Source organism: Blautia sp. MSK18_10 (genome assembly GCF_020553185.1).
Lineage (GTDB): Bacteria > Bacillota > Clostridia > Lachnospirales > Lachnospiraceae > Blautia_A > Blautia_A wexlerae.
The window spans coordinates 1-57671 of the sequence record NZ_JAJCGT010000014.1; the positions used below are offsets into that span (position 1 = coordinate 1).

At 41.7% G+C, this 57671-nt stretch carries 49 protein-coding genes, 6 tRNA genes and 2 pseudogenes (1 of these 57 running past the window's edge); 52 read left to right on the top strand and 5 right to left on the bottom strand.

Annotated features, from left to right (window positions below; genetic code table 11):
• Positions 1 to 58: 58 nt before the first annotated feature.
• The 13 genes from LI074_RS07695 to LI074_RS07755 all read left to right on the top strand — a co-directional run bounded on the left by LI074_RS07695 (position 59) and on the right by LI074_RS07755 (position 9503).
• Positions 59 to 140 (top strand) — tRNA-Tyr (locus LI074_RS07695).
• Between the two features lie 17 nt (positions 141 to 157).
• Positions 158 to 230: transfer RNA gene (locus LI074_RS07700), tRNA-Thr, on the top strand.
• A gap of 21 nt (positions 231 to 251) precedes the next feature.
• Positions 252 to 325, top strand: a tRNA-Met gene (locus LI074_RS07705).
• 4 nt (positions 326 to 329) lie between these two features.
• Positions 330 to 402, top strand: a tRNA-Phe gene (locus LI074_RS07710).
• Positions 403 to 432: 30 nt separating this feature from the next.
• Positions 433 to 505: transfer RNA gene (locus tag LI074_RS07715), tRNA-Lys, on the top strand.
• A 221-nt stretch (positions 506 to 726) separates the two neighbouring features.
• Complete coding sequence (locus LI074_RS07720) at positions 727 to 972, top strand: hypothetical protein (protein WP_020993336.1); 246 nt, start codon at positions 727 to 729, stop codon at positions 970 to 972.
• Between the two features lie 203 nt (positions 973 to 1175).
• Complete coding sequence (locus LI074_RS07725) at positions 1176 to 2009, top strand: SpoIID/LytB domain-containing protein (protein WP_022379866.1); 834 nt, start codon at positions 1176 to 1178, stop codon at positions 2007 to 2009.
• Positions 2010 to 2070: 61 nt separating this feature from the next.
• Positions 2071 to 2964, top strand: coding sequence for a M23 family metallopeptidase (locus LI074_RS07730; RefSeq protein WP_243257203.1), 894 nt, complete (start codon positions 2071 to 2073; stop codon positions 2962 to 2964).
• A 256-nt stretch (positions 2965 to 3220) separates the two neighbouring features.
• The gene (locus LI074_RS07735) at positions 3221 to 4213 is read left to right on the top strand and encodes a LacI family DNA-binding transcriptional regulator (protein ID WP_022379868.1); all 993 of its coding nucleotides are present in this window, start codon (positions 3221 to 3223) and stop codon (positions 4211 to 4213) included.
• A gap of 421 nt (positions 4214 to 4634) precedes the next feature.
• Positions 4635 to 6539 (top strand): PTS beta-glucoside transporter subunit IIBCA, encoded by a 1905-nt coding sequence (locus tag LI074_RS07740; protein WP_265107661.1) that lies wholly within the window; start codon positions 4635 to 4637, stop codon positions 6537 to 6539.
• Positions 6536 to 7975: a glycoside hydrolase family 32 protein gene (locus tag LI074_RS07745; RefSeq protein WP_173698067.1), complete on the top strand. Its 1440-nt coding sequence runs from the start codon at positions 6536 to 6538 to the stop codon at positions 7973 to 7975. The genes LI074_RS07740 and LI074_RS07745 overlap by 4 nt, the downstream gene beginning before the upstream one ends.
• A gap of 285 nt (positions 7976 to 8260) precedes the next feature.
• The gene (locus LI074_RS07750) at positions 8261 to 8503 is read left to right on the top strand and encodes a GIY-YIG nuclease family protein (RefSeq protein ID WP_025580986.1); all 243 of its coding nucleotides are present in this window, start codon (positions 8261 to 8263) and stop codon (positions 8501 to 8503) included.
• Positions 8504 to 8531: 28 nt separating this feature from the next.
• Complete coding sequence (locus tag LI074_RS07755; protein ID WP_243100089.1) at positions 8532 to 9503, top strand: N-acetylmuramoyl-L-alanine amidase family protein; 972 nt, start codon at positions 8532 to 8534, stop codon at positions 9501 to 9503.
• Between the two features lie 120 nt (positions 9504 to 9623).
• Here the strand turns inward: LI074_RS07755 and trhA are convergent, their stop codons facing one another.
• Complete coding sequence (trhA, locus tag LI074_RS07760; RefSeq protein WP_020993331.1) at positions 9624 to 10286, bottom strand: PAQR family membrane homeostasis protein TrhA; 663 nt, start codon at positions 10284 to 10286, stop codon at positions 9624 to 9626.
• Between the two features lie 249 nt (positions 10287 to 10535).
• Here trhA and LI074_RS07765 point away from each other — a divergent pair, with 249 nt between their 5' ends.
• The 10 genes from LI074_RS07765 to LI074_RS07810 all read left to right on the top strand — a co-directional run bounded on the left by LI074_RS07765 (position 10536) and on the right by LI074_RS07810 (position 21946).
• Entirely contained in the window at positions 10536 to 11324 is a 789-nt protein-coding gene (locus LI074_RS07765; RefSeq protein ID WP_022379873.1) for a ParA family protein, read from the top strand.
• Positions 11315 to 11500: a hypothetical protein gene (locus tag LI074_RS07770; RefSeq protein ID WP_008707826.1), complete on the top strand. Its 186-nt coding sequence runs from the start codon at positions 11315 to 11317 to the stop codon at positions 11498 to 11500. The genes LI074_RS07765 and LI074_RS07770 overlap by 10 nt, the downstream gene beginning before the upstream one ends.
• Positions 11501 to 11578: 78 nt before the next feature.
• Complete coding sequence (locus tag LI074_RS07775; protein WP_173698068.1) at positions 11579 to 12586, top strand: LacI family DNA-binding transcriptional regulator; 1008 nt, start codon at positions 11579 to 11581, stop codon at positions 12584 to 12586.
• Positions 12587 to 12985: 399 nt separating this feature from the next.
• On the top strand, positions 12986 to 14251 hold the full coding sequence (locus LI074_RS07780) for an extracellular solute-binding protein (protein ID WP_025578975.1): 1266 nt from the start codon (positions 12986 to 12988) through the stop codon (positions 14249 to 14251).
• A gap of 137 nt (positions 14252 to 14388) precedes the next feature.
• A complete protein-coding gene (locus LI074_RS07785) occupies positions 14389 to 15849 on the top strand; it encodes a carbohydrate ABC transporter permease (RefSeq protein ID WP_044996454.1) in 1461 nt (486 codons plus the stop codon).
• Positions 15849 to 16703: a sugar ABC transporter permease gene (locus tag LI074_RS07790; RefSeq protein WP_025578978.1), complete on the top strand. Its 855-nt coding sequence runs from the start codon at positions 15849 to 15851 to the stop codon at positions 16701 to 16703. The genes LI074_RS07785 and LI074_RS07790 overlap by 1 nt, the downstream gene beginning before the upstream one ends.
• A gap of 4 nt (positions 16704 to 16707) precedes the next feature.
• On the top strand, positions 16708 to 17484 hold the full coding sequence (locus LI074_RS07795; protein ID WP_242859974.1) for a TraX family protein: 777 nt from the start codon (positions 16708 to 16710) through the stop codon (positions 17482 to 17484).
• A 143-nt stretch (positions 17485 to 17627) separates the two neighbouring features.
• Positions 17628 to 19652 (top strand): beta-galactosidase, encoded by a 2025-nt coding sequence (locus LI074_RS07800; RefSeq protein WP_173698069.1) that lies wholly within the window; start codon positions 17628 to 17630, stop codon positions 19650 to 19652.
• Between the two features lie 244 nt (positions 19653 to 19896).
• Positions 19897 to 20445, top strand: a complete 549-nt coding sequence (gene spoVT / locus LI074_RS07805; protein ID WP_019160316.1) for a stage V sporulation protein T — start codon at positions 19897 to 19899, stop codon at positions 20443 to 20445.
• 298 nt (positions 20446 to 20743) lie between these two features.
• On the top strand, positions 20744 to 21946 hold the full coding sequence (locus tag LI074_RS07810; RefSeq protein ID WP_055151739.1) for a metallophosphoesterase: 1203 nt from the start codon (positions 20744 to 20746) through the stop codon (positions 21944 to 21946).
• A 95-nt stretch (positions 21947 to 22041) separates the two neighbouring features.
• Here LI074_RS07810 and LI074_RS07815 read toward each other — a convergent pair whose 3' ends face one another.
• A complete protein-coding gene (locus tag LI074_RS07815) occupies positions 22042 to 23505 on the bottom strand; it encodes a nicotinate phosphoribosyltransferase (RefSeq protein ID WP_118330674.1) in 1464 nt (487 codons plus the stop codon).
• Positions 23506 to 23967: 462 nt separating this feature from the next.
• On the opposite strand from LI074_RS07815, the gene LI074_RS07820 reads away from it, so the two are divergent.
• A tRNA-Gln gene (locus LI074_RS07820) sits at positions 23968 to 24039 on the top strand.
• Between the two features lie 65 nt (positions 24040 to 24104).
• Positions 24105 to 25379 (top strand): AGE family epimerase/isomerase, encoded by a 1275-nt coding sequence (locus LI074_RS07825; RefSeq protein WP_265107662.1) that lies wholly within the window; start codon positions 24105 to 24107, stop codon positions 25377 to 25379.
• Positions 25380 to 25496: 117 nt separating this feature from the next.
• Here LI074_RS07825 and LI074_RS07830 read toward each other — a convergent pair whose 3' ends face one another.
• The 3 genes and pseudogenes from LI074_RS07830 to LI074_RS17840 all read right to left on the bottom strand — a co-directional run bounded on the left by LI074_RS07830 (position 25497) and on the right by LI074_RS17840 (position 26788).
• A complete protein-coding gene (locus tag LI074_RS07830) occupies positions 25497 to 25859 on the bottom strand; it encodes an alanine:cation symporter family protein (RefSeq protein WP_173698070.1) in 363 nt (120 codons plus the stop codon).
• A 63-nt stretch (positions 25860 to 25922) separates the two neighbouring features.
• Positions 25923 to 26567, bottom strand: a complete 645-nt coding sequence (locus LI074_RS07835) for a phosphoribosyltransferase (protein WP_022380834.1) — start codon at positions 26565 to 26567, stop codon at positions 25923 to 25925.
• 53 nt (positions 26568 to 26620) lie between these two features.
• Positions 26621 to 26788, bottom strand: a pseudogene (locus tag LI074_RS17840) (DUF6783 domain-containing protein).
• Here LI074_RS17840 and LI074_RS17845 point away from each other — a divergent pair.
• The 27 genes and pseudogenes from LI074_RS17845 to LI074_RS07965 form a co-directional block, all read left to right on the top strand.
• A pseudogene (locus LI074_RS17845) lies at positions 26726 to 26863 on the top strand (DUF6783 domain-containing protein); the annotation flags it as partial. The pseudogenes LI074_RS17840 and LI074_RS17845 sit on opposite strands and share 63 nt — an antisense overlap.
• Before the next feature lie 521 nt (positions 26864 to 27384).
• Positions 27385 to 28080 carry a response regulator transcription factor gene (locus LI074_RS07840; RefSeq protein WP_118569760.1) on the top strand — a complete coding sequence of 232 codons (696 nt, stop codon included), beginning with the start codon at positions 27385 to 27387 and terminating at the stop codon, positions 28078 to 28080.
• A gap of 198 nt (positions 28081 to 28278) precedes the next feature.
• Positions 28279 to 30936, top strand: a complete 2658-nt coding sequence (locus LI074_RS07845; protein ID WP_173698071.1) for a sensor histidine kinase — start codon at positions 28279 to 28281, stop codon at positions 30934 to 30936.
• A gap of 135 nt (positions 30937 to 31071) precedes the next feature.
• Positions 31072 to 31782 (top strand): acyl-[acyl-carrier-protein] thioesterase, encoded by a 711-nt coding sequence (locus tag LI074_RS07850; protein WP_055053593.1) that lies wholly within the window; start codon positions 31072 to 31074, stop codon positions 31780 to 31782.
• Positions 31783 to 31989: 207 nt separating this feature from the next.
• Positions 31990 to 32820 (top strand): rhamnulose-1-phosphate aldolase, encoded by an 831-nt coding sequence (rhaD, locus tag LI074_RS07855; protein ID WP_173698072.1) that lies wholly within the window; start codon positions 31990 to 31992, stop codon positions 32818 to 32820.
• A gap of 151 nt (positions 32821 to 32971) precedes the next feature.
• Positions 32972 to 33664: an L-ribulose-5-phosphate 4-epimerase gene (locus LI074_RS07860; protein WP_055053591.1), complete on the top strand. Its 693-nt coding sequence runs from the start codon at positions 32972 to 32974 to the stop codon at positions 33662 to 33664.
• 420 nt (positions 33665 to 34084) lie between these two features.
• Positions 34085 to 35311, top strand: coding sequence for a hypothetical protein (locus LI074_RS07865; protein WP_173698073.1), 1227 nt, complete (start codon positions 34085 to 34087; stop codon positions 35309 to 35311).
• Positions 35301 to 36119: an alpha/beta hydrolase gene (locus LI074_RS07870; protein WP_173698074.1), complete on the top strand. Its 819-nt coding sequence runs from the start codon at positions 35301 to 35303 to the stop codon at positions 36117 to 36119. Before LI074_RS07865 ends, LI074_RS07870 begins: the two co-directional genes overlap by 11 nt.
• A 235-nt stretch (positions 36120 to 36354) precedes the next feature.
• Positions 36355 to 37194, top strand: a complete 840-nt coding sequence (locus LI074_RS07875) for a CvfB family protein (protein ID WP_008707806.1) — start codon at positions 36355 to 36357, stop codon at positions 37192 to 37194.
• A 58-nt stretch (positions 37195 to 37252) separates the two neighbouring features.
• Entirely contained in the window at positions 37253 to 40720 is a 3468-nt protein-coding gene (locus LI074_RS07880) for a DNA polymerase III subunit alpha (RefSeq protein ID WP_173698075.1), read from the top strand.
• A gap of 72 nt (positions 40721 to 40792) precedes the next feature.
• A complete protein-coding gene (gene pfkA, locus LI074_RS07885; RefSeq protein WP_020993323.1) occupies positions 40793 to 41791 on the top strand; it encodes a 6-phosphofructokinase in 999 nt (332 codons plus the stop codon).
• A 3-nt stretch (positions 41792 to 41794) separates the two neighbouring features.
• Positions 41795 to 43189 (top strand): TrkH family potassium uptake protein, encoded by a 1395-nt coding sequence (locus LI074_RS07890; RefSeq protein ID WP_022380133.1) that lies wholly within the window; start codon positions 41795 to 41797, stop codon positions 43187 to 43189.
• 74 nt (positions 43190 to 43263) lie between these two features.
• Entirely contained in the window at positions 43264 to 43917 is a 654-nt protein-coding gene (locus LI074_RS07895; RefSeq protein WP_022380134.1) for a potassium channel family protein, read from the top strand.
• Positions 43918 to 43926: 9 nt separating this feature from the next.
• On the top strand, positions 43927 to 44700 hold the full coding sequence (locus tag LI074_RS07900) for a TrmH family RNA methyltransferase (protein WP_022380135.1): 774 nt from the start codon (positions 43927 to 43929) through the stop codon (positions 44698 to 44700).
• Between the two features lie 20 nt (positions 44701 to 44720).
• Positions 44721 to 45155, top strand: a complete 435-nt coding sequence (locus LI074_RS07905; protein WP_008707795.1) for an NfeD family protein — start codon at positions 44721 to 44723, stop codon at positions 45153 to 45155.
• A 2-nt stretch (positions 45156 to 45157) separates the two neighbouring features.
• Complete coding sequence (locus LI074_RS07910; protein ID WP_173697013.1) at positions 45158 to 46099, top strand: SPFH domain-containing protein; 942 nt, start codon at positions 45158 to 45160, stop codon at positions 46097 to 46099.
• A gap of 36 nt (positions 46100 to 46135) precedes the next feature.
• On the top strand, positions 46136 to 47137 hold the full coding sequence (gene argF / locus LI074_RS07915) for an ornithine carbamoyltransferase (protein ID WP_008707793.1): 1002 nt from the start codon (positions 46136 to 46138) through the stop codon (positions 47135 to 47137).
• Positions 47137 to 47940 carry a biotin--[acetyl-CoA-carboxylase] ligase gene (locus tag LI074_RS07920; protein WP_055058296.1) on the top strand — a complete coding sequence of 268 codons (804 nt, stop codon included), beginning with the start codon at positions 47137 to 47139 and terminating at the stop codon, positions 47938 to 47940. Before argF ends, LI074_RS07920 begins: the two co-directional genes overlap by 1 nt.
• A 38-nt stretch (positions 47941 to 47978) precedes the next feature.
• The gene (locus LI074_RS07925; protein ID WP_008707791.1) at positions 47979 to 48344 is read left to right on the top strand and encodes a DUF6145 family protein; all 366 of its coding nucleotides are present in this window, start codon (positions 47979 to 47981) and stop codon (positions 48342 to 48344) included.
• A gap of 52 nt (positions 48345 to 48396) precedes the next feature.
• A complete protein-coding gene (gene dusB, locus LI074_RS07930; RefSeq protein ID WP_044951790.1) occupies positions 48397 to 49356 on the top strand; it encodes a tRNA dihydrouridine synthase DusB in 960 nt (319 codons plus the stop codon).
• A 225-nt stretch (positions 49357 to 49581) separates the two neighbouring features.
• Complete coding sequence (greA, locus tag LI074_RS07935) at positions 49582 to 50064, top strand: transcription elongation factor GreA (protein WP_008707789.1); 483 nt, start codon at positions 49582 to 49584, stop codon at positions 50062 to 50064.
• A gap of 399 nt (positions 50065 to 50463) precedes the next feature.
• Complete coding sequence (gene lysS / locus LI074_RS07940) at positions 50464 to 52500, top strand: lysine--tRNA ligase (RefSeq protein ID WP_008707788.1); 2037 nt, start codon at positions 50464 to 50466, stop codon at positions 52498 to 52500.
• A gap of 274 nt (positions 52501 to 52774) precedes the next feature.
• Entirely contained in the window at positions 52775 to 54316 is a 1542-nt protein-coding gene (locus tag LI074_RS07945; RefSeq protein ID WP_008707786.1) for an ABC transporter substrate-binding protein, read from the top strand.
• A gap of 146 nt (positions 54317 to 54462) precedes the next feature.
• Positions 54463 to 55476 carry an ABC transporter ATP-binding protein gene (locus tag LI074_RS07950; protein ID WP_008707784.1) on the top strand — a complete coding sequence of 338 codons (1014 nt, stop codon included), beginning with the start codon at positions 54463 to 54465 and terminating at the stop codon, positions 55474 to 55476.
• Complete coding sequence (locus tag LI074_RS07955) at positions 55469 to 56380, top strand: ATP-binding cassette domain-containing protein (RefSeq protein ID WP_020993320.1); 912 nt, start codon at positions 55469 to 55471, stop codon at positions 56378 to 56380. Before LI074_RS07950 ends, LI074_RS07955 begins: the two co-directional genes overlap by 8 nt.
• The gene (locus LI074_RS07960) at positions 56380 to 57384 is read left to right on the top strand and encodes an ABC transporter permease (RefSeq protein WP_008707781.1); all 1005 of its coding nucleotides are present in this window, start codon (positions 56380 to 56382) and stop codon (positions 57382 to 57384) included. Before LI074_RS07955 ends, LI074_RS07960 begins: the two co-directional genes overlap by 1 nt.
• On the top strand, positions 57381 to 57671 hold the start of the coding sequence (locus LI074_RS07965; RefSeq protein WP_008707779.1) for an ABC transporter permease. Its footprint extends 597 nt past the window's final position; the window shows 291 of its 888 coding nt (coding positions 1-291); the start codon lies at positions 57381 to 57383; its stop codon lies off the right edge, out of view. The genes LI074_RS07960 and LI074_RS07965 overlap by 4 nt, the downstream gene beginning before the upstream one ends.

The following is a 57671-nucleotide window of genomic DNA, read 5'->3' on the forward strand; positions in this document are numbered from 1 at the left end:
AGAGCATCTGCCTTACAAGCAGAGGGTCATAGGTTCGAGCCCTATAGGTTCCATACTTGGATGGATTCCCGAGTGGCCAAAGGGGGCAGACTGTAAATCTGTTAGCAACGCTTTCGAAGGTTCGAATCCTTCTCCATCCACTTAGCTTAACAGCTAAGCCGATGTGGCTCAATTGGCAGAGCAGCTGATTTGTAATCAGCAGGTTATCGGTTCGAGTCCGATCATCGGCTTTTGATTTTAAAAATTAATATCGCGGGGTGGAGCAGTCTGGAAGCTCGTCGGGCTCATAACCCGAAGGTCATAGGTTCAAATCCTGTCCCCGCTATTTTGCCCAGATAGCTCAGTTGGTAGAGCAGAGGACTGAAAATCCTCGTGTCGCTGGTTCGATTCCGGCTCTGGGCATTCACTTTGAAAGTGATAATTAAATAATATGGAGCATTAGCTCAGTTGGTAGAGCACTTGACTTTTAATCAAGTTGTCCGGGGTTCGAATCCCCGATGCTTCACTTTAAAACTTCTGTGAGAATATCACAGAAGTTTTTTTGTGTTTTTTTAACCCTAACATCATTTTATGGAATTACTATAGAGAAATAAAAAAGTTCTAAAGTTTTATGCTTTTTCATATATTATTAGTACCTGATACCATTAACCGTAGGAAGTGCGCAGTCTTAACGGTGGACAGGCTGTTTGAAGTCAGTAGATGTAATGCAGAACAGGAGGAGTTTTTATGAAGAGTCCTTTAAAGAATCTGAAAAAATATTTTCAGTTAATCATGACTGCTCTTATTTGCTTTGTAATGGGAGTCATTGAAGACAAGAAAAGAATCTGCATAAAAGATACAGATTCTAAAAAAGACAGAACTGTTTTGCGTCCGGATGATAAAAAGAACAACAGAAAAAATAAAATCATTTACTGGAATGAACCACGAATCCAGAATAGAATAAATAGAGCTGTATATTTTAATACGGGGTAATGAAGCCCCGTATGCAGAAACTATCGCAGTCCTTTCAATTAATGAATTTGAGACAGTTCAGCAGGATTTTATGTTCTGATGAGCAGGATCAATATGCATTATTTACGAGAATTGCTATATAACAGAAGTGTTATAAATAATATACATACAGATAAATATATATGTATATACTAAAAAGAAGAAGTTTATAATGATGGTCTGATATGAGAAAGTCTTTTTTCCCTGGAACAACGGGAATCTTTGCTCTATTTTTTGTTCCCTATATAGTTACAATTATTTTTAATGGTGCCAACACTACATTGATCAATAAAAAATTTAATGTGGAAATGCTTCTGCCGGTGATCGTTTCATCGCAGATTGAAGACAAATATGAACTTGAGACTATAAAAGCACAAACAATCATAGCAAGATCAAATTTTTACCGGACAATGAAAGAGGAGAAAAATCTGGCAATAACTTTATGTCAGATAAAGGAAGAGATGGAGGGGAAATCCCTGGCTTGTGTAATTTTACAGAATAAGTACGAAAAAGCAGTAACAGAAACAGAAGGAAAAGTCATTGTATGGAATAAAGAATTAAAGTTAGTTCCCTATCATGAATTAAGTGCAGGACAGACAAGAGATGGAATGGAAGTTTTCCACAACGAAGATGATTCGTATCTCAGATCCGTACACAGTCTTGTGGATAAAAATGCAAAAGATTATTTGAATAGTGTATACATAAATAAAAATGTCCTTCCGGAAAGAATTGAAATAAAATCCAGGGACAGTGCCGGTTATGTTACAGAAATTCTGGCTGACGGGAAAGTGTTGGAAGGCGAGGCATTCAGAAAAGGAATGGGACTCACGTCCTCAAATTTTACAATTCAGAAGTCTGGAAAGGAAATACGATTTTTATGTAGAGGAAAAGGTCATGGATTAGGATTCTCACAATATGGAGGGAATGAGATGGCAAAGGAGTCTGCGAATGCAAAAGAGATCTTACAATATTATTTTCCTGAGATGGATGTGCTGAACATAAAATCTGTAAATTGCTGAATAGATACGAATATTCTGGACACCCTATAGATATGAAGATGAAAACAGAGGTGAAAGGAATATGATGAATAACAAAGTGACAAGAATCATTGCCAATTCCGTTGGACTGGCCGCTGTAGCAGCATTGGGAATTACAGTTTATCAGTTAGGTACCTCCCCGGTCAAAGAGAAAACTCCTGAAGAAAAAACAGAAAATGTCGGTGAAAGTACACAGGATACGGAAGAACAATTGAGTGAAGATGCAGGAACGAATCATGTGGAGTCAGAAAATCAGTGGATGTCCGATGACGGGGAAGATTTGGATGATACAAAGGTTACATTCCAAAAACAAGGAATGTATGGGGAAACAGCTCAAAATACTGTGGATAATAATGAATCAGATAATACTGCAGATGTGGATAAGACTGACAATGCTGTAAATTCTCAGCAAGCAGAAGAATCATCAGTAAATGCAAATATGAAATCCCAGACGATATCAGAAGATCAGGCAGATGAAGCAACAGATGTTTCGGCATCGGCCCTGAATCTTGCGACAGTAAATTTTTCGGAAGATACATTAATGGAGTGGCCGGTGAATGGAAATGTTCTCCTTGATTACAGTATGGATCAGACTACTTATTTTCCGACGCTTGATCAGTATAAATTGAGTCCGGCTATTGCTGTCGGTGCAGTAGAGGGAGCACCTGTGGTAGCTGCTGTTAATGGCAAGGTTTATTCTATAGAGCAGAATGCGCAGACGGGTACTACACTGACAATGGAACTTGGAAATGGATATCAGGCTGTTTATGGACAGCTTACAGATCTGACAGTGTCAGAAGGAGATACAATTAAAAAGGGAACGACGATAGGATATATTGCACAGCCTACAAAATATTACAGCACAGAAGGAACCAATCTTTATTTTGCAATGAAAAAGAATGGAGAACCAATAGATCCGATTGAATATCTTCCATAATGAAATAGAAGAAAAAAACAGGGCTGCCGTAGATCGGCAGCCTTAATTTGGTATAGGGCCGAGACAGTAACGTATAAACAGTACTTTGATATTTGCAACAGAAATGATATGTGTAGTATAATACAAAATATGTAGTGATTCAGCAGTTAACAATTCGTGGATATCAGGTTAGGGGCACACTAGCATCATAAAATACTGCTGGTTATAAAAATACTTTCGGAAATTATACAGACAGCATGAAAGAGGAGCTTTTTATATGAATATTAATGAGATTGCCAAACTGGCAGGGGTCTCCAGAGCTACCGTATCCAGGTATCTGAACAATGGTTATGTCAGTGAGGAAAAGAAAAAAAATATCAGCAGAGTTATTGAAGAAACCGGGTATCAGCCTTCTTCACAGGCGCAGAGGCTGCGTACTAAGAAGACAAAACTGGTCGGAGTAATTCTGCCAAAGATAGATTCCAATACGATCAGCCGGGAAGTTGCCGGAATCAGTGACATACTTACCAAAAAAGGATATCAGCTGATACTGGCAAATACAAATAACAGTGTTGAAGAAGAATTGAAATATCTTTCGCTGTTCAGGGATAATCAGGTCGATGGTGTTATTTTTATTGCCACCATATTGACAAAACAGCACAGGGAAATGATGAAGGGATTTAAAGTTCCGATTGTTTTACTTGGACAACAGCTGGATGGTTATCCATGTATTTTTCAGGACGATTATAAGGCTGCTGTAAATCTTACTGAACAGATGGTGAAGACAGGAAAGAAGTTTGGATATATTACAGTTACGGATAAAGATGAGGCAGTTGGCAGGCAGCGAAAGTCAGGTGTGGAGAAGGTTCTTGGAGAAAATCAGATCACATTGGAAAGTGGATGTGTAAAATGCGGAAATTTCACATTAGAGTCAGGATATGAGAAAGCGAAAGAACTTTTTACGGAGCATCCCGATGTAGATACATTGATTTGTGCAACAGATACCATGGCAGTTGGAGCGGCAAATTGGCTGAAGGAGAACGGATATCAGATTCCTCAACAGGTTCAGATTGCCGGAATGGGAGACAGTTTTCTGGGAAAGATCATAGAACCAAAGCTGACTACTGTACATTTTTTTTACAAGACAAGTGGAATGGAATCAGCAAAAGTGCTGGTAGATTTGATAGAATCTAAGGAAACATCATCTGTACATAAAGAAATAAAAATGGGATGTAAGGTGGTACTCAGAGAGTCTCACCGAAATATATGACTGAACATGAAAGAGGAACTCTGAGGCAATCATCAGAGTTCTTTTTTTCTGAATAATTGGATTTACATATATATTAAAGGGAGTGTTTTGGAAATAATATATAAAAAATGGATATAATATTTGTGATATGTTACATATTTACAAATAAAAAACGCCCAGATATAATAGCATATATGAGAACGATTCCATAAAAGTACATACAATCCATAGGAAATACATATTGGTGATCAGATAAGAAATATCGTGAGAGTGCAAGATATCTGCTGAATTATAATCAGATATCAGAGTAAATTTGGAATGGTATAAGATGATATTAAGGTTAAAAGGTATTTTTATAAGATTAACAAGTGAAATTTGTTGAATATGTGAGAATTTCAAAGTATACATTTATATGAGAACGATTCCATAAAAGGAGGATATTATGGATTACAGAAAAACAGCACAGGAGATATATGACCATATCGGTAAAAAAGAAAATATTATTTCCGCAGCTCATTGTGCCACACGTCTTCGCCTGGTTATCAGTGATAATTCAAAGGCTGATAAGGAATATGTTGAGAACATTGAAGGTGTAAAAGGTGTTTTCTTTGCGCAGGGACAGATGCAGATCATTCTGGGAACAGGTATAGTTAATAAAGTATATGATGAGTTCATCCGGATTGCAGGAGTTTCTGAGAGCAGTAAAGAAGAGCTGAAAAAAGTTGCGGCTTCCAGGGCAAATCCGGTGCAGAGACTGATCAAGACACTTGGAGATATTTTTGTGCCGATTATTCCTGCAATTGTTGCAAGCGGTTTCCTGATGGGAATTATGGAAGCACTGAACTTCATGGTAAACAATGGATTTTTGAATATTGATACCAGCGGTTCTATTTATACATTTGCACAGCTTTTCAGTAATACGGCATATACGTTCCTGCCAATCCTCATCGCATACAGCGGTGCTAAAGTGTTTGGTGCAAACCCGTATCTGGGTGCAGTTATCGGTATGATCATGATTCATCCGAATCTCCAGAATGCATGGACAGTTGCCACAGAAGGTGTTAAAGCAACTCAGAAAGTATGGTTTGGACTTTACTCTATTGATATGGTCGGATATCAGGGGCATGTAATTCCGGTTATCATTGCAGTATGGGTACTGGCTCAGATTGAGAAGAGACTTCACAAAATAGTGCCGGCAATGTTTGATCTGTTTGTTACTCCGCTTGTAAGTGTCTTTGTAACAGGATATCTGACATTATCCATTATCGGACCTATCTTTGTCACTGTTGAGAACGGACTTCTGAATGGGATTCAGTGGCTGATCGCATTGCCATTTGGTATCGGAAGTTTTATTATGGGTGCGTTTTATGCACCGACGGTGGTTGCCGGTGTTCACCATATGTACACGATCATTGATCTTGGACAGTTGTCTAAATTTGGAGTTACTTACTGGCTGCCTCTTGCTTCTGCAGCGAATATTGCACAGGGTGGAGCAACTCTTGCAGTAGCACTTAAGACAAAGAATCAGAAGATTAAATCAATGGCAGTTCCGTCTGCATTAAGTGCCTGTATGGGAATTACTGAACCTGCGATCTTTGGTGTTAACCTTCGCTTTGGAAAACCATTTGTGATGGGATGTATTGGTGGTGCATTTGGTGCACTGTTTGCATCTGTTACAGGACTGGGGGCTACGGGAACTGGCGTAACCGGTATCTTTGGAATTCTTCTTTGTCTGAATAATCCGGTTTCTTATATTCTTATGTTTGTGATTGCATTTGGTGCTGCCTTTGTACTTACCTGGTTGTTTGGATATAAGGACACTAATGTTTCTGAAAAGACAGAAAGTGTTGAAGCTGTGGGAGATAAATCAACAACAGAAAAAAGCAATGCAGATGATTCTGTGCTTTATAGTGTATCAGAAGGAACTGCGATTTTGCTTTCCCAGGTAAATGACGCTACATTTGCTTCGGAAGTACTTGGAAAAGGAATTGCCGTAATTCCATCGAAGGGTGAAGTTGTTGCTCCATGTGATGCTGTGGTTGAGACTGTTTTTGATACAAAGCATGCAGTTGGTTTAAGTACGGAAAGTGGTATGGAGCTTCTGATCCATATCGGGATCAATACAGTGGAATTGAATGGAAAATATTTTACATCTCATGTAAAGAATGGAGATCACGTAAAGAAAGGCCAGCTTCTGGTTTCCTTTGATATGGAGAAAGTTAAGGCAGCAGGATACGATGTGACGACTCCTCTTATTGTAACGAATTCGGATGATTATAAAGATGTGAAAATTCTGTCGGAAGATTCGGTAACACCATCAGATAAAGTATTGGAGATTGTGAAATGAGTACGCTAACTAAAGTTCTTGAAAGAAATATAAAAGTAATTGAAAAGAACGCAGATCTGACAGAAGGAAGATTCCGGCTTGGACATCATCTGATGCCGCCGGTCGGATGGCTCAATGATCCGAATGGACTATGCTGGTATAAAGGCAGATATCATGTGTTTTTTCAATACGCTCCCTTTGATGTGGAAGGCGGACTGAAATTCTGGGGACATTATACAAGCGAAGATCTGGTAGACTGGAAATACGAAGGGACAGCTCTTTATCCGGATTCTCCTTATGACTGTCATGGTGTCTATTCCGGATCTGCATTGGCAGAGAGTGAAAAACTTCATTTGTTTTTCACCGGGAATGTAAAGATTGACGGTGATTATGATTATATTAATGAAGGACGTGAGACCAGTACGCTTCATGTAGAAAGTGAGGACGGAATTCATTTCGGAGATAAAGAAGAGGTAATTTCTTTTGAAAAATATCCGGAAGAGTTTACCTGTCATATCAGAGACCCGAAAGTCTGGAAAGAAAATGACAGGTATTTTATGGTTCTTGGTGGACGTCTTAAGGGAGATAAAGGTGCAGTTCTGGTTTATGAATCAGAAAATCTGAAAGAATGGAAATTTAAACATATAATAACCACACCGGAAGCTTTTGGCTATATGTGGGAATGCCCGGACTATTTCGAACTGGATGGGAAGAAATTTCTGTCTGTATCACCACAGGGCTTGAAGAGGGAAGAATTTCGTTTTCAGAATATCTATCAGTCAGGCTATTTTCCGGTAAAAGAGGATGGCTCTGTAGATGAAAGAGACTTTCGTGAGTGGGATATGGGATTTGACTTTTATGCTCCACAGACCTTTACAGATAACAGCGGAAGGCGACTTCTGATAGGATGGATGGGAATGCCGGATGCAGAGGAGGAATATACCAATAAAACCATTGATGAAGGCTGGCAGCATTGTCTTACCGTACCGCGGGAACTGAGGGTAAAGGATGGAAAAATATTCCAGTATCCGGCAAAAGAACTGGAGAGACTCCGAAAAGAGAAAACAATTCTTGATGATGAAAAATCAATTGTTGAGGTTCGTGTAGAAGTAAATGAAGGTTTTGATCTGTTAATTGAAGATATTGCAGTGACAGACAGAAGTTTTCAGATCAGTATGGGCGGACAGATGCTCTTTAAATATGAAAATGAAATTGCGGAGATTGGATTTTCTGAAATTGCGGGTGCAGGAAGAAATAAGCGGAAAGCGAAAGTCAGTGAACTGAACAATATCCGGATTCTTGCAGATACTTCTGCAGTGGAACTTTATCTGAATGATGGAGAGATTGTATTCTCAACCAGATATTATCCGGATCGTGAAGATCTGCAGCTAAAGGTAAAAGGCGGAAAATTCAGGGGAAATCTCTGGAATCTTCGAAAAATGATATTCACAAAATAAGAAAATAAACGTATAATAAAGCAGGTGGGAAAGAAAATCCGCAGTCGGTTTCCCTGCCTGCTTTTTTGACATATTGGTATTTCTGGTGCTGAGAGATCTGGCTGTCAGAAAGAATATGTGTCCGGATGATATACGTGTTTTAAACCGACTGTTTATTATAGAAACAGGGACGACCGCAAAAGATAGCAGTTGTCCTTTACATAAATTATAAAAAATTTCAAATAATGCAATTCCAGACAATAAGACAGTTGCTTGATTATAATATATGACTGTCGGGTGATTATGATGAATTATACTTACATTGTTAAATGTGCAGATGGGACTCTTTATACAGGGTGGACAAACTGTCTGCAAAAACGTATGAAAGCACACAACGAGGGAAAGAACGGCGCGAAATATACAAGGACCAAAAGACCGGTTACACTTGTATATTATGAAGGATTTTCAACAAAAGAAGAAGCGATGAGACGTGAATATGAGATTAAACAATTTACCAGAAATAAAAAACTGGAGTTGCTGAGCTTCTGAACCCGTCAGATAAGGAGGATAAGAGAAAATGAAAAAGATGACAAAATGGCTTGCAGTATGCGCAGTATGTGTGATGGGCAGTGTTCCGGCCATGGCAGCAGAAGTACCGGATGTTACTGTAACACCGATCCCGATTGAAACACCTGCTCCGGATGTAACACCAATCGAGACACCTGCACCAACACCCATACCGGAGGTGAAAAATGGCTGGTATGAGTATGGAACAAAAAATAAGAAATATTTTAAAGATGGACAGTATCTTACAGGAATGCGTAAAATCCATGGTGAAGTTTATTATTTCAGTCCAAAAGGATTTATGAAAACCGGATGGATCAAATACAATAACAAGAAATATTATTTTGGTTCCAATGGAATACGTTACAGTGGCGTTAAGAAAATCAGCGGAAAATATTACTATTTCAGTGACAAGGGTGTTCTGAGAACGAAAACAGTTAAAGTTGGAAATACAATTTATTATTGTACAGAAAAGGGAATTCTGGAAGCCTGGAAAAAAGGAAAGACGATTTATTATCCAAATGGAAAGAAAATGAATTCCACCAAAGCGTATGAGTATGAGACTTTGCAGAGAGCAAAGGATGTTGTCAGCAAGATCACAAAACCGAGTATGTCAAAAAGTGAGAAATTTGAAACCTGTTTCAGATGGGTAATGTATCAGCATTATTACGATACCAGAAGAATATTTTATAATCAGACTGCATGGCCTGCGTTATATGCAAACGATTATCTGATACTGAGCGGAAAAGGCGGGGACTGTTTCTCAGATGCCTGTTCGTTTGCCTATCTTGCAAAGGCTCTTGGATATAAGAATGTTTATGTCTGCGTAGATACAACGGCAACTGACGGAAGCGGTCATTGCTGGGCTGAAATCGGAGGCAGAGTATATGATCCGCTGTTCGCAGAGGCGAAGAGCTATTATGGATATTTTGGCGTGGGATATGGATCCTATGGATTGTATCCGGAAAGAAGAGTAGCTGTGTAATATAAAAGCTTTCCTGCAGGGATTATGTTGCAGCAGAGAAAATTGTATTGTTAAGGGGTTGCAGCACCGGAAAAAATCCGGTGCTGCAACCCCTTGTTTTGTTTATTGGCAAATTGACGGTTATACAGGTAGTGGAGCAACAAAAAAGTACATGACAATGAAATGGCAGGCACTTCCAAGCATAACGAAGATGTGAAAGATCTCATGGGAACCAAAATTCTTATGTCTGGAATTAAAAAGCGGAACTTTTAATGCATAGATCACACCACCGATGGTATAAATGATTCCGCCTGCAAGAAGCCAGTCAAATCCTGCACGTGGGAGTGCATGGAAGATTGGAACAAATGCCAGTACACACAGCCAGCCCATGGCGATATACAGTACAGAGGACAACCATTTGGGACAGGTAATCCAACAGCCCTTTAAGATAATGCCGAGGACTGCAATACTCCATACCAGCGCGCACAGAATATATCCAATGCGGTTATGAAGAACGATCAGGCATACAGGAGTATAGCTTCCGGCGATCATCACAAAAATCATCATGTGATCCATTTTTCGCAGCCGTCGATTGACCTTCTCTGTAGAATCTACAGAATGGTAAATGGTACTGGCTGCATAGAGCAGAACCATGGTAAGTATAAAAATACTTAAAGCAACAATATGGAGCACATCATAAGAACGCGCTGCCTTGATAATAAGAGGAACTGCTCCGACTGCAGCGAGAAGAAGGGCAATACCATGAGTGATCGCACTTCCGGGATCTTTTAATTTAAATTTCATAAAAACGCCTCCATTCATTCAGATAAATATAATGAAAACAATATAATATAGTTTTAAAAACTACATATCAAGTATATAAATACTATAACACAAAAAAACAAAAAATCAAGGGCTTATTTTGGGAATCAAAGAAATGTTTGTCCGGCAATGCAAATGAGTTACAGGGTTGCGAAGATGAGGAAAACAGTTGAATCTATATGATAAATCTCCTATAATACAAGTAAAGTAAGTGGTAAAGGAGACAGTTCCATGGGAAAAACCATAACGATATGTTTTACAAATAATAAGGGTGGAAGTGGAAAAACCACAACCTGTTCAAACCTTGGAGCGGCGATGGCTCAGGCAGGGAAAAAGGTTCTTCTGATCGATGGAGATATGCAGTTAAATCTTTCTCTTGCTTTTTTTCCGGAGAACTGGGTGCTGGAGCAGGCGAAAGGAGAGAAGAATCTGTATTGCGCAATCGGAAAACAGGAAGAGCTCAGCGGTTATGTGGTACATACTCCCTACGAAAATCTGGATCTGATACCATCGTCTACATTGATGAGTTCTATAGAATATGAACTTTTTACAAAATGGCAGAGAGAATTTATCCTGCGAAAATGCATTCAGAAGATAAAGGATGCAGGAAATTATGACTATATTCTGATTGATGCACCTCCTACGCTGGGTGGTTGGGTGATGAATATCCTTTGTGCATCAGACAGGGTAATTATTCCTGTTGAAGCAAGTCCATGGGGAATGTTCGGACTTGCGAATATGTTTGAATTTCTTAATGAAGTAAAGCAGATTACTCCGGAACTGGAAGTTGCCGGAATTGCAGTGACAAAGGTAGATACAAGAAAGAGTTATTATAAACAGACAATGGAAACACTGCATGAACTTGAGGATATTCATGTATTTGAGCAGATCATCAGAGTGGACAGCTCTGTAGAATGGTCACAGGATAACAGTATTCCGGTTGTGGAATATAAAAAATCAAGCAGAAGTGCCAGGGAATATACGAGATTGGCAGAGGAGGTCATGGAATTATGTCAGTAGGCAGGGAGAGTATTCGGCGTGCAGCAAATGCAGGTGCCGGGAAAACCGTAAAGAAGCCCGTTGTATCCACAAAAGAGGCAGAGAAACCGGAAACAATATCTGTTACAGAAGAAAAGAAAAAAACAGCAAAAGGTTCTGTTCATATTAATGAGGAACTGCCGGTATATCTTCTTTAAAAGTTACTTGTAAGTGCTTGAGTATTTTGTTATTTTATAGAATATAATCAAGTGGTTGCGCAAAAAGTGGGGTATTTTATGGAAACAGAAGAAAAGAAGATATATACAATAGAAGATATCGCCCGGGAGCTTGGGGTAAGTAAGACTACGGTATCACGTGCTATTTCAGGAAAGGGAAGAATCAGTCAGGCTACAAGAGACAGAGTACGGGCATTTATAAAAGAACATGATTACAGACCCAATGTTGTGGCAAAGGGGTTGGCACAGCGTAAAACTTATAATATTGCACTGCTGATGCCGAAGGATTATGTTGCCACAGAGTTTCTTTTTTTTAAAGACTGTATGAATGGAATCTGTGAGATGGCTTCCTCCTATGAGTATGATATTATTATTTCTATGATTGATGGAGCAGATGTATCGCAGATACAGAGACTGGAGGCAAATCGAAAAGTCGATGGGATCATTGTAAGCAGAGCAGTGGTAAGTTCCAAGGTACAGAAATATCTGAAGAACTGTAAGGAACCATATATATTGATCGGCCCATCTTCAGATCCGGAAGTTCCGTTTGTAGATAACAAGAACCAGGAAGCCGGAAAAGAACTGACAAGTATTATGTTGATGAAAGGTTTTCGGAATCTGGCACTTCTGGGTGGAAATCAGTCCTACAATGTTACCGGAAGCAGATATCAGGGTTTTCTGGAAGCACATGAGAAAATGGGAGTTTCTGTTAACGAAAATCTGATCTTCATGGATACGGATAATCAGGCAGCAGTATCTGATGCTGTGAAGAGACTGCTTGAAGAAGGCGCGGATGGTATTGTCTGTATGGATGATGTGATCTGCAGCATGTGTCTGAGCAGTCTGAGGGAAAAGAAAATATCGGTTCCTGCAGAAATAAAAATAGCCAGTATGTATGACAGTAAGAATCTGGAATATAATAATCCACCGATTACCAGTATACGCTTTGATACGGTAAGACTGGGAAAGATGGCATGTGCGAAATTACTGAACATCCTGGGAGAGAAGCCACTGGAGGATACAGTGCCTCTGAACTACCAGGTAGTGTTGCGGGAGTCGACACAGTAGTATATGGATGTAAAATCCGATCAGATTATAGAAATTGAAAATGAATGGCAGGATTAGAAAGTTCTCTGTATTTATTGTAAGGATCAATAAGCAGAGAACTTTTTGTGTATAAAAAAATCGGTTGAAATTCTCTGGACAATCTGATTTTATCAAAATGAAAACGGTTGCACAAATCAAGTATATCATTGTATGAAAAAACGAAAAAATCAAACTGAATTGTGCAATATGACAAAAAAAGAGTTTTGAAATTAGATAATAATGGCTAATTGACTTTATAAATATAAAGGAATATACTAAAAATATGAACAAACGGTTGCGCAAACAAAACTGAGGGCGTTTATTACGCAAATCGGATGCGGGCTGTTTAGGCATAACCATCAAAAACAGGAGGAAGAGAAAATGAGAAAAAATGTAAAAAAGGTGATTGCACCGTTACTGGCAGCTGCTATGGCACTTTCCTGCACAGTATGTGTAAGTGCAGCAGAGGATGAGACAATTAAACTGACTGTATGGGGAGCTGAAGAAGACCAGAATTTATTAAAAGAACTGACAGATAAATTCCAGGAGAAGTATGCAGATCAGAAATTTGATATTCAGATTGGCGTAGAATCTGAGTCTACTGCAAAAGATACTATTCTGACAGACGTAGAGGCTGGTGCAGATGTATATGCATTCGCAGATGATCAGCTTCCGGATCTTGTAAAAGCAGGAGCACTTCTGAAACTTGATGATTATGCAGAAGCACTTCAGCTTGCAGATACAACACTTGATGATGTAAAAGCTGCAAACGTTGAAGGCGCTATTGATGCAGCAACAATTGATGGCAGTCTGTATGCATTTCCAAGAGCAGCTGACAACGGATATTTTCTTTACTATGATTCATCTGTAATTTCCGAGGAAGATGCAGCAAGCTGGGACAGCCTTCTTGAAGCAGCTGATAAGGCCGGAAAGAAAGTTGGTATGACACTTGCTTCCGGATGGTACAATGCTTCTTTCTTCTATGGAGCAGGATTTACAACAGGACTTAATGATGACGGAACAACAACTATGGACTGGAACGGAACAAGTGCTGATGGATATACAGGTGTTGATGTAGTAAAAGGAATGCTTGATATTACATCTAATCCGGCATTTATGGCAGTTGCTGATGGTGATATGTCTAATCAGCTTGCATCCGGTAATCTGGCAGCATGCGTTTCCGGTACATGGGATGCAATCACAGCAAAGGAGATATTTGGTGACGGATATGCAGCAACAAAGCTTCCTACATTCACAGTTGGTGACAAACAGGTTCAGCAGGGATCTGTTGCCGGTTACAAATATGTTGGTGTAAACGGCTATTCTGAGAATTCCGGATGGGCAGTTCTTCTTGCTGAGTACCTTACAAACGAAGAATCCCAGCAGATGTTCTTTGATCAGAGAGAAAGTGGTCCTTCAAACAAGAATGTAGCAGCATCTGATTCTGTTCAGGAAAATGTAGCACTTGCAGCACTTGCAGCTCAGTCTGAATATGCACAGGCTCAGAAGGTTGGCGGAAAATATTGGGATCCTGCAAAGACATTCGGAGAACTGATTGCACAGGGAACATTATCTGCAGATGATGATAATGCAATCCAGGAAGCACTTGATAATCTGGTAGAGGGTGCTGCTGCTTCTGTAGAATAATTGTAAAATAAAAAAATTATATAACAGATTTTAAAAAATGGCCCATATGCATAACGGCATGTGAGCTGTTTTAAGGAAACGGCAGATGCTGTCTGAGAAAAGATAGTAACAAAAATGAAATGACGAGGAGGAGAGATATGGCAGCACAGGACAATAATTCTGCTGCAGCGGCAGTGAGTGGATTCTTTAAATCCATCGGTGGATTTTTTGCTGACTTTGGTACTGCTGTAGTGAAAGGTGATGCCTTTGTAAAGCTGTCCCTGATCTGGATGGGCGCAGGCTATGCAAAGCGTAAACAGTATGTGAAAGCAGTACTGATGACATTGCTGGAGATCGCAGTGATCGTTTTTTCAGTGAAATTTGCAATGCAGTATGTACCAAAATTCAGTACCCTTGGTACTGTAAAGATGGAAAAAGTCTTTAACATGAAAACAATGAAAAGTGAATTTAATGATTATGATAATTCCTTTACGATCCTGTTGTTTTCATTGTTCAGCTTTGTTGTATGGTTTGCGGCAGCTGTTGTGTGGTTTAAGAACGTGATCAATGCTTATACACTTCAGAAAATGGAAGAAGCGGGAAAGCATATCAATACTTTTAAAGAAGATCTCAGATCACTGACAGAAGAGAAGTTTCATATTACATTACTGACACTTCCGGTACTTGGAGTTGTGATTTTCACATTAATCCCAATCTTACTTCTGATCTTTGTAGCATTTACAAATTATGATCAGCAGCATATGCCTCCTACTGAGTTGTTCTCATGGGTAGGTTTCAGTAACTTTATCAGTTTGTTTGGCGGCGGCGGTCTTACATCTACGTTCGGATATGCATTTGTGCGGGTTCTGGGATGGACACTTGTATGGGCTTTCTTCGCAACATTTACAACTTATATCGGAGGTATCCTGCTTTCACTGCTTCTTAACAGCAAGAAGACAAGACTGTCGAAGATGTGGCGTACTTTATTTATCGTAACGATTGCAGTCCCGCAGTTTGTATCACTTCTGCTGGTGCGTAATTTCTTCTCCAATGGTGGTATCGTCAACACAATCTGTCACAGCATTGGACTGACCGGATTCTTAAGAAGCATAGGACTTGTGTCCACAAGCTATATTCCGTTTCTTTCTGCTCCGGGTTGGGCACATGTAATGATCATTCTCATTAATATCTGGATTGGTGTTCCGTATCAGATGCTGATCGCAACAGGTGTTCTGATGAACCTTCCTTCTGACCAGCTTGAGAGTGCAAGAGTAGACGGTGCAACAAACTTCCAGATATTCAGAAAGATTACAATGCCATATCTGCTCTTTGTAACAGGACCTGCTCTGATCACAGACTTTGTAAAAAATATTAATAACTTTAATGTTATTTATCTGCTCACACAGGATGTTTATACAACAACTAATCAGGCAATGGCAAGCTCACAGGCAAAAGAGGTTGACCTTCTGGTTACCTGGCTGTTCCGTCTGACTCAGGATTACTACAACTATAAGATGGCATCAGCAATCGGTATTATCGTGTTTATTATCTGTGCAGTATTCACCCTGGTTGCATTTAACAGGATGATCAAGGGAGATAAGGAGGGAACATATCAATAATGAAAAAGATGAAAGACAGTCGTACTTCTTCTATAGTATTACATAATTTATTGATCGCAGTGCTGGCATTTATCTGGCTGATCCCGATCATCTGGCTGTTATGTACTTCCTTCAGTGCATATTCAGGAATGAATACCAGTACATTTTTTCCGAAGGAATGGAGCATCAGCAATTACATGAAGCTGTTTCATTCAGATTCTGTATCTCAGTTTCCGCAGTGGTTTCTGAATACATTTATCATTGCATGCTTTACATGTGTGATTTCCACTATGTTCGTACTGATGGTTGCATATGCAACATCTGTTATGAGATTCAAGATGAGAAAACCGCTGATGAACATGGCAGTTATCCTGAATCTGTTTCCTGGTATGCTGGCAATGATTGCAGTTTACTTCACACTGAAATCTTTTAATCTGACAAACAGCTATGCCGGTTTGATCATGGTTTACTCTGCTTCTTCAGGTCTTGGTTATTTGATTGCGAAAGGATTCTTTGATACAGTTCCGAGAGCACTCTGCGAGGCTGCCAGAATTGATGGATGCAGTGAGGCAAGAATCTTCTTCCAGATGGTTCTGCCCATGAGCCGCCCGATTGTTGTTTATACAGTTATCAGCAGTTTCCTGGTGCCATGGATGGATTTCGTATATGCAAAGATGATCCTGAATGCCGGTATTTCTTCCAAATATACAGTTGCCATTGGTCTGTACAAGATGCTGGATAAGAGCCTTATCAATTCTTATTTTACTCAGTTCTGCGCAGGTGGTGTACTGGTATCCATACCGATTTCTATTCTGTTTATGATCATGCAGAAATTCTATGTGGAAGGAATTACAGGCGGTGCTGTAAAAGGTTGATATTATGAATATGACAACGGGAAGAAGAGGAATCGTCTGGAAAACTCCGGATATCACAGCTGATGGGCTGAAGATGTTTGCATGTATTACTATGCTGATCCAGACAGTTGGAATTGCCATTATTGAAAAAGGCCTGATCCATTTAGACCAGTATACTCAGGAGAGTCTGAACCAGGCGATGTCTCAGGATTCCCGTTTGATGACACTTGCGGGAGTCGGATCCATTATGCAGCTTATAGGCGGGATGGCGATTCCCGTATTTGCGTTTCTGCTGGTAGAGGGATTTCGTAATACATCGGATTATAAGAAGTATCTGATCATGATGGCTGTTACTGCACTGGTCAGTGAGATTCCATATGATCTGTCAATCTGCGGAAAAGTATGGGACTTTTCCAGTCAGAACGCAATGATCACGATGTGTATCTGCCTGATTATGCTGAAATGCTTAGATCTGTTTAAAGAAACTTCCGGATTTACAGGTGGTATGTTAAAGGCACTGATCCTGATCGCAGCTATTGTCTGGGTGAGCATTTTCCGGGCAGAGTATGGACTTTGTATTGTTCTGCTTGTGTTTGTGTTCTATGTGTTTGAGACAAGAAATGTGCTGAAAACAGTGCTGGGCTGTATTATCAGTCTGATGTATGTGACCGGACCGATTGCGTTCTATGGAATCTGGTGCTGCACTGGAGAGAGAAAGGATTACATCAATAAATATGTCTATTATGCTTTTTATCCTTTGCATTTGCTGGTGCTTGGAGTAATTGCAAACTATATCCTGTAAGAAGAATGAAATCAAATCCCGTCTGCTTTGACTGAGAAAAGTAATAAGCAGCGAGAATAGTGTGTTTTGAAATTGGATAGAGTATTAAATATGATAGTGAAAAAGAAAACGACTGAGAATAGAGAATTAAGAGGAGAACAAGTATGGACTTTAGAACGGATAAGCTGCTCCATGGAGGTGATTACAACCCGGAACAGTGGTTAAAGAGACCGGATATTCTGGAAAAAGATATTGATATGCTGGAGGAGTCTGGCTGTAATGTAGTAAGCCTTGGGATTTTTTCCTGGTCTACACTGGAACCGGAAGAAGGTGTATTTCATTTTGAATGGCTGCAGGAGATCATTGATAAACTTTATAAAAGAGGTATTTCTACAATCCTGGCTACACCGTCAGGTGCAAGACCCAAATGGATGGCAGACAAGTATCCGGAGGTACTTCGTGTAGATGAAACACGCCACAGAGCCTTATTTGGATTCAGACATAATCATTGTTATACTTCTCCTGTTTACAGAGAGAAGGTACATATTATTAACAAAAAGCTGGCACAGGAGGTTGCCACACATCCGGGTGTGATCCTGTGGCATATTTCCAATGAGTATGGCGGAGAATGTCATTGTCCGCTGTGCCAGGAAGCATTTCGTAACTGGCTGAAAGAGAAATATCAGACTATTGAAAATCTGAATGATAAGTGGTGCACCACTTTCTGGAGTCATACTTATAACAGCTTTGACCAGATCGAGAGTCCGTCTAAGATTGGTGAGACACAGCTTCATGCACTGAATCTGGACTGGAAGCGATTTGTTACTCATCAGACAGCGGATTTCATTCATCATGAGATTGCAGCATTGAGAGAGGGAGGAAGCACACTTCCGACTACTGCTAATCTGATGCATTATTTTGGCGGTTTAGATTATTTTAAGATTGCAAAAGAGATTGATGTGGTTTCCTGGGATACTTATCCGACATGGCATAAAGAAGCAGTGATCGATACAGCTTATGACAATGGTATGTGCCATGATCTGATGCGTTCTCTGAAAGGAAAGCCGTTCTTCCAGATGGAATCCTGCCCGACTTCTACAAACTGGCAGAGTGTGAGCAAGTTAAAGAAACCGGGAATGCTTTTGGCACAGTCCATGCAGGCAATTGCACATGGCGGAGAAGGTGCTCTCTATTTCCAGATTCGCCAGAGCAGAGGTGCTTCTGAGAAGTTCCACGGAGCAGTGATCGATCATTACGGTGGAAATGATACAAGAGTGTTTAAAGAAGTTTCCAGGGTTGGAGAAATTCTGAAAGAGTTAAAAGAACTGGCAGGAACAACTGTGAACAGCTCGGTTGCCATGCTTTATGACTGGGACAGCCAGTGGGCAATGGAGGACAGCCAGGGACCCAGAAATAAAGGGCTTCATTATCTGGAAGCAATGCTGAAATTCTACAGAGGTTTCCGTAAGCAGGGCGTCAATGTGGATGTGATCGATATGACCTGTGAACTGGATAAATATAAAGTACTGGCTCTGCCAATGGTTTATATGTTCAAGGAAGGTTTTGCCGAAAAGGTTCGTGCGTTCGTGGAAAACGGCGGTACACTGATCACAAGTTACTGGTCCGGAATTGCAGATGACACAGACAGGTGTTATCTGGAAGGAACTCCTCATGGACTTATGGATGTGCTGGGAATCAGAAGCACAGAAATTGACGGACTCTATGACTGGGAAGAAAATTCTTTTGTTCCTGTGGCTGGTAATGAACTTGGACTGGATAAGACTTATACATGCAAATATCTGTGCGACCTTGTGGAGCTTCGCGGAGCACGTACCTTAATGACCTACGGAAGTGATTTCTATGAAGGCTATTCCTGCCTGACAGTGAATGAATACGGTAAGGGTAAGGCATGGTATGTGGCAGCAGACGCTGATAAAGAATTCTATGGGGACTTCCTTGGAAAAGTGCTCAAAGACAGCGGCGTTTCCTGCGGAATTAAAGAAGAGATTCCGGATGCACTGGAGATTACAGTGAGAGAGAATGAAAATGAGAAATATTATATTTATCAGAATTTCGGAACAGAGGCTGTAAATATTCCTGTACCGGAAGGCCAGATCAGCTGGATTTATGGCAATGGTAGTGACAAACTTGAAGTTTATGGTCTTGCAGTTGCCAGGGTTATCGTGTAAAATAAATAGCGATGGATGAGGAAATCCCTTCACTTTAAGCAGAGATTGATACTGCCTGGTGAAGGGGTTCTTTTTTACTCAGGTTTAACCGCCTGATTATGGTTAAATGGCATTTTTTGTAAATACAGAAATGTATATTCTGCCTGTTTTTCCACATAATAACCATACAACACATGATATGGAAACTGAAGGGTACAAAGACAGTAAACTTCGATAAAAGGAAAAACAGGAGGAAGAAAAGTGCATGAAAGCGACAGGAATTGTTCGGCGCATAGATGATCTGGGGCGTGTGGTCATTCCTAAGGAGATCAGAAAAACGCTGCGGATAAAAGAGGGGACACCACTGGAGATTTTTACTGACCGGGAGGGGGAGATTATTCTGAAAAAGTATTCCCCTATCGGAGAACTGAATGTCTTTGCAAAGGAATATGCAGAGGCGCTGGCGCAGTCAAGCGGGATGGTAGCGTGTATCACAGATCACGATCAGGTAGTGGCTGCTGCGGGACAGGGAAGCAGGGAATATATGGGAAAACCTATCAGCAAAGCTCTGGAAGATGCAATCACGGAAAGAAGCTCTGTGTTTGCTAACGGAAATGACAGAAGCAGGATACCTGTGACTCAGGAACAGAGAGAACCTTTGTATTCCCAGATCATGCAGCCTATTATCAGTGCAGGAGATACAGTAGGTTCGGTGCTTTTATTGGGAAAGAATGAAAGAGATGTGATGGGTGAATCAGAGAAGATGCTCATCAGAACAGCCAGCGGATTTCTGGGAAGACAGATGGAACAGTAAAATTCATAGAATCTTCAGCAGCTTAGGGTAGTGTACCGACAAGTTGATTTCTCGAACAATCTTGCGTCTAAATTTCTTATTTCCGCGTTGTCGTCGGTCGCCGTAGCCACCGCTACGCCTCCTTCCTCCGCCTTGAAATAAGAAAATTTATCCTGCAAGATTTTTTCAAGAATCAACTTGTCGGCACACTAGCAACTGAGGATTCTTTTTTGTATAATAAGAAGCAGTTATGATTTTCTGGAATTGTTATAGTAATAAAATTGTTATGGCAATGAGAGTTGGAAAGGAGACATATTATATGGCTGCAATATATCTGGCACCATTTTATCTGTTGGTGTGTGTATATATCCTGCTTCGCAGCCTGCACTGGTTTCAGGTATTGCATACGGTTTTTCGGAATGTGTGGGTGTGCAGGGGGATTGGACTTGTATATTTATTTGTAGTGTTTAGTATACTGATCGCATTTATGGCACCTGCATCAGGATTCAGGAGATTTATGAAGCTTCTGAGTAATTACTGGCTCGGTGTTTTGATGTATACACTTATGACTCTGGGAATCGCGGATGGATTGAGACTGTTACTGAAATATCCTTTTAGAAATTTTGCCTTTCCGGGGAGAGAATTGCTTTTCAGTAATATGGGAACTGCTGTTGTGGGAGCTGTCTGTGCGGTGATCATTTCAACAGTCAGTATTTACGGAGTGCTCAGTGCCGGAAATATACATACAACGAAGTACAATATTTCTGTTGATAAAAAGGCAGGAAATATGAAGGAATTAAATGTGGTTCTGATCGCAGATCTTCATCTGGGATATAATATTGGATGCAAGCAGATGGAGCAGATGACAGAGAAGATCAATGAGCAGAAACCGGATCTGGTGGTAGTGGCAGGAGATATTTTTGATAATGAATATGAGGCACTGGATGATCCGGAAAAACTGGCAGAGATATTGAGAGGAATTCGGTCGAAGTATGGTGTGTATGCATGTTACGGAAACCACGATATTCAGGAAAAGATTCTGGCAGGATTTACCTTTGGCAGTAAGGAAAAGAAAGAGAGTACCCCGGAGATGGATGAGTTTCTGGAGAAAGCGGGGATTACGCTTCTGAGAGATGAATATGTGCTCATCGATGATTCCTTTTATCTGTATGGCAGACCGGATTATGAGCGTCCCGGACGGGGGATTGATAAACGAAAGACTCCGCAGGAAATCACAGAGGGTATGGATGTGTCACTGCCAGTGTTGGTTATCGATCATGAGCCGAGAGAACTTCAGGAGCTGGCGGATGCGGGGGTGGACGTGGATCTCTGCGGACATACCCATGACGGACAGGTATTTCCGGGAAATATTGTGATCAGATTCTTCTGGGAAAATAAATGTGGTTATCTGAAGAAAGGAAATATGCATAATATCGTTACATCCGGTGTAGGGCTTTTTGGACCAAATATGAGAGTTGGGACTAAAAGCGAAATCTGTGATGTCAGCATATGTTTTAACTGAATCAAAAAGTAAGTCCCCGGCTTCAACTGCCTGTTGATTTTTGCGGTTGGAGCCGGGGACTTGTCTGTTTTGTTACTCTTAATCTGAGTTTATGCTCAGTCGAGAGCTTTCTCACTTATTTCTTCCAGAAGGTCTTTTTTCAGATCCCAGAGTTTCTGAGAAAGATCTACATATACTTTCTGAGGATTTACGAAACGTCTGGATTCATCCCAGAGAGTATTCTGCTCTTTCTGGCAGTATTCGCGAAGCTCCATAACAGATGGAGATTCATAGACCCGTTTACCTTCTCTGATGACAGGAACGAGAAGTTCGCGTACTTCATAGGTTCCGCCGAGAACTTTTGTCTTTTTCCAGGTATCGATTGGATCAAAGAGAACCATGTTCTGGTCTGCATCAAGCTTTTCATCAGCAAGGCAGATAAGATCTGCCCTGATTTTTCCGGTTTTCTTATTATAGAGACGATATACGGTTTTATTTCCAGGGTTGGTTACTTTCTCTGTGTTTTCGGAAAGCTTGATCTTAGGTGTAAATTCGGTACTGTCTGCATCTTTGACAGCAGCAAGTTTGTATACACCGCCGAATGCAGGATTATCGTTGGCAGTGATCAGTCGTGTTCCGACACCCCAGGAATTAATCTTGGCATCCTGAGCCTTCAGGCTCTCAATGAGATATTCGTCCAGATCGCTGGAAGCGGAAATAACTGCATCATCAAATCCGGCAGCAGCAAGCATCTTATATGCTTCTTTGGAAAGGTAGGCAAGATCACCACTGTCGATACGGATACCGTATTTGGTAAGCGGAATACCTTCTTCGCGCATTTCCTCAAATACACGAATTGCATTTGGAACACCGGATTTCAGGACATCATAGGTATCTACCAGTAAGGTGCAGGCATTCGGATAAAGTTTGGCATAGGTTTTGAATGCGGTATATTCATCCGGGAAGCTCATGATCCAGCTGTGTGCGTGAGTTCCAAGGACCGGTACGTCGAACATTTTGCCTGTGAGAACACAGGAAGTACCGGCACATCCACCAATGACTGCGGCACGTGCGCCAAAGATACCTGCATCCGGTCCCTGGGCACGACGCAGACCAAATTCCATGATCGCATCACCCTTTGCAGCATAGCAAACGCGGGCTGCTTTGGTAGCAATGAGGCTCTGGTGATTGATGATATTCAGGATTGCTGTCTCTACAAGCTGGGCTTCCATGATCGGTGCTACAACTTTGACAAGCGGTTCTCTTGGGAAGACAACTGTTCCCTCAGGAATTGCATAGATATCACCTGTGAAACGGAAGTTGCTTAAATATTCAAGGAAGTCCTCTTCAAAAATATTCAGGCTTCTGAGATATTCGATATCTTCATCTGTGAATTTAAGATTCTCAATATATTCAATCATCTGTTCCAGTCCGGCAGTGATGGCAAATGCACCTCCGCATGGATTGGTACGGTAAAACATATCGAAGATAACAGTCTGGTTTGTTGGGTTCTTAAAATAGCCCTGCATCATAGTAAGTTCATAAAGGTCTGTGAGCAGAGTAAGATTATTAGCTCTCATATATAGCTCTCCTTTTGGGTTCATAATAATATCTCGGGTGTAACTGTTTATCGTAATTTACAGATATCAGGCCAGGGCTGAATAGCTTTTGACCTCAGTATCATAATATATAGTCTGGAGAAATTATTATTAAGATTTCCTGCTGCTTTGATCTCTATAGCAAGTTTCTAGTGTGCCGACAAGTTGATTCTTGAAACAATCTTGCGTCAACCTGTCGGCACACCAGTTACGAGAATTGTTATATTTAAGAAAGAGTATATCAGAAGCAGCAATAAGTTTTTATTGATTATAGCATAATTTTTCCCGGAGTACATAAAAAAACTCCGGGAAATAGGCGGTATTTTCATGTTTTTGAAGAAAAATAAAAAAAATTAAAAAAATTTCAAAAAAGGGGTTGCATTTTTTGAAAGACTATTATATAATACCAATTGTCGCGAACGAAGTAGCGAAAACAAAACATAAAGGGCTATCGCCAAACGGTAAGGCAACGGACTCTGACTCCGTCAGTTCAAGGTTCGAATCCTTGTAGCCCTGCTACATGAGGCACCTCGGTATGAGGTGCTTTTTTGTGCTATAAGAGAAACTGAAATTTTTTGGAAGTGAAAGGTAAGATTAAGATGGAAAATTCGGGTAAAAAATATCAGATAGATACAGAAGAAAATAAAATGTTCTTAGGTGAATTGCAGAAAAATCTTTTAAATTTTGGAAAAGGATTTTTATCACCGGGAGGAAGTGCTTATTTCCTTGGGGATGATGGAACACCATGGAAAGACAGAAACAGAGAAACATGGATCACATGCCGTATGGTCCATGTATATAGTATGGGAATCATGCTTGGGGATAAAGAAAGTCCGGCACTGGTCCATGGTGCTGTACATGGATTACTGGAAGAACTGAAAGATTGTGAAAATGGAGGATGGTATCCGGGAATTACACCGGATAATAAATTCCTGCCAGATAAACAGTGTTATGCTCATGCATTTGTTCTTCTGGCTGCTTCTTCTGCTTTGCTGGCAGGAGAAAAAAATGCAGAAACTCTGCTTAAAGATGCATTGGAATTATTTGATAAACGGTTCTGGGATGAAAAACAGGGACTTACTTATGATACCTGGAATACAGAATTTACAGTTCTTGATGATTATCGCGGTCTTAACGCAAATATGCATACAGTAGAAGCGTTTCTGGCAGTAGCAGATGCAATAAAAGAAGAAAAGTACAGAATACGTGCAGGAAGAATTATAGATCATGTTATTGCATGGGCAAGCGCAAATGACTGGAGAATACCTGAACATTTTACAAAGGAATGGAAAGCTGATCTTGATTGCAATAAAGAATGTCCTGCTGATCGTTTTAAACCTTATGGAGCAACACCGGGCCATGGAATTGAGTGGGCCAGATTGATCGTGCAGTGGGCATATTCTTCTTATAAAGATACCCCTGATTCTGCAGAAGTATATTTAAAAGCTGCAGAGAAACTTTACAACAGAGCAGTTGAAGATTCCTGGAATGTGGATGGAAATCCTGGAATTGTGTATACGACTGACTGGGATGGAAAACCTGTTGTTCATGACAGAATGCATTGGACATTGGCAGAGGCAATCAATACATCAGCAGTCTTATGGCATATAACTCATAAGCAGAAATATGCAAAAGATTATGAAGAGTTTATGAGATACCTGGATGATAAGGTATTGGATCATAAAAATGGTTCCTGGTTTCATCAGTTAGATGAAAATAATAATGTGATAGGAACAGTATGGCCGGGAAAATCAGATGTATATCATGCTTTTCAGTCAACCTGGATCCCATATGGAACACCATATATATCAATTGCTTCAGATGTAAAACAGTATATGGAAGTATGCCATCAATAAAGTAAGTGTTTATTTGTACCCGGCGTACAAGATTTCTGTAAAATGCAGCCAGAACCTGACGGAACAAGGTTCTGGCTGCATTTTACCTCAGGATGATAAAAAGAATGATGTGGGTAACTATTTTTTAATCTCCGGCTGGAATTCTTTTACATCTTTGGCAATCTCGCCGCTTGACAGGAGCATGCAGATCAGGTTCGGGATAGCCATCAGTGCGTTGGCGATATCGGAGAAGTTCCATACCAGAGCTCCGGGACCACCGGAAACCATGGCTGTGGCAACACCGACGATATTTCCGGTACCGATGGTGGCTGCCAGTGCGGTTGTCAGTGCGGAAAAAGGTGATACATCTCCCTGTCCGCGGCTCTTTGTGCGGGCTTCCTTGCTGAGTGTGCTTTTCAGTGCATAGCCAAGGTTACGCCATGTAAGAAATCTGGTGCGCACAGTCAGGAAGATACCGGTTCCGACCAACAGGATCAGCATCACCGGTCCCCAGACAAAGTCATCAATTCTGGTAACAATTTCTTTATAAAATACTTCGAAGATTTACAGAGCTGAATATCCGTAGCTGCTGACAATGGCATCGATTTTCTGCTGCCTCTGACACATTGGACATTTTGTAGATGAATAGGAATGATAGTCCGGTATATCTTTGGCGTTAAAAATAGAATATACAGGGAGAGAAGCCACGCTGTCTACGCTGCTGAATATGGCTGCGATACCTCTGATAGTGCCTCCGTAATACAGAATGCTCTCGATTGCTTTGGACAAAGTAGAGCCTGTGGTAATCGAACCATTGAGGATCAGTACATTTTTGCCCTTGATCATTGGCTGAAAATTATCACGGAAGATAATCTGTCCGGAATTGCTGGATTCAGGAGTAATCACGTAGATCGTCTGATGAGCATTCAGGGAAAAAATGCCGGCTTTGGTAAGTTCTTCAGAAAGATATGCGCCAATTACTTCCAGTCCGTCCATACAGATAATGGTATCAACAGGAGTAGATACTTCATAATTAGCAGCCAGTTCGTGAGCAATATTCTGTGCTTCGGCAGTTCTGGATTTCATAGTTGTAAGATCCAGATAGTGAGTGATATGTGACTGAGATGTGACGAAATGTCCGGGAATTACCTTCAGCTGAATGCGGCTGTCACCACGGGCGTAGATTTTTGTCATGTTTTCCAGATTCATAAGAATACCTCCCTCGTTGAAAAAAAACGTGTAACTGTTCAGTAGCTTTGCGGTTAGCAGACCATTGAACAGTTATAAATCAGTACACTAGAGTGTGTCTGAAAAATCATTCCCGCAATCTGCACGCCCCACTTTGCGGGATATTTCACCCGAATTCAGTTGCCGTAGCCCGCTACGGCGCCCTCATCCGGGCAAAATATACCACAAATTGTGACGCACATCTTGCAGAAAGCCTTTTTCAGACACGCTCTAATCTTGTAAAACATTGTAGCATTGTTTTGCCGAAAAATAAATAATATTGTACAAAATCAATAAAAAATTATGCGATATGTATGAAGATTGTTAATAAAATACCAAAAAACATATAACGATGATCCCCTGGTGCGTTGATGGAAGTATTATTTACGAGGGTTGCTATAGATTGGTTGTGAGTTATGGAGAATGGAATAAACAGTGATGGGGGTGGAAATGGGAAACAGAAGAGAATATTCTATAGAAGTAATATATGTGAAATGATATAATGATTTTCAGTCTATTATTGACTGTCAGAAAAAGAGAAAAGATGAGATAAAAAATGTATACAGCAGAACGAATAGAAGAATTGGATGAAAATAGGAGCCTGATAAAAGTGACAGATTAACAGCCTGATATTTTGACTGCGAAAAGTGAATAATCATAAGAAAATCTTAAGAATTTGTCCCTTTCATATTAAGAAGCTTCGATTATTCTAATATCAGAAATACAAAATAAGAAGCCGGGATGTCTGTACATGAGAGATTTCAGACAGGCATTTCGGATGATGAGGGAGGTGTGTAAAGTGGCTAATATTCTGGTCTGTGATGATGATAAAGACATTGTAGAGGCAATCAGTATTTATCTGGAGCAGGAAGGCTATACGGTCCTGAAGGCATACGACGGTGTGGAGGCGATTAACGCATTGCGCAGTCAGTCGGTGGATCTGCTGATCATAGATATTATGATGCCGAAGCTGGATGGCATCCGGGCTACTTTGAAGATAAGGGAAGAGAATCCTCTTCCGATCATTATTCTTTCTGCGAAATCAGAGGATGCAGATAAGATCCTTGGATTAAATGTAGGGGCAGATGATTATGTAACCAAGCCCTTTAATCCCCTGGAACTGGTGGCAAGGGTGAAATCACAGCTTCGAAGATATACAAGGCTGGGAGCAGCAATACCTGTGGAGAATGCTCATATCTACGAGACAGGAGGTCTGAGCATAAACGATGACCTGAAGGAAGTCAGGGTGGACGGTGATGTGGTGAAGCTGACACCTATTGAGTACAATATCCTGTTTCTTCTGATGAAGAATCAGGGAAGGGTATTTTCCATTAATCAGATCTACGAAAACATCTGGAATGAGGAAGCAGTTGCAGCAGATAATACAGTGGCAGTGCATATCCGGCATATCAGAGAAAAAATTGAGATTAATCCAAGGGAGCCAAGATACCTGAAGGTTGTGTGGGGACTTGGATATAAGGTGGAAAAAATTTAACCAAATCAAGTAAGTCCCCTGCTTCAATTGCGAAAAGCAATAAGCAGTGGGTGGGGACTTGCTTGTATCAGGAGGCGTGCAAGCGCATTCTGATAAACTGCGAAGCAGTTATTTGGTTATGAGCAAGTAGCAAAGCGGATTGCGAATATCCGCTTGACAAAGTAATAAATTAAATAAAAAAGGAAAGGGACAAACATTATGAAGGGAAAAGGATACAGAAGCAGTTCTGTCAAGGCAATCTGGATCGTGATCGCGCATCTGGCAGCAGTTGCAGCAGCAGTCTGTGCAGCTATGTTTGTGATGATCTATCAGACTGGAATCCGCCTGGATGACAGAGGCAAAAGTTACACAGAATCAGAAGCATTTGAGAAACAGGTCAGCAACAGAGGATCAGATATTCTGGTCAGTCTGGCAGCGCAGGATGACATTAACTATCTGAAAAATGCTGGTTCATCGGCAGTGATTGATCTGGCAGAATTTGAGGAAAAAGGAAACACCCGTGATTCCATCAGAGACCTTTCTCTGAAAAATACTTCCGGGCTTGCGTACTCTGTAAGTGATCTTCTGGAGTGGGGAAAAGACTGGGAGGCAAACTATTATGAAGGTGTTTATGACGAAGATTCACAGGTCATAAGATGTGAATCTTCTGACGGAACCAGCCACTATTTTTATCGGACTGACTTTAAAAAGATGGTGGCAGATGGAACACTGAAAATTAATTACAATACAGATTTTCTTGAAGAAGATGATTTCGAATCAAAGACCGAGTCCGAGAAACTGGATACCGTAGCAGATGAACTTTATTACAGATATACCTCACAATCAGAGAATATCGGCAACGTTACGGATACCAGAACAAACACAGAATATCCGGGATGTTTTTTCGTAGAACTGAGTCAGCTGGACGAGAAATTTGCACCACAGGGAGCTGAGAATATCCTGGATGCGGTAAACAAAAGCACGGAATGGAATGGGAGACTGGAGGATGCATATAAGGAGTTATTCACACTTCTGGACTGCATCCGTGCCATACAGTCAGATGAACAGTTCAATGATTATGAAACATCACTGGCATCCGTCTTTCACAGCGTGGGAGACTATACCGAAGGGAGTACCAACCTCACATATCTTTTCGCAGATAAAGAAACACAGACAATCTATACAAATAAAAAAGCGTACAGCAGTTACGCACAGCTGGAGCAGAACCTTGAGAAAATATTTAAGGAAAAAGCATATGCAGTTGTTTACCCGGAATTAAGTGAGTGTGTTACAAATATTCCGGGTGCAGATCTGCAGGTGTGGAATCATACCATTGATCAGAGCTTTGACACAAAGGATTTTGTATTTGCAGTTTCGGTTGATACGAAATTTTCTGTGGCAGATTCCATGGCTGATGAGGCAGAGAACTATGAGACATATTCAAAGCTTATGTTTCCGATGCTGGCAGGAGCAATCTTCGGAAGTGTGCTCTGGCTGATCGGTATGGTGTGGCTGACTGTGACAGCAGGAAGGAGACCAGAGGATGAAGAAATACATCTGAATGGATTTGACAGATGGTATACAGAAATTGCGGCAGGAACAGTAATCGGTATATGGCTGGCAGGAACGATCATATCGGGAACCTTGATCGCCAACTCATCATTGGGTTACAGTCATGTAGTAGTGACAGTGATTGTTATCTGTCTCATATGTGGGACTTATACAATGGCATGGTTTCTGATCGGATATCTCAGCCTGGTAAGAAGAATAAAGGCAGGAACCTTATGGAAAAACAGTCTGATTAGAAAAGTTCTGAAATGGATTGGAAAATGCAGTGGGAAGCTTGCTGATTTTGCCAGAGCTTTTTCCAGAAATACAGCAGAAAAAATAAAAGTTCTGCTTGTGGGAGGTGCATTTTTATTTTTGCAGTTCCTGATCATCGGCTGCGTATTCAGTGGTGCAGGAGTATTTCTGCTGGCATTGATGGCTGTAGATGTGGCTGTTATGATTTTCGCCATCAGAAAAGCGGACGGACTGGATCTTATTATGGATGGTCTGAAGAAAATAAGCGATGGAGAACTGCAGTATAAGATCAAAACAGATACACTTACCGGAAAACAGAAGGTGATGGCAGAATATATCAACAATATTGGCAGTGGTCTGGATGCTGCTGTGGAGAACAGCCTGAAAAAAGAAAGAATGCAGACAGAGCTGATCACAAATGTTTCCCATGACCTGAAAACACCTCTGACTTCCATTATCAATTATGTAGATCTGATGAAACGGGAAAATCCGACAGATCCGAAAATACAGGAATATTTACGCATCCTGGATGAGAAATCTCAGAGACTGAAGGTGCTCACAGAGGATGTGGTAGAGGCATCCAAGGCAAGCACCGGAAACATCAAGCTGGAGATGAATGATATTGATTTTGTGGAAATGGTGCAGCAGGTGATCGGAGAATTTGAAGAGAAATTCAAGGAGAAGAACCTGACTATGATGGTACATTTCACAGACGAACCGTCCATTATCTACGCAGACGGTCAGAGAATGTGGCGTGTTCTGGAAAATGTATTCGGCAATGTTGTGAAGTACGCAATGGAAGGCACCAGAGTTTATGCAGAGATCAGCAACAGAAATAAAAAAGTAACCTTTTCCCTGAAAAACATTTCAGCACAGCCTTTGAATATCTCTGCGGATGAACTGACAGAACGATTTATCAGAGGAGATGTGGCGAGAAATACAGAAGGAAGCGGACTGGGACTCTCTATCGCAAAGAGTCTGACAGAGCTGCAGGGAGGTGAGTTTAAGCTATACCTGGATGGGGATCTGTTTAAGGTGATGATCACATTTGTAGCAAAGAATTACAGTAAATAATATAACGTAGAACAAAGATAAGGCATAGGCCAGTTTATAAAAACTGTTTTATGCCTTATATTTTTGGCTTGTTATAATAATAGAAAAGAAGTATATTAAAAAATCATAGCGACATAAGAAAAGGGGACATAAAAAATGAATTACAGTTTTAACAGCAGAGTCAGATACAGTGAGACAGGTGAGAACGGCAAACTGACATTACCGGGTGTTTTGAATTATTTTCAGGATTGCTGTACATTTCATGCGGAGTCGGTCGGGCTTGGAGGAGACGTGCTGAAGGCAAGAGACAGAGCGTGGGTTCTTTCTTCCTGGCAGGTAATTGTGGATGAATATCCTGCTATGGGAACGGAAATCAGGATCACGACAGCACCTTATAATTTCAAAGGATTCATGGGTATGCGTAATTTCACCATAGAAACAATGGATGGGAAGAAGCTTGCCTGGGCGAACTCCAACTGGACACATCTGGCCATCAGTACAGGGATTCCGGTGAGACTGACACCTGCAGATACAGACAATTACATACTCGGCGAAAAGCTGGAAATGGATTATGCACCGAGGAAAATCAAACTTCCGGATGACATGACTTCACAGGAATCATTCACAGTGCAGAAGCATCATCTTGACACTAATCATCATGTAAACAACTGTCAGTATATCTGTATGGCAGAAGATTTCCTGCCGGAAGATTTCAAAGTATACCAGATGCGTGCAGAGTATAAGATGCAGGCAAAACTTGGAGATATAATCTGCCCGAAAGCAAAAGCAGAAACAGGAAAGGTGATTGTATCGCTTGATGATACAGACGGAAAAGCATACGCAATTATAGAATTTCAGCAAAAATAACGGTAAAAATCTTCTGAACAGGATGAATAGCAGGACAGAATTGACAAAGATATTTCGGAATTGATGTGTGGTTTTGTGAGAGATTTTTTGAATAAATTATTTACAAACAACAAGAAACAATATATAATACATTCATAAACAACAAGAAACAATATATTGTTAAAAACAAACAACACAAAACCACAAAAAGCGGAGGGTATATATATTATGAAAATTCTGGAATCTAAATTTGTACAGGGATTTATCAAAATGGCAAATGACGGTTATCTTCAGGGATGGCATGAGAGAAACGGCGGAAACTTAAGCTATCGTCTGAAACCGGAGGAAGTAGAGATGATTCGTCCCCGTCTGAATGCACCTGGAGAATGGATACCGATCGGGGTAGAGGTTCCGGGATTAGCAGGAGAGTTTTTCCTTGTAACGGGAAGCGGTAAATATTTCAGAAATATTATCGTGGATCCGGAAGTATGTCTTGCAATCATTGAACTGGATGAGACAGGAATGAATTACAGAATCCGCTGGGGCCTGGTTGAGGGCGGCAGACCTACCAGTGAGCTTCCGACTCATCTGATGAACCATGAAGTGAAGAAGAAACTGACAAACGGAAAACATCGTGTTATTTATCATGCACATACGACAAATACAATTGCTCTGACATTTGTTCTGCCACTGGATGATAAGATCTTTACAAGAGAGTTATGGGAATCTGCTACAGAGTGTCCGGTTGTATTCCCGGACGGCGTAGGTGTTGTCGGCTGGATGGTACCGGGTGGAAGAGAAATTGCCATAAAAACAGCAGAATTAATGAAGAAATATGATGTTGTTATCTGGGCACATCATGGAATGTTCTGCTCAGGTGAAGATTTTGACCTGACATTTGGTCTGCTCCATACGGTAGAAAAATCTGCAGAGATCCTGGTGAAGATTCTTTCTATGACTCCAAATAAACTTCAGACTATTACACCGGACAATTTCCGTTCACTTGCAAAAGATTTCAAGGTAAATCTGCCTGAAGAGTTTCTGTATGAGAAACAGTAAAATAATCAACATACAAGTTGGTACATGTACCGTACAAGTGCTATAATACAGATATTAAGAGATTTTCCGGGTGGGATATGCAGAAAAAAGCCGGAACATCTGAAAGCTGTTGTAAAAGAATATCTGAAAAGCAAAAGGAGAGGTACGAATCATGCTGGAAAAATTAAAAGAGGAAGTTTACAAAGCAAACATGGATCTTCCGAAATACGGACTTGTTACATTTACATGGGGAAATGTAAGCGGAATCGACAGAGAATCAGGACTTTTTGTCATCAAACCAAGTGGAGTTGATTATGATCTGCTGACACCGGATGATATGGTTGTTGTAGACCTGAATGGCAATAAGGTAGAAGGAAAATACAATCCATCTTCTGATACAGCAACTCATGTAGAACTGTACAAAGCATTTCCGAATATCGGAGGAGTTGTACATACACATTCTTCATGGGCAACAAGCTGGGCACAGGCCGGAAGATCAATCCCATGTTATGGAACCACACATGCAGATTATATTTATGGTGAAGTTCCATGTGCACGCTGCCTGGAAGGCAAGGAATTTGAAGAATATGAGAAAAACACAGGACTTCTGATCGTAGACCTGTTTAAGGACAAAGATTATGAAGCAGTACCTGCAGTACTTTGCAAAAACCATGGACCATTTGCATGGGGTAAGGATGCTCATGAAGCAGTACATAATGCAGTTGTTCTTGAGGAAGTTGCCAAGATGGCATCCCGCTGTGAGCTGATCAATCCACAGGTAAAACCTGCACCACAGGATCTGCAGGATAAGCACTACTTCAGAAAACATGGTGCAAATGCATATTATGGACAGGGAAATAAATAATCACTGATCTGAAAATAAAAGATATGAACTTGTTAAAGATATAAAAAATCTCCCGGATAAGAGTAAGCGCTTCTCTTATCCGGGAGATTTTTTGTAGCAGAAGAAACAAGGAAAATTCTTCTGCCATATTGCAGAAAGTCCGGGCAATTTTCTGCAACTTTATCGAAGGAGGAGAACGTTTCAGGGCAGACCGTTAGCATGAATGCAAAAGATGTCATGATCCTTGAAAGATAATAACAGCCGAACTTTAATATTGTATGGTTCGTTTAATTTGCAGTAAACGGGACAGCAACATTTTATTTTGCACCTTAACAATTACATATATTTACCTTATAATGAACTCATAAGAAAATGCAAGAAATTAGGTTGATATACCGGAATAGTAACAGTAAGGATTTCAGACAACCGGAGGAAATGCATATGAAAGAGCAGCAGGAAAAAATAAGAGTATTAGATCCACATATAATACTGATATTATTTATATCAGTGTTTGTATTCGGCATAGGAATGCTGATGATTTTCCTGGAAAGAAAGGAAATAAGAACAGAGGGATATGAATTTATAATTTTTAGTGTGGAAATATTAATGTTGCTGTTAATCTTGTATTATATGAGAACTGTTGTGCTGAGCAGAGAAGGCTGTACGGTATCCTGGCTGTTTTGGAAGAGAAATTATAAATGGGAAGAGCTTGCTGTTATCAGAGAGGATGTCTGGTATACATATGGTAAAGGAGGGAGCATACGTTATCAGGGGATTGTATTTTCCAAATATGCAGTAAATAAGAAGAAAAAGAAATATACTACCAGGATGATCGTTGATGCGTTTCCGCTTTCAGATTGTTTTTACATTACTTTTGATGAACATGGCAATGTTTTTTCTTATAAATTAGAAAAAGGAAAAAAGCAAGTTATTAGAAAAATGTACGTAAATGTTCGTGAAAAAATGAAGGAATGGGGAGTGGAGGCAGAAAAAGGAGAGGGAATAAAAGAAGAAGAAAAACAAAGACAATATGATGAAATGATAGAATTGAGGAGGCAACAAAGAAAAAAAATTCAAAGCAAAGGAGCAGACTGTACAAATTTAAAAGAATATCAGCAAGAAGTAATAAAGATCAGAGATTTTTTGCAGATAACCATGGTAATACTTATTACGGTACTGCTTATTTGGACAGGGCTGTCTGCTGAAGAGGGAGAAAGAATTCCAATATTGATTCTTGAGTTTTTGATTGATGCACCATTATTGTTTTTCTCTTCAAAAGTCGTAACATTAAGTAAAGAAGGCTGCAAAATATCGTATCTGTTTTTCAAAAAAATGTATAAATGGGAAGAACTTGAAATTATACGTGAAGATTATTTTCCAAGTTTCCGAGACAGGAGAAGCAGAGGGATTGTTTTTTCTAAAAGAAAAAAGAATAAAGCAGGATATATATATACAACACGGGAAATTGTAGGATCAGGTCATATTTTAGAGTGTTTTTATATTGTTCTTGATGCAGATGGAAATATACATTTATATAAGCGTCTGGCAGCAAAGGATGGCAAAACAAAACTGAGAAAAGTAGCTGTAAATATTCCCCCAAAATTAGCGGAATGGGGAGTAGAAATGGAAAAAATGATGAAATATACAGGAGGAACTTATGATTTATAAGAAGATTGAAATTGCAGTAGACGGATATAAAGAAACTGCAGATTTATACACTTATTTTCTGGATAATTCCATTGAAATGCATATCAACAGAAAGCGTCCGGTAGTTGTGATCTGCCCGGGAGGCGGGTATGCTATGACTTCTGACAGAGAAGCAGAACCGATCGCCATGCAGTATCTGGTAAGGGGATATCATGCAGTGATCCTGCGCTATAGCGTAGAACCTGCCAGATATCCACTGGCACTCTTGCAGCTTGCGAAGTCTGTTGCTTTTTTAAGAAAAAATGCTGCAGAGTTTCATATTGATACGAATAAGATTGTTCTGCAGGGCTTTTCCGCAGGTGGTCATCTGGCAGCAAGTCTTGGCGTTTTCTGGAAGAAAGATTTTATTGCACAGACACTTGGGGTAACTTCTGATATGGTGAAACCAAATGGTATGATCTTAAGTTATCCGGTGATCACTTCCGATGAGTTTGCACACACAGGTTCCTTTGAATGCCTGCTTGGAGAGGATTATAATGATCTTGATAAGAGAAAAGAACAGTCTCTGGAATTCCAGGTATCTAAAGATACACCAACCACATTCCTGTGGCATACAGTGACAGATGATTGTGTTCCTGTAGAGAATTCTCTGTTGTTCTTCAATGCGTTGCGCAAATTTGAAATTCCGGTAGAAATGCATCTTTATCCGGTTGGCGGACATGGTTTAAGTCTTGCAAACGAAGAGACAAGCCACGAAGACGGCGGCTGTGTACAGAAAGAATGCCAGTCCTGGATGGAACTGGCGTGCAAGTGGATGCAGAATATATAATACACGATAAAGAATCTGTCTGAGTGTATGTGAAATCGAGTTGGAATAAAATACATTCTGATCTATAGTGAACAGTAACGTAAAATAAGATAATAAAAAATAATAAGGCGGCATTGTGCCGCCTTTATTATTTATGTTATACTGAAATATAAAGCTAATGTCAGAGGATGATGAAAGTATAGTATATTTTTAATTTTCTTTAAAAAGATACTATCACAACAGAAATGGAGATTATATGATAGAGTTAGGAAAAAAACAGAAATTAACAGTAGTGAAGTCCGTAGATTTTGGTGTATATCTGGGTGAGGATATGCAGGCAGATGCAAAGAACCGTGTTCTTCTTCCGTCCAGACAGGTTCCGGAAGGAACAAAGGAAGGCGACAGCATTGAAGCATTTATCTACAAGGATTCTCAGGATCGTCTTATTGCAACAACAAAAGAACCGAAGCTTCAGGTAGGTCAGACAGCAGTTCTGAAAGTCTCTCAGGTAACAAGGATTGGTGCATTCCTTGACTGGGGACTGGAGAAAGACCTTCTGCTTCCATATCATGAACAGACTCTGAAAGTAAGAGAGGGAGAAGATGTGCTGGTAGCACTCTATATTGACAAGAGCAGTCGTCTCTGCGCAACTATGAAGGTTTATCATTATCTTTCCACCAGAACTCCTTATGTAGTGGGAGATATGGTGAAGGGCCGTGTTTATGAGATCAGCGACAGATTCGGTGTATTTGTGGCAGTTGATGATAAATATTCTGCACTGATCCCTGCAAGAGAAGCCAAGGGAAAATACCGTCCGGGCAAGATTCTGGAACTGCGTGTCAGCGAAGTAAAAGAAGACGGAAAAATGAACGTCACAGATCGTCAGAAAGCATATCTTCAGATCAATGAGGATGCGGAGAATGTCCTTGAAGTAATCAATGAATTTGCAGGTGTTCTTCCATTTGATGACAAGGCATCACCGGAAGTGATCCAGCGAGAATTTGGTCTGAGTAAGGGAGCATTTAAACGTGCCATTGGCCATCTGATGAAGGAAGGCAAAGTAGAGATTAAGGACAAGAGAATCTACGCGAAATAATAACAGTAAAAATATACTGCGATAAAATTGCAGATATTAGAACAGGAGAGAAATAGAGTTGGAGTTTACACATCTTCACGTCCATACAGAATACAGTCTGCTGGATGGTTCCAATAAGATAAAAGAATATGTAGCCCGTGTCAAAGAACTTGGCATGGACAGTGCGGCGATCACAGATCATGGAGTTATGTATGGTGTGATTGATTTTTATCGTGCAGCAAGAGCCGAGGGAATCAATCCGATTCTGGGATGTGAGGTTTATGTAGCCCCCGGCTCCCGATTTGACCGTGAAGCAGGAAGCGGCGAAGACAGATATTACCACCTGGTTCTTCTGGCAGAGAATAATCAGGGTTATGCAAATCTGATGAAAATTGTGTCCAAGGGTTTTACAGAAGGATTCTATTATAAACCGCGAGTAGATCTTGCGGTATTAAAAGAGTACCATGAAGGGATTATTGCCTTAAGTGCCTGCCTTGCAGGTGAGGTTGCCAGATATCTTCAGAGAGGCATGTATGAGGATGCAAAGGCAGCAGCTCTTCGTTATCAGGATATTTTTGGAAAAGGCAATTTCTTCCTGGAATTACAGGATCATGGAATTCCTGCGCAGAGACTGGTAAATCAGGAACTTCTCCGTATGCACGAAGAAACAGGGATTGACCTTGTTACAACCAATGATGTGCATTATACAAGGGCGGAGGATGCTGATCCTCATGATATTCTTCTCTGTCTGCAGACAAACAAGAAACTGGCAGATGAGGACAGAATGCGTTATGAGGGCGGCCAGTATTATGTGAAATCCCCGGAAGAAATGGCAGAACTTTTCCCATATGCTTTGGAGGCCCTGGAGAATACTCATAAGATTGCACAGAGATGTCATGTTGAGATTGAATTTGGCGTGACCAAGCTTCCAAGATTCGATGTGCCGGATGGTCTTACATCCTGGGAATATCTGAACAAGCTATGCTTCGAGGGACTGGAGGAACGTTATCAGCCGGTTACAGAGGAATTAAAAGCTCGTCTGAATTACGAATTATCTACTATAAAAAATATGGGCTACGTGGATTACTTCCTTATAGTATGGGATTTTATTAAATATGCCCGCGATCATGACATTATGGTAGGACCGGGACGTGGCTCTGCAGCGGGAAGTCTGGTTGCTTATACCTTGGGCATCACACAGCTTGATCCTATTCGCTATGATCTGCTCTTTGAGCGATTTCTGAATCCGGAACGAGTATCTATGCCTGATATTGACGTTGACTTCTGCTTCGAAAGAAGGCAGGAGGTTATTGAATATGTCCGCCGTAAATATGGGGATGATTGTGTGGTTCAGATCGTTACTTTTGGTACGCTGGCAGCCCGTGGTGTGATCCGGGATGTGGGCCGTGTACTGGATATGCCTTATGCACAGGTGGATTCCATTGCGAAAATGATCCCGCAGGAATTAAATATTACTATAGATAAAGCCCTTACTATGAACCCTGAGCTGAAAAAAGCATATGAAGAGCAGGATGAAATTCATTATCTGATCGATATGGCAAGACGTCTGGAGGGACTTCCCAGACATACCTCCATGCATGCGGCAGGTGTTGTTATCAGCCAGAAGGACGTATCAGAATATGTACCGCTTTCCAGAGCATCAGACGGGTCTATTGTCACTCAGTTTACCATGACAACACTGGAAGAATTGGGACTTTTAAAAATGGACTTCCTGGGACTTCGTACTCTGACTGTGATCCAGAATGCAGTAAAGCTGATCCAGAAGGATGCAGGAGTGACTCTGGATATGCAGAAGATTAATTATGATGATAAAAAGGTTTTGGATTCCCTTGGCACCGGTCGTTCTGATGGTGTATTTCAGCTTGAAAGTGCGGGAATGAAAAACTTCATGAAGGAACTGAAGCCTCAGAGTCTGGAAGATGTGATCGCGGGAATCTCTCTTTATCGTCCGGGCCCCATGGACTTCATCCCTCAGTATATCCGGGGCAAAAACCGACCGGATACCATCCGTTATGACTGTCCTCAGCTGGAGCCGATCCTGAAGCCTACGTATGGGTGTATTGTCTATCAGGAGCAGGTTATGCAGATTGTTCGGAACCTGGCAGGTTATACTCTGGGCCGAAGCGACCTGGTACGTCGAGCAATGTCCAAAAAGAAGGCCTCTGTCATGGAAAAGGAGCGCCAGAACTTTGTTTACGGAAATGAAGCAGAGGGAGTTCCAGGCTGTATTGCAAATGGAATTGATGAGGCAACGGCAAATAAAATCTATGATGAAATGATTGATTTCGCCAAATATGCTTTTAATAAGTCCCATGCAGCAGCCTATGCAGTTGTTTCCTATCAGACTGCATATCTGAAATATTACTATCCTGTGGAATTTATGGCCGCATTAATGACATCGGTTATTGATTTTCCAAATAAGGTTGCAGAATATATTCTGGTCTGCAGACAGATGGGGATTAAGATCCTGCCGCCGGATGTGAACTGTGGAATGTATGGATTCTCTGTAGATAACGGTGCAATCCGATATGGCCTGTCCGCTATAAAGAGTGTGGGACGTCCGGTTATTGAAAGTCTGGTAAAAGAGAGGGAAGAGAACGGACAATATCGTTCCCTGAAGGATTTTATGGAACGAAACTCTCCGCAGATGAATAAGCGTGCAGTAGAAAACTTTATCAAAGCAGGTGCACTGGATTGCCTGGATGGTAACCGCCGCCAGAAAATGCTGGTTTATCAGAAGATTTCAGACAGTATCAGTCAGGATAAGAAGAATTCACTGGCAGGCCAGATGAGCCTTTTTGATCTGGTAAGCGAGGAGGACAAGAAAGAATTTGAAATCCGTATGCCCGATGTGGAGGAATTCGGAAAAGAGGAACTTCTGGGATATGAGAAGGAAGTTCTGGGAATCTACCTCAGTGGTCATCCTCTGGAAAATTACCGGGGAATGATGGAGAAAACCATTTCTGCGAAAACCTCTGATTTTCAGCAGGATGAAGAAACAAATCTTCCGAAAGTCATGGATGGTCAGAAAGTAATTATCGGTGGAATGATTACGGATAAAACCATCAAATATACAAAGAATAATAAGGTTATGGCATTCCTCACAGTGGAGGATCTGGTAGGAACAGTGGAGGTAGTTGTGTTCCCCAGAGATTATGAGAAAAGTCAGCAGTTCCTGAATGAAGAAGGCAGAGTATTTATTCAGGGCAGAGTATCTGCAGAGGACGATCGCGCCAGTAAACTGATCCTTGAAAAAATCCGTCCCTTTGACAATATGCCAAGGGAAATCTGGATACAGTTTGACAATAAAGAAAGCTACACACAGCAATCTCAGGAATTGCTTGCAGACCTCAGACGTTCACCGGGTGACAGTGCTGTTGTGATCTACCTGAAAGACGTAAAGGCCATAAAGAAGCTTCCGGTTGGATATCATGCACAAATTCAGGACTCATGGCTGAACTATATGTACGAAAAATATGGTAAAACCAATGTTAAAGTTGTAGAAAGAGGATTGAAAAACTTATAGAAATGCGCTAAACTATACCCGAATATGTGTATAGTAAAAATGAGATAGATTCAGAAGATGGAGGAAGAAAAGATGGCAGAAAACAAGATAAAAACCATTGGTGTCCTTACCAGCGGTGGTGACGCACCTGGAATGAATGCTGCAATTCGTGCAGTTGTCAGAAGAGGTTTAAGCAATGGATTAAATGTAAAAGGTATTCTGAAAGGATACAATGGTCTGTTAAACGAAGAGATTATTGACATGAGCGCAAAAGATGTATCTGATACAATCGAGCGTGGAGGTACAATCCTTTATACAGCACGTTGTGCAGAATTCCGTACAGAAGAAGGCCAGAAACGTGGAGCAGAGATCTGCAGAAAACATGGAATCGACGGACTTGTTGTCATTGGTGGTGACGGATCTTTCGCAGGTGCTCAGAAGCTTGCGAATCTCGGAATCAATACAATCGGTCTTCCCGGAACAATCGACCTTGACATTGCATGTACAGAATATACCATCGGATTTGATACAGCTGTAAACACAGCAATGGAAGCAATTGATAAAGTACGTGATACTTCCACTTCTCATGAGAGATGCAGTATCATCGAGGTTATGGGACGTGGTGCAGGATATATTGCTCTGTGGTGCGGTATTGCCAACGGTGCTGAGGACGTTCTGGTTCCTGAGAAATATGACTATGATGAGCAGAAGCTGATCAATAACATTATCGAGAGTCGTAAGAAAGGCAAAAAGCATCACATCATCATCAATGCAGAAGGTATCGGTCATTCTGAAGCAATGGCAAAACGTATCGAAGCTGCCACAGGTATCGAAACACGTGCTACAATCCTTGGACACATGCAGCGTGGTGGAAGCCCGACATGTAAAGACCGTGTATATGCATCTATGATGGGTGCTCTGGCTGTAGACCTTCTTATTGCAGGCAAGACATGCCGCGTTGTCGGATATCGTCACGGTGAATTCGTAGACTTCGATATCAATGAAGCACTTGCTATGCAGAAAGGTATCTCCGACTATCAGTGGGAAGTATGCCAGTCACTTTCTCATAACTATGATAAAAACAACAAATAACAAATGAATAAAAAGATGCAGTTATATAACAGACTGCATAAATTAAATACTGCTCAGATAATTACCCTCGGTTTTGCGGGGGTGATTATCTTAGGGGGATTACTTCTGTGGCTGCCGTTTTGTACGGCACCCGGATACCACACATCTTTTACAGATGCCATGTTTACCGCAACCACAAGTATATGTGTAACAGGGCTTGTGACAGTTGTTACGGCAACTCACTGGACTCTGGCAGGCAAGATTATTATTCTTGTCCTGATCCAGATCGGAGGTGTGGGACTGATTTCCCTGGGCAGTATTATTTTTATAAGTCTGAGAAAGAAAATATCGCTGAGGAACCGGCGTGTTATCCAGGAGTCCTATAATATGGACAGAATGGGCGGGATGGTCAGGCTGGTGAAGAAAGTTCTGATCTGTGTGTTTGGAGCAGAAGGAATCGGTGCAGTGTGTTATGCAGTTCGATTTATTCCGCAGTTCGGTCTGGCAAAAGGTCTGGGATACTCTGTTTTTACGGCAGTATCTGCATTCTGTAATGCTGGTATTGATCTGCTGGGAGAGGACAGCCTGGCTCAGTATGTTGCTGATCCGATCGTAAACTTTACAAGCGTAGGACTGATCATTATGTCAGGACTTGGATTTGTGGTCTGGTGGGATATCTGGGATAAGATCAAACGAGTCATCAGAGGGAAACTTCCTGTGGGACGTATATTTAAAAATCTCCGTCTTCACAGTAAGATCGTGTTGATGATGACGCTGATACTTGTTGTGGGCGGTACAGTACTGATCTTTCTGTTTGATCATGGAAATCCGGAAAGTATTGGGACATATTCGCCGGGAACGAAGTGGATGGCATCTTTGTTCCAGTCAGTTACCACAAGAACAGCCGGATTTTTCACTGTAAGCCAGGAGAGATTTTCCAATGCAACTTATATGCTGTGCCTGATATTGATGTTGATCGGCGGTTCCCCTATGGGAACAGCAGGTGGAATTAAGACAACAACAGTTGCGGTCCTTCTGCTGAGTCTGAAATCCAATCTTCAGGGAAAACGGGATGTGGAAGTACACCACAGGAGAATCAGAGACAGCTATATCCGTTCTGCGATCGTAGTGACAGGTATGGTACTTACAGTACTTATTCTCATGAGTATGCTGTTGTGTGCAGCCATGCCGGAAGCACCTATAGAAGATGTTGTTTATGAAATTACATCTGCGGTTGCAACGGTAGGACTTAGCAGAGGGCTGACACCCTGCCTGAATACAGCAGGCAAATGGATCGTGATCCTGACTATGTATCTGGGAAGAATCGGTCCGCTGACTCTGGGAACTGCAGTGACTGTACGTGTACAGAAAATGCCGGCAGATTCACATCTGGCAGAAGAAGATATTATGATTGGATAGTAACGGTTTGGCAGTCAGGCAGATATTCGCAGAGGATAATGAATATATGTTCAGAAAGAGAAATGAGGAAGAAAATGAAAAACAAATCTTATGCAGTGATCGGTCTTGGGCAGTTCGGGATGACGGTAGCCCTTACTCTGGCAGAAGCGAACTGCGATGTACTTGCCATTGACGATAAAGATGATAATGTGCAGGATATCGCAGAGAAAGTTTCCTATGCTGTCAAGGCAGATGTGCGTGATCCGGGAATTCTGGAATCGCTTGGAGTTCAGAACGTAGATGTTGCGGTCATCGCAGTAGCCGAGAATATGGAGGCCAGTATTACAGCAACGATGCAGGTGAAAGAACTTGGAGTTCCTTTTGTCATGGCGAAGGCAATGAATTCTCTTCATGGCAGGATACTGGAGAAAATAGGGGCAGATAAGGTGATTTATCCTGAACATTCCATGGGTATCAGAGTTGCAAGAAATCTTCTCTCCAGTGGATTTGTCGATATGTTTGAGCTTTCTTCTGATTTCAGTATGGCAGAATTTAAGATCCCGCGGGAATGGATAGGAAAAACACTTCGGGAGCTGAAGGTCAGGGAAAAGTATAACATTAATCTGATCGGTCTGAAGCATGGCGATAAGATGAATATGAATGTGGCGCCGGATGAAGTGTTTCCGGCAGACTGCACAGTTGTTGCAGCAGGAGCAAACAGTGACCTGAATAAGGTTTCGGAAAATTGAGGATAAGATATGATCACCAGTGTAAATAACGGACAGGTAAAAAATATCATACAGCTGAACCAGAAAACAAAAGCCCGCAGAGAACAAGGGCTTTTTGTTGCAGAAGGAAGAAAAATGTTCGGCGAAGCACCTAGGGATTGGATTTCGAAGGTGTATGTATCAGAAGCTCTCAGCGGTGATGCAGAACTGATGGCTCAGGTGGAGAAACTTCCATATGAGATAGTAGCAGATTCTGTTTTTCGACAGATGAGCGATACGCAGACGCCGCAGGGAATTATGACAGTGCTTAAGAAACCTTCCTATATAATGGAAGATATTCTCGGCGGGAAAAATCCGCTGGTTATGATTCTGGAAGATCTGCAGGATCCGGGAAATGCGGGAACTATTCTCCGTACAGGAGAGGGTGCCGGAGTAAGCGGAGTTCTTCTGACAAAGACCTGCGTGGATATCACAAACCCGAAGGTTATACGATCAACCATGGGTTCTGTCTACAGAATGCCTTTCCTATATGTGGAAAGTGTGGTATCATTAGCACAGGAACTGAAAGACAGAAATATCCGCACATTTGCGGCGCATCTGCATGGTAAGAACTCTTATGATCAGGAATCCTACACAGGAGGAACTGCTTTCCTGATCGGCAATGAGGGAAAAGGATTGACAGATGAAGCGGCAGACAGTGCTGATTGTCTGATACGGATTCCTATGTGTGGAAAAGTAGAATCTCTGAATGCTGCCATGGCATCCGGAATTCTCATGTATGAAGCTGCTCGTCAGAGACGATAGCAGACGAAAGGAGGAGTTTCATGCAGCCTTTGATCTGGCTTGGGATTCTTGCGTTATTGCTTGTTGTAGAGGCGATTACTGCAGGACTGACCACCATCTGGTTTGCCGGCGGCGCACTGGTCGCTGCTATTGCATGTTATGCAGGAGCGAACCTCACTGTACAGATATTGCTGTTTCTGTGTGTTTCATTGGTACTTCTCATCTTTACCAGACCACTGGCAATGAAGTATTTCAACAAAGAAACCATACAGACCAATGCAAATAGTCTGATTGGAAAGAAAGCAGTTGTGATTCAGGAGATTGACAATCTGGCGCAGACAGGCCAGGTTCGTATCAATGACATTGAATGGACTGCACGTTCTGCTGATGACGAAAAAATCGGCGAAGGCACCGTTGTAACGATCGAAGAGATCCGAGGTGTGAAACTTATCGTAAAACAGAATAAGGAGGATTAGTTATGGGCGTGGTTTTTCTGATAGTTATTATCGTTATTGCGGTATGGGTCCTTGCATCCTGCGTCCGCATTGTACCACAGGCATATGCAGTAATCCTGGAGCGTCTGGGAGCTTATCAGGCGACCTGGAGTACAGGAATTCACTTCAAGGTTCCGTTTATTGAACGAGTAGCCAGAAAGGTAAATCTGAAGGAACAGGTAGTGGATTTTCCACCGCAGCCGGTTATCACAAAGGATAACGTAACCATGCAGATCGATACTGTCGTATTCTTTCAGATTACAGATCCGAAGCTTTATACTTACGGTGTGGAGAATCCGATCATGGCAATCGAGAATCTGTCCGCAACAACCTTAAGAAATATTATCGGTGACATGGAACTGGATGAGACACTTACATCACGTGAGACGATCAATACCAAGATGAGAGCTTCTCTTGATGAAGCTACTGATCCATGGGGAATCAAGGTCAATCGTGTGGAACTGAAGAACATCATTCCTCCGGCAGCTATCCAGGATGCAATGGAGAAACAGATGAAAGCTGAGCGTGAACGTCGTGAAGCAATCCTGATCGCAGAAGGTCAGAAGAAATCTACGATCCTTGTTGCAGAAGGTAAGAAACAGTCTGCAATTCTGGATGCAGAAGCTGAGAAACAGGCAGCAATCCTCCGCGCAGAGGCTCAGAAAGAGCGTATGATCAAGGAGGCAGAAGGACAGGCTGAGGCTGTTCTGAAAGTTCAGAATGCCAATGCAGAGGGTATCCGCATGATCAGAGAGGCAGGGGCAGATGAAGCAGTTCTGACACTGAAGAGTCTGGAAGCATTTGCCAAGGCAGCAGACGGTAAGGCAACCAAGATCATTATTCCGTCGGATATTCAGGGAATCGCAGGTCTGGCAAGTTCGCTGAAAGAGATCGTCACTGATCCGAAAGCGGAGACAGACAAATAACAAAAGAGAATAAATGACATCGGGGAGAGAATTATTATGAACTTAAAAGGAAGAAACTTTCTGACACTGAAAGACTTTACACCGGAGGAGATCACATATCTTATTGATTTATCCGCAGAACTTAAAGCAAAGAAGAAAGCCGGCGAGCTTCACGAATATTACAGAGGCAAAAATATTGCACTTATTTTTGAAAAAACAAGTACAAGAACCCGCTGCTCTTTTGAGGTAGCTGCCCATGATCTTGGAATGGGTAGCACATACCTGGATCCGACAGGTTCTCAGATCGGTAAGAAAGAAAGCATTGCAGATACAGCAAGAGTTCTGGGAAGAATGTATGATGGTATCGAATATCGTGGATTTGGTCAGGAAGTCGTAGAAGAGCTTGCAAAACATGCAGGTGTTCCGGTATGGAATGGCCTTACGAACGAATATCATCCGACACAGATGATCGCTGATATGCTGACAATCCGTGAGCATTTCGGAGATTTAAAAGGACGTAAGCTTGTATACATGGGTGATGCCCGTTACAATATGGGTAATTCCCTGATGATTGCCTGCACAAAACTTGGCATGCATTTCGTAGCCTGCACAACTAAGAAATATTTCCCGAATGCAGAGTTAGTTGCTCAGTGCGAGGAATATGCAAAAGCATCCGGCGGAAGCATCACTCTGACAGAGGATGTTCAGGAAGGAACAAAGGATGCAGATGTTATCTATACAGACGTATGGGTATCTATGGGTGAGCCGGATGAGGTATGGACAGAGAGAATCCATGATCTGACACCTTATAAAGTAACAAAGGACGTTATGAAGAACGCAGGAGAGAAAGCAATCTTCCTTCACTGTCTGCCTGCATTCCATGACCTTAAGACAAAGATCGGCAAGGAAATGGGCGAGAGATTCAATCTGACAGATATGGAAGTAACAGATGAAGTATTTGAATCTGAGCAGTCCAAAGTATTTGATGAGGCAGAGAACCGTATGCATACCATCAAAGCTGTCATGGTAGCAACATTAGGAGAGCCGGAGAACAAATAATGGCACATCTGTATAATGAAGAAACAATTTCACAGGCGATAGACACAAAATGGGCGGGCAAAACCGTCCATTTTGCAAAAGAAACAGATTCTACCAATTCATGGATCAAGCGTCTGGCAAAAGATGGTGCAGAGCATGGAACTCTGGCAGTTGCGGAATTTCAGTCTGCGGGAAGAGGGCGTTTTGACAGAAGATGGGAAGCGCCGGAGGGCAGCTCTATTATGATGACACTGCTCTTACGTCCGGAATTTTCACCGCAGTATGCGTCTATGCTGACACTGGTTATGGGAATGGCAGTGGCACAGGCAGCAGAGGAACTGGGGTTTAACGTAAGTATTAAATGGCCCAATGATATTGTGATCTCTAAGAAGAAAATCTGTGGTATCCTGACCGAGATGGGAACAAATGGTGTGAAGATCAATTATGTTCTCATCGGAGTAGGAATCAATGTAAACCTGAAAGAATTTCCGGAAGAGATGCAGGACAAAGCGACTTCACTGATTCTGGAGGGCGGTCATGAATATGACAGAAATCAGGTGATTGCACTGGTGATGAAATATTTCGAGATCAACTATGAGAAATTTATCCAGACCTGTGATTTTACTCATCTGCTGGATGATTACCACAGAATCCTTGCAAATCTGAACCAGCCGGTCAGAGTGATCGATGGTGACAGAAGTTTCGAAGGAATCTGCAGGGGGATTGATGAAAAAGGTGAACTGCTTGTGGAAAGGCAGAATAAAGAAGTTGTGAAAGTCAGCGCAGGAGAGGTTTCAGTGCGTGGGCTTTACAGCTATGTATAAAGATTCTGAATAATTTCGAAAGAGGGAAACAGTAATTTATGTATCAGGACAACATTACTCTCTGCGGCGCAAGCGCCTATGAGAAGAAATTTTATTTTAATCAGGATTTCAATGCACTTCCGGATCATGTGAAGAAAGAACTTCAGATCATGTGTGTTCTTTACACAGAGGATGTAGGAGGAATCCTGACTCTGGAATTTGACGAAAACGGCAGACTTCAGTTTAAAACAGAAGCTCTGGAAGCAGATGCCCGCTACGATGAGATCGGAAGCGGACTGAAGATCAAACAGCTTCAGCAGGACAAGAAAGAACTTCTGGAATCTCTGGAAATGTATTATAAAGTATTCTTTCTCGGAGACATCCCGGAAGAAGAATTGAAGAAAACATCGGGCAGTGAGGACTGAATCCATGCAGACAAGGAATGAGCCGGTACGGGCAAGAGAACCATTCATGGAGATGCAGTGGAAAATAGGAAACGTACAGATTGATAATCCGTTTGTTCTTGCACCAATGGCAGGTGTCACAGACCTGCCATTTCGAACGCTCTGTAAAGAGCAGGGGGCCGGACTGATCTGTATGGAAATGATCAGTGCAAAAGCGATTTCTTTTCACAATAAGAACACCATTGCCCTGATGGAGATTGATCCATGTGAACACCCGGTTTCCATGCAGCTTTTTGGCAGTGAACCGGATCTTATGGCAGAGGTTGCGAAATCCATTGAGGACAGAGATTTCGATATCCTGGACATCAATATGGGATGCCCTGTGCCGAAGGTTGTCAATAACGGTGAGGGATCTGCATTATTGAAGAACCCGAATCTGATTGAAGAGATCGTTCGAAAAGTATCATCTGCAATCAGTAAACCGTTGACTGTCAAGGTGCGAATCGGATTTGAGAATGAACCGGTAGATATTGTTGAAATCGCGAAACGTATTGAGGATGCGGGAGCAGCAGCACTTGCAGTGCATGGGCGCACCAGACAGCAGTACTATTCCGGCACTGCAGACTGGGATACGATCCGCAGGGTAAAAGAAGCGATTACCATTCCTGTAATTGGAAACGGAGATGTAGATTCTCCGCTGAAAGCAGAAGCACTGGTAAAACAGACCGGATGTGATGCTGTTATGGTGGGACGTGCAGTAAGGGGAAATCCCTGGTTGTTCCGCGAACTGAACCATTATTTCCGGACAGGAGAACTGTTGGAACGCCCGTCTGTAGAGGAAATACGTGAAATGATCCTGCGTCATGCCAGAAAACAGATTGAATTAAAAGGGGAATTCGTAGGAATCCGTGAGATGCGTAAACACGTTGCCTGGTATACTGCAGGCATGCGTCACAGCGCAGGGCTCAGAAGAGAGTCAAACACCATAGAAAGTTATGAAGCTCTGGAGGCGCTTTTATCAAGATTAGCATAAAAGTTAAAACCATGTGAAATGAGAAATATAAACAATAGCAAAGGCGCTCGGAATGCTTGACAATCCGGGTGCTTTTTTGTATAATACAGAAATTGTGAATATCCTAGAATAAGTCTGCCCTTTTTCAGGTATGATGTATCAGGAAGCACATAAATCCATGTAGTGATCCGGGGCGAAAAGAAACGCAGAAGACTATACCGGATGTTGAAAGGGAGTAAGGTTATTATGGAAGAAAAGAAAAACTTACTAACTTATGCAGGACTTAAAAAATTAGAAGAAGAGCTGCATGATTTAAAGGTAGTAAAGAGAAAAGAAGTAGCAGAGAAAATTAAGGAAGCCAGAGAACAGGGCGACTTATCTGAGAATGCGGAATACGATGCAGCGAAAGACGAACAGAGAGACATTGAAGCACGTATCGAAGAAATCGAGAAGATCTTAAAGAATGCTGAAGTTGTTGTAGAGGACGAAGTAGATCTGGACAAGATCAGCGTTGGATGTAAGGTTAAAGTACACGATTTTGAATTCGAAGAAGACATCGAGCTGAAGATCGTAGGTTCCACAGAGGCTAACAGCCTTGAAGGCAAAATCTCCAACGAATCTCCCGTAGGAAAAGCACTTATCGGTGCGCATACAGGTGATGTAGTAGAAGTAGAGATGCCGGCAGGAATCATGAAATACAAAGTTCTGGAGATCCAGAGAAACGTATAAGAGACAGATGACTGAGGTGCGCGTAGAGATTTATCATGCAAAGGCATAACGCGCACCTTTCTCTGACTATATAAGCAGATAATAAGAAGACAATAAGAAGTTTGTTATTTCTTATTTTTGTCTGTATATCTGATAAATTGATATTTGAAAATACAGGATTCTGTTGAATGGAATCTTCTGTTACATCTGATATCACATGGAAATGTAGAATAAATGTAACTATTCAGTAGTCTACTATCCCGCGAGGTGTTTTGGCACGTAAGTACCAAAATCCCGAGACATACAAGCCAAAATGCCATCACCGCAGGTGATTTTTAATGCATTTTGGCTCGTAACTGTGAAGGTACTGAACAGTTACGAACAAATAATAATTATACAAGTATATAAGGAGGAACCAAGGTGGCACAGCAGAAGCAGGAACAGGATTTAAACCAGTTACTGAAGGTACGTCGCGATAAACTGGCAGATCTTCAGGCTAATGGAAAAGACCCATTTCAGATCACAAAGTTTAATCAGACTCATCACTCAATGGAAGTGAAGAGTCTTTATGAAGCACATGAGGCAGAACTTCTCAAAGATCGTGCAGAAGTAGATGTAACAGGTCTTGATGAAGAACAGGCAAAGGAAGCTGTTAAGAAAGATTACGAAGAGAGAAGAGAAATCATGGACGCAAGCCCGATCCACGTAGCGATCGCAGGCCGTATGATGTTCAAGAGAGTTATGGGTAAGGCTTCTTTCTGCAATATCCAGGATTTACAGGGAAATATTCAGGTATATGTAGCAAGAGATGCGATCGGAGCAGATTCTTATGCAGATTTTAAGAAATCCGATATCGGTGATATCTTCGGACTGGAAGGTTTTGCATTCAGAACAAGAACAGGTGAGATTTCTATCCATGCAGAAAGCATGACTCTTCTTTCCAAGAGCTTACAGATTCTTCCTGAGAAATTCCATGGACTGACAGATACAGATATGCGTTATCGTCAGAGATATGTAGACCTTATCATGAATCAGGACAGCAAGAACGTATTTATCAAACGTTCCCAGATTCTGAAAGAAATCCGTAACTTCCTTGCAGACCGTGACTTCATGGAAGTGGAAACTCCGATGCTGGTTGCAAATGCAGGCGGTGCTGCAGCAAGACCGTTTGAAACTCATTATAATGCACTGAACGAAGATGTTAAGCTTCGTATTTCTCTTGAGCTTTATCTGAAGAGACTGATTGTTGGTGGTCTTGAGAGAGTTTATGAGATCGGACGTGTATTCCGTAATGAAGGTGTAGATACCCGTCATAATCCGGAGTTTACTCTGATGGAGCTTTATCAGGCATATACAGATTATGAAGGCATGATGGAACTGACTGAGTCTATGTTCCGTTATCTGGCAGAGAAGGTTTGTGGTTCTGCGAAGATTTCCTACAATGGTATCGAGATCGACCTCAGCAAACCTTTTGAACGTCTGACCATGAATGATGCGATCAAGAAATATGCAGGAATTGACTTTGATGAAGTTGCAGATGATGAAGCAGCTAAGAAGCTTGCAGATGAGCATCATATTGAATATGAAGAACGTCATAAGAAGGGTGATATCATCAACCTGTTCTTCGAGGAATACTGTGAAAAAGAACTGATCCAGCCAACATTTATCATGGATCATCCGATCGAGATTTCTCCGCTGACAAAGAAGAAACCTTCTGATCCGAATAAGGTAGAGCGTTTCGAGCTGTTCATTAATACATGGGAAATGTGTAACGCATATTCCGAGCTCAATGACCCGATTGACCAGAGAGAGCGTTTCAAAGCACAGGATGCTCTTGCTGACGCAGGAGATGAGGAAGCGAACCACACAGATGAAGACTTCCTGAATGCACTGGAGATCGGTATGCCGCCTACAGGTGGTATCGGATACGGAATCGATCGTCTGGTTATGCTGCTTACAGACAGCCAGGCAATCCGTGACGTACTGCTGTTCCCGACAATGAAGTCCCAGGGCGCTGCTAAGAACGAAGCAAACAACGTTGCGCAGGCTAAAACAGTTTCAGAAAAGCCAGTTGAGAAGATTGATTTTTCAAAGGTAGAAATCGAACCATTGTTCAAAGATGAGGTAGATTTTGAGACTTTCAGCAAGTCCGATTTCCGTGCAGTAAAGGTAAAAGAGTGTGTCGCAGTGCCGAAGTCAAAGAAACTTTTACAGTTTACTCTGGATGATGGAACAGGCGTAGAACGTACCATTTTAAGCGGTATTCACGCATTCTACGAACCAGAAGAACTGGTAGGTAAGACACTTATAGCTATCACAAATCTGCCACCTAGAGCAATGATGGGAATTGAATCTTGTGGAATGTTACTTAGTGCAATCCATGAAGAAGAGGGCGAAGAAAAACTTCATCTTCTGATGGTAGATGACCATATTCCGGCTGGTGCAAAATTATATTAATATCAGGACACTTCGCTTTTAGTGAAATACTAAAGGCGGAGTGTTATTTATATTATAGGAAATTACTCTGTAATGTTCCTATAACATAAATAACACTCCGGGCAGGATCGCACTGCGATGGAGAGTAATGATACTGCTTCAGGTATGCCATATATGGCATATATAAGGCACAAAAAGGAATATGTCAATATCCCCCTGCAGGGCTTACTGATGTCAGAATTGTCTGATATCATAAAAGCCAGTTACCAATAAAGAAAAAGCGAGGGAACATGAAATGAAAAAGGGTTTATTGACAATGGCCGGAGTGCTTCTGACTGTATCACTGGTCAGTGCCGGAACAACAGTGCCTGTACTGGCAGAGGAAGAAACAACACTGGTATACGGAAGCGGAGATTATACCAGGATCAATCCTGCTATGGATGAACATGGAGAGATCAATATTCTGATCTTCAACGGTTTAACTGCACATGACGGAGATAATCAGGTAGTTCCGGGACTGGCAGAGAGCTGGGATTTTGATGATGAAACCAATACTTATACATTCCATATGGCAGAAGATGCCAAGTGGCAGGACGGCGAACCTGTGACAGCAGAGGATGTTAAATTTACTATCGAAGCGATCATGGATCCGGAAAACGGTTCTGAGAATGCACCCAACTACGAGGACGTAGAGGAAATCAATGTGATTGATGATCATACGGTTGCGTTCAAGCTTGAGGACAAAAACGTTGCATTCCTTGACTATATGACAATGGCAGTTCTTCCTAAGCATTTGCTTGAGGGAGAAGATATGCAGACCTCTGATTTCTTCCGTAATCCGGTAGGAACAGGTCCATACAAGATCGAATCCTGGGATGAGGGACAGGCGATCACACTGGTTAAGAACGAAGACTATTTTAAGGGTGAGCCTTCCATTGATAAAGTTGTATTCAAGATCGTACCGGATGACAATGCGAAAGCACTTCAGTTAAAATCCGGAGAACTTGATCTGGCGTTATTAACACCAAAGGATGCAGCTGCTTTTGCAGATGATGAGGCATATACATGCTACGATATGAAGACTTCTGACTATCGTGGAATCATGTTTAACTTTGGAAATGAATACTGGCAGAAAAACCGTGATCTGATCCCGGCAGTATGCTATGGACTTGACCGTCAGGCGATCATCGACGCAGTTCTCCTTGGACAGGGAATGCCGGCTTATGGACCTCTTCAGAGAAATATCTACAATTATGAAGATGTAGAGCATTATGATTACAATCCTGAAAAAGCAAAAGAAATTCTGGAAGCTGCAGGATGCGAGATGGGTGATGACGGATTCTATTATCGTGACGGCGAAAAAGTGGGATTTGTAATCAGCGTAAGTGCAGGAGATCAGGTACGTATTGATATGGCTCAGATCGCAGCACAGGAACTGAAAGAGATCGGCATGGATGTATCAGTAGAGATCCCTGCACAGACAGACTGGGCAGGACAGATGGCATTCCTGATCGGATGGGGAAGCCCATTTGACGCTGACGACCATACATACAAAGTATTCGGAACAGATAAGGGAGCAAACTACTCCGGCTATTCTAATGCAGACGTTGACAAGTATCTGACAGAAGCAAGACAGTCAGCTGATCCGGAAGTTCGTGCAGAAGCCTATGCTAATTTCCAGAAAGCTCTGGCAGAGGATCCGGCTTATGCAATGATCTGCTATATTGATGCCAACTATGTTGCTGACAGCAATATTAAAGGAATCGATCCTGATACAATTATGGGACATCATGGAGTTGGAATCTTCTGGAATGTAGCAGACTGGACTATTGAATAATAAAATGATATCAGGGTCAAAAGGTCAAAAAGCCATTCATGCTTGCACCATAAGACCTTTGACTCTAACATCATAAAAAAGATAAAGGTTGTGACGGGGGCACTAAAGGTGCCCCCCTTTTTACACGAGCGGAAAAAGGATTAAAAATGGAACATTTATTAGAGGTTAAAAATCTTTCAGTCAGCATTGACGGTCCTGCCGGAGAAGTCCAGGCAGTAAGAGATGTGTCTTTTTCATTAAAAAGGGGAGAGGTGCTGGCTATAGTTGGAGAATCCGGATGCGGGAAGAGTGTGCTTTGCAAAAGTATCATGAAGCTTTTGCCGCCAAGTGCAAAGATTAAAGAGGGCAGCATCTGTGTGAACGGACAGGATATCACCTGTTACAGGGAAAGGGAGATGCAGAAACTGCGTGGAAGAGTTTTTGCTATGATCTTTCAGGATCCTATGACATCCCTGAATCCAACTATTAAAATTGGAAAACAGATTGGGGAAGCAGTGGTGATCCACAATAAGAATTACACGAAGGAACAGGTAAATAAGAAGGTTCTGGAGCTTATGGAACTGGTAGGTATCTCCCATCCAAAGGAACGATATCATCAGTATCCCTGGCAGTTCTCCGGAGGAATGCGTCAGAGATGTGTTATGGCCATTGCTCTGGCAGCAGATCCGGATATTTTATTTGCAGATGAACCAACTACTGCATTGGATGTGACCATACAGGCACAGATCCTGGATCTTCTGCGGGAAATACAGATGAAGCTTGGAACAGCTACCATACTGGTATCCCATGATCTGGGAGTGGTTGCACGTGTGGCAGACAGAGTAGCAGTCATGTATGCAGGCAAGATCGTAGAGATCGGTACAGTAGAGGAAGTGTATTATGATCCCAGACATCCATATACATGGGGGCTGATGAGATCACTGCCTGCATTTGCAAATGGAAAAGAAAGCCTGTACACTATCCCCGGCATGCCTCCTGCTTTGATAGATCCGCCGAAAGGTGATGCTTTTGCATGTAGAAACGAATATGCCCTGAATATTGATTATGAAGAAATGCCGCCTATGTTTAAGATAACAGATACTCATTATGCGGCAACCTGGCTGCTGGATCCAAGAGCACCGCAGATCAAATCACCTGTGGGAGGAATCGTCCATGAGTAAAGAAATTTTATTGGATGTCAGGCATCTGACTCAGCAGTTTCATCTGACAAAAAAGATCAAGGTAAAGGCTGTAGATGATGTCTCATTTCAGATCCATAAAGGTGAGATCTTTGGTCTGGTAGGGGAATCTGGTTCAGGAAAGTCCACAGTTGCCAGATGTCTGATGAATATATATCAGCCGGCTCAGGGAGAAATCTGGTATAAAGATGTAAATATCTGCGACAAAAAGGAATTCAAAAAGCATAAAAAAATGCTGCAGACCCGCCGCCAGATGATATTTCAGGATTCCGCATCCAGTCTGAACCAGAAAATGAAGGTGTCAGATATTATTACGGAACCAATGAGAATCCAGCATATCACACCTCCGAGAGGAAGCTTTGTGAAGGAAGCTGCTTTTCAGATGGAATATGTAGGACTTGAGAACAGTTTCCTGGACCGTTATCCATCTGAATTATCAGGGGGACAGAGACAGCGAGTGGCCATAGCCAGATCTCTGTGTATGGAACCGGAATTTCTGGTGGCTGATGAACCGATAGCTTCCCTGGATGTGTCCATACAGGCACAGATCGTCAATCTGTTCCGTCATCTGCAGGAGGAGCATGGATTTACATTTCTGTTTATAGCTCATGACCTGGCTATGGTTGAGTATCTCTGTGACCGTGTGGGAGTTATGTATCATGGAAAACTGGTAGAACTGGCGCCATCAGAAGAATTGTATTCCAATCCGGTGCATCCTTATACAAAAACATTGCTGTCTGCAATTCCTGTTCCTGACCCGATCAGGGAGAGAAAAAGAGTTCTGCAGTACTATGATGGCGAAGGAATGGAAAACAGCGTGTGGACAGAAGTGTCACCCGGACATTTTGCAATGCTTCCGGCTGAAGGAAAGGGGTGCAGTATATAATGAGACAAAAAAAGTTAGTCTACTATGGTAAAAAATGCCTGATATTCCTGATCTCAGTATTTATATTGTCTGTAGCTGTATTTTATGTAGCCCGTCTTGCACCGGGAGATCCGCTGATCTCCTATTATGGTGACCGTACAGAGAAGATGAGTCCGGAAGAACGTGAATGGGCTATGGGAAAACTGGGATTGAACGAACCGATTTCTGTGCAGTATGTGAAGTGGGTAAAAAATGCCTTTCATGGAGAATTTGGAATTTCATTTAAATATAAACAGGATGTGGTAGAAGTGATCGGCGGCCGTATTGGCAATACACTTGTACTTGGAGGAATCGGATTTATCATTATGTTTGCCGGAGCCTTGCTCCTGGGAATCCTGTGTGCCTGGTACGAAAACCGGCTGGCAGACCGGATCCTGTGTAAGCTGGGAACCATATCCAGTTGTATTCCTGAGTTTTGGATGGCTCTGGTCCTGATCCTTGTTTTTTCCGTAAATCTTAAGATCCTGCCAAGCAGTGGAGCTTACAGTACAGGAAATGCAGGAGATATCGGTGACAGAGTGCTGCATCTGATCATGCCTCTGACCATCGTGGTCATGGAGCATTTATGGTATTATGCTTACATGATCCGAAATAAGATCCTTGAAGAGGTTCGCGCAGATTATGTACTTTTGGCAAAGGCAAAAGGCCTGGATAAGAAAAAGCTTATGTTCAGACATTGTGTCCGAAATGTAATGCCTGCTTATCTGAGTATTATGGCCATTGCAGTCCCCCATGTACTTGGAGGAACCTATGTGGTAGAAAGTGTATTCTCTTATCCCGGAATCGGAGCTCTGTCCTATGAGAGTGCCAGATATCATGATTACAATCTGCTGATGCTGCTTTGTATGATGTCAGGAATCCTGGTTATTTTCTGTAATATCGTCAGTCAGACTATTAATGAACAGATAGATCCCCGTATGAAGGATGAAGTAATAACCGAGAAATCGGAGGTAGTAGAAGGATGACCAATCATTTATTTGAACTGGCAGGAAACAGAAAGACAGAAACCGTAATTCCCAAATCAAAGAAAAAGTGGTATCAGGGAAAACCCGTTGTTTCAGCAGCAATCCTGATTCTTATCGTACTGGGCTGCCTGTGTGCGGAACTGATCATGACAAAGGATCCTGCTTATATGGATCTGTTAAACTATAATAAAGCTCCTGACAGGGAGTTCCTTTTTGGAACAGATACTATGGGAAGGGATATTTTTTCCATGATTTGGTATGGAGGAAGAATCTCGATCTTGATCGGT

Excerpts from the sequence above, each read along its gene's own strand:
- LI074_RS07720 (WP_020993336.1), top strand. The coding sequence starts at position 727 with ATGAAGAGTCCTTTAAAGAATCTGAAAAAATATTTTCAGTTAATCATG.
- LI074_RS07725 (WP_022379866.1), top strand. The coding sequence starts at position 1,176 with ATGAGAAAGTCTTTTTTCCCTGGAACAACGGGAATCTTTGCTCTATTT.
- LI074_RS07730 (WP_243257203.1), top strand. The coding sequence starts at position 2,071 with ATGATGAATAACAAAGTGACAAGAATCATTGCCAATTCCGTTGGACTG.
- LI074_RS07735 (WP_022379868.1), top strand. The coding sequence starts at position 3,221 with ATGAATATTAATGAGATTGCCAAACTGGCAGGGGTCTCCAGAGCTACC.
- LI074_RS07740 (WP_265107661.1), top strand. The coding sequence starts at position 4,635 with ATGGATTACAGAAAAACAGCACAGGAGATATATGACCATATCGGTAAA.
- LI074_RS07745 (WP_173698067.1), top strand. The coding sequence starts at position 6,536 with ATGAGTACGCTAACTAAAGTTCTTGAAAGAAATATAAAAGTAATTGAA.
- LI074_RS07750 (WP_025580986.1), top strand. The coding sequence starts at position 8,261 with ATGAATTATACTTACATTGTTAAATGTGCAGATGGGACTCTTTATACA.
- LI074_RS07755 (WP_243100089.1), top strand. The coding sequence starts at position 8,532 with ATGAAAAAGATGACAAAATGGCTTGCAGTATGCGCAGTATGTGTGATG.
- trhA (WP_020993331.1), bottom strand. The coding sequence starts at position 10,286 with ATGAAATTTAAATTAAAAGATCCCGGAAGTGCGATCACTCATGGTATT.
- LI074_RS07765 (WP_022379873.1), top strand. The coding sequence starts at position 10,536 with ATGGGAAAAACCATAACGATATGTTTTACAAATAATAAGGGTGGAAGT.
- LI074_RS07770 (WP_008707826.1), top strand. The coding sequence starts at position 11,315 with ATGTCAGTAGGCAGGGAGAGTATTCGGCGTGCAGCAAATGCAGGTGCC.
- LI074_RS07775 (WP_173698068.1), top strand. The coding sequence starts at position 11,579 with ATGGAAACAGAAGAAAAGAAGATATATACAATAGAAGATATCGCCCGG.
- LI074_RS07780 (WP_025578975.1), top strand. The coding sequence starts at position 12,986 with ATGAGAAAAAATGTAAAAAAGGTGATTGCACCGTTACTGGCAGCTGCT.
- LI074_RS07785 (WP_044996454.1), top strand. The coding sequence starts at position 14,389 with ATGGCAGCACAGGACAATAATTCTGCTGCAGCGGCAGTGAGTGGATTC.
- LI074_RS07790 (WP_025578978.1), top strand. The coding sequence starts at position 15,849 with ATGAAAAAGATGAAAGACAGTCGTACTTCTTCTATAGTATTACATAAT.
- LI074_RS07795 (WP_242859974.1), top strand. The coding sequence starts at position 16,708 with ATGAATATGACAACGGGAAGAAGAGGAATCGTCTGGAAAACTCCGGAT.
- LI074_RS07800 (WP_173698069.1), top strand. The coding sequence starts at position 17,628 with ATGGACTTTAGAACGGATAAGCTGCTCCATGGAGGTGATTACAACCCG.
- spoVT (WP_019160316.1), top strand. The coding sequence starts at position 19,897 with ATGAAAGCGACAGGAATTGTTCGGCGCATAGATGATCTGGGGCGTGTG.
- LI074_RS07810 (WP_055151739.1), top strand. The coding sequence starts at position 20,744 with ATGGCTGCAATATATCTGGCACCATTTTATCTGTTGGTGTGTGTATAT.
- LI074_RS07815 (WP_118330674.1), bottom strand. The coding sequence starts at position 23,505 with ATGAGAGCTAATAATCTTACTCTGCTCACAGACCTTTATGAACTTACT.
- LI074_RS07830 (WP_173698070.1), bottom strand. The coding sequence starts at position 25,859 with ATGCTGATCCTGTTGGTCGGAACCGGTATCTTCCTGACTGTGCGCACC.
- LI074_RS07835 (WP_022380834.1), bottom strand. The coding sequence starts at position 26,567 with ATGAATCTGGAAAACATGACAAAAATCTACGCCCGTGGTGACAGCCGC.
- LI074_RS07845 (WP_173698071.1), top strand. The coding sequence starts at position 28,279 with ATGAAGGGAAAAGGATACAGAAGCAGTTCTGTCAAGGCAATCTGGATC.
- LI074_RS07850 (WP_055053593.1), top strand. The coding sequence starts at position 31,072 with ATGAATTACAGTTTTAACAGCAGAGTCAGATACAGTGAGACAGGTGAG.
- rhaD (WP_173698072.1), top strand. The coding sequence starts at position 31,990 with ATGAAAATTCTGGAATCTAAATTTGTACAGGGATTTATCAAAATGGCA.
- LI074_RS07860 (WP_055053591.1), top strand. The coding sequence starts at position 32,972 with ATGCTGGAAAAATTAAAAGAGGAAGTTTACAAAGCAAACATGGATCTT.
- LI074_RS07865 (WP_173698073.1), top strand. The coding sequence starts at position 34,085 with ATGAAAGAGCAGCAGGAAAAAATAAGAGTATTAGATCCACATATAATA.
- LI074_RS07870 (WP_173698074.1), top strand. The coding sequence starts at position 35,301 with ATGATTTATAAGAAGATTGAAATTGCAGTAGACGGATATAAAGAAACT.
- LI074_RS07875 (WP_008707806.1), top strand. The coding sequence starts at position 36,355 with ATGATAGAGTTAGGAAAAAAACAGAAATTAACAGTAGTGAAGTCCGTA.
- pfkA (WP_020993323.1), top strand. The coding sequence starts at position 40,793 with ATGGCAGAAAACAAGATAAAAACCATTGGTGTCCTTACCAGCGGTGGT.
- LI074_RS07890 (WP_022380133.1), top strand. The coding sequence starts at position 41,795 with ATGAATAAAAAGATGCAGTTATATAACAGACTGCATAAATTAAATACT.
- LI074_RS07895 (WP_022380134.1), top strand. The coding sequence starts at position 43,264 with ATGAAAAACAAATCTTATGCAGTGATCGGTCTTGGGCAGTTCGGGATG.
- LI074_RS07900 (WP_022380135.1), top strand. The coding sequence starts at position 43,927 with ATGATCACCAGTGTAAATAACGGACAGGTAAAAAATATCATACAGCTG.
- LI074_RS07905 (WP_008707795.1), top strand. The coding sequence starts at position 44,721 with ATGCAGCCTTTGATCTGGCTTGGGATTCTTGCGTTATTGCTTGTTGTA.
- LI074_RS07910 (WP_173697013.1), top strand. The coding sequence starts at position 45,158 with ATGGGCGTGGTTTTTCTGATAGTTATTATCGTTATTGCGGTATGGGTC.
- argF (WP_008707793.1), top strand. The coding sequence starts at position 46,136 with ATGAACTTAAAAGGAAGAAACTTTCTGACACTGAAAGACTTTACACCG.
- LI074_RS07920 (WP_055058296.1), top strand. The coding sequence starts at position 47,137 with ATGGCACATCTGTATAATGAAGAAACAATTTCACAGGCGATAGACACA.
- LI074_RS07925 (WP_008707791.1), top strand. The coding sequence starts at position 47,979 with ATGTATCAGGACAACATTACTCTCTGCGGCGCAAGCGCCTATGAGAAG.
- dusB (WP_044951790.1), top strand. The coding sequence starts at position 48,397 with ATGCAGTGGAAAATAGGAAACGTACAGATTGATAATCCGTTTGTTCTT.
- greA (WP_008707789.1), top strand. The coding sequence starts at position 49,582 with ATGGAAGAAAAGAAAAACTTACTAACTTATGCAGGACTTAAAAAATTA.
- LI074_RS07945 (WP_008707786.1), top strand. The coding sequence starts at position 52,775 with ATGAAAAAGGGTTTATTGACAATGGCCGGAGTGCTTCTGACTGTATCA.
- LI074_RS07950 (WP_008707784.1), top strand. The coding sequence starts at position 54,463 with ATGGAACATTTATTAGAGGTTAAAAATCTTTCAGTCAGCATTGACGGT.
- LI074_RS07955 (WP_020993320.1), top strand. The coding sequence starts at position 55,469 with ATGAGTAAAGAAATTTTATTGGATGTCAGGCATCTGACTCAGCAGTTT.
- LI074_RS07960 (WP_008707781.1), top strand. The coding sequence starts at position 56,380 with ATGAGACAAAAAAAGTTAGTCTACTATGGTAAAAAATGCCTGATATTC.